Origin of the sequence: Psychrobacillus sp. FJAT-21963 (assembly GCF_001420585.1) — a bacterium.
GTDB lineage: Bacteria > Bacillota > Bacilli > Bacillales_A > Planococcaceae > Psychrobacillus.
The window spans coordinates 339,363-397,033 of sequence record NZ_LJIY01000002.1; the positions used below are offsets into that span (position 1 = coordinate 339,363).

At 35.3% G+C, this 57,671-nt stretch carries 53 protein-coding genes and 1 riboswitch (2 of these 54 cut by a window edge); of the genes, 30 read left to right on the forward strand and 23 right to left on the reverse strand.

The genetic code is table 11. The features are described 5' to 3' along the window. The 3 genes in view from AN959_RS07510 to AN959_RS07520 are tightly spaced (at most 18 nt apart) and all read left to right on the forward strand, a layout consistent with a single transcriptional unit that may run on beyond the window. Positions 1-689: the 3' portion of an ABC transporter substrate-binding protein gene (locus tag AN959_RS07510; RefSeq protein WP_056829569.1), read on the forward strand. 322 nt of this gene lie to the left of the window's left edge; only the last 689 of its 1,011 coding nucleotides appear in the window; its start codon lies beyond the left edge, outside the window; its stop codon occupies positions 687-689. Between the two features lie 18 nt (positions 690-707). Next, positions 708-1,742, forward strand: a complete 1,035-nt coding sequence (locus tag AN959_RS07515; protein ID WP_056829571.1) for an ABC transporter permease — start codon at positions 708-710, stop codon at positions 1,740-1,742. Then, the gene (locus AN959_RS07520) at positions 1,735-2,532 is read left to right on the forward strand and encodes an ABC transporter ATP-binding protein (RefSeq protein ID WP_056829572.1); all 798 of its coding nucleotides are present in this window, start codon (positions 1,735-1,737) and stop codon (positions 2,530-2,532) included. Before AN959_RS07515 ends, AN959_RS07520 begins: the two co-directional genes overlap by 8 nt. A 96-nt stretch (positions 2,533-2,628) precedes the next feature. On the opposite strand, the gene AN959_RS07525 is transcribed toward AN959_RS07520, so the two are convergent. The 4 genes from AN959_RS07525 to AN959_RS07540 all read right to left on the reverse strand — a co-directional run bounded on the left by AN959_RS07525 (position 2,629) and on the right by AN959_RS07540 (position 8,403). Beyond that, the gene (locus AN959_RS07525) at positions 2,629-4,107 is read right to left on the reverse strand and encodes a catalase (RefSeq protein WP_056829575.1); all 1,479 of its coding nucleotides are present in this window, start codon (positions 4,105-4,107) and stop codon (positions 2,629-2,631) included. A 173-nt stretch (positions 4,108-4,280) separates the two neighbouring features. Beyond that, positions 4,281-5,543, reverse strand: a complete 1,263-nt coding sequence (ilvA, locus tag AN959_RS07530; RefSeq protein ID WP_056829578.1) for a threonine ammonia-lyase IlvA — start codon at positions 5,541-5,543, stop codon at positions 4,281-4,283. Positions 5,544-5,780: 237 nt separating this feature from the next. Then, on the reverse strand, positions 5,781-6,956 hold the full coding sequence (locus AN959_RS07535; protein WP_056829580.1) for an amidohydrolase: 1,176 nt from the start codon (positions 6,954-6,956) through the stop codon (positions 5,781-5,783). A 19-nt stretch (positions 6,957-6,975) separates the two neighbouring features. Next, entirely contained in the window at positions 6,976-8,403 is a 1,428-nt protein-coding gene (locus tag AN959_RS07540) for a YfcC family protein (protein WP_371256513.1), read from the reverse strand. Between the two features lie 316 nt (positions 8,404-8,719). Here AN959_RS07540 and AN959_RS07545 point away from each other — a divergent pair, with 316 nt between their 5' ends. The 3 genes from AN959_RS07545 to AN959_RS07555 all read left to right on the forward strand — a co-directional run bounded on the left by AN959_RS07545 (position 8,720) and on the right by AN959_RS07555 (position 11,194). Then, positions 8,720-9,268 carry an NADPH-dependent FMN reductase gene (locus AN959_RS07545; RefSeq protein ID WP_172794330.1) on the forward strand — a complete coding sequence of 183 codons (549 nt, stop codon included), beginning with the start codon at positions 8,720-8,722 and terminating at the stop codon, positions 9,266-9,268. 229 nt (positions 9,269-9,497) lie between these two features. Next, positions 9,498-10,394 carry a DMT family transporter gene (locus AN959_RS07550; protein ID WP_056830290.1) on the forward strand — a complete coding sequence of 299 codons (897 nt, stop codon included), beginning with the start codon at positions 9,498-9,500 and terminating at the stop codon, positions 10,392-10,394. Between the two features lie 26 nt (positions 10,395-10,420). Then, complete coding sequence (locus tag AN959_RS07555) at positions 10,421-11,194, forward strand: IclR family transcriptional regulator (RefSeq protein WP_056829583.1); 774 nt, start codon at positions 10,421-10,423, stop codon at positions 11,192-11,194. A gap of 10 nt (positions 11,195-11,204) precedes the next feature. Here AN959_RS07555 and AN959_RS07560 read toward each other — a convergent pair whose 3' ends face one another. Continuing rightward, positions 11,205-12,194 carry a biotin-dependent carboxyltransferase family protein gene (locus tag AN959_RS07560; protein ID WP_056829584.1) on the reverse strand — a complete coding sequence of 330 codons (990 nt, stop codon included), beginning with the start codon at positions 12,192-12,194 and terminating at the stop codon, positions 11,205-11,207. After that, entirely contained in the window at positions 12,191-12,919 is a 729-nt protein-coding gene (pxpB, locus tag AN959_RS07565) for a 5-oxoprolinase subunit PxpB (protein WP_056829586.1), read from the reverse strand. Before pxpB ends, AN959_RS07560 begins: the two co-directional genes overlap by 4 nt. A gap of 246 nt (positions 12,920-13,165) precedes the next feature. Here pxpB and pxpA point away from each other — a divergent pair, with 246 nt between their 5' ends. From pxpA to AN959_RS07580, 3 genes are all read left to right on the forward strand, one after another. Beyond that, positions 13,166-13,927: a 5-oxoprolinase subunit PxpA gene (gene pxpA, locus AN959_RS07570; protein WP_056829588.1), complete on the forward strand. Its 762-nt coding sequence runs from the start codon at positions 13,166-13,168 to the stop codon at positions 13,925-13,927. A 90-nt stretch (positions 13,928-14,017) separates the two neighbouring features. Beyond that, positions 14,018-15,160, forward strand: coding sequence for an NRAMP family divalent metal transporter (locus tag AN959_RS07575; RefSeq protein ID WP_082460915.1), 1,143 nt, complete (start codon positions 14,018-14,020; stop codon positions 15,158-15,160). 35 nt (positions 15,161-15,195) lie between these two features. Next, positions 15,196-15,969 carry a putative hydro-lyase gene (locus tag AN959_RS07580; RefSeq protein WP_371256529.1) on the forward strand — a complete coding sequence of 258 codons (774 nt, stop codon included), beginning with the start codon at positions 15,196-15,198 and terminating at the stop codon, positions 15,967-15,969. A gap of 101 nt (positions 15,970-16,070) precedes the next feature. Here AN959_RS07580 and AN959_RS07585 read toward each other — a convergent pair whose 3' ends face one another. Beyond that, positions 16,071-16,973, reverse strand: coding sequence for a LysR family transcriptional regulator (locus tag AN959_RS07585; protein WP_056829594.1), 903 nt, complete (start codon positions 16,971-16,973; stop codon positions 16,071-16,073). A 124-nt stretch (positions 16,974-17,097) separates the two neighbouring features. On the opposite strand from AN959_RS07585, the gene gltB reads away from it, so the two are divergent. From gltB to hisF, 4 genes are all read left to right on the forward strand, one after another. Beyond that, positions 17,098-21,630 (forward strand): glutamate synthase large subunit, encoded by a 4,533-nt coding sequence (gltB, locus tag AN959_RS07590; RefSeq protein WP_056829596.1) that lies wholly within the window; start codon positions 17,098-17,100, stop codon positions 21,628-21,630. An 18-nt stretch (positions 21,631-21,648) separates the two neighbouring features. Continuing rightward, the gene (gltD, locus tag AN959_RS07595) at positions 21,649-23,130 is read left to right on the forward strand and encodes a glutamate synthase small subunit (protein ID WP_056829599.1); all 1,482 of its coding nucleotides are present in this window, start codon (positions 21,649-21,651) and stop codon (positions 23,128-23,130) included. 96 nt (positions 23,131-23,226) lie between these two features. Then, positions 23,227-23,826 carry an imidazole glycerol phosphate synthase subunit HisH gene (gene hisH / locus AN959_RS07600; protein WP_056829601.1) on the forward strand — a complete coding sequence of 200 codons (600 nt, stop codon included), beginning with the start codon at positions 23,227-23,229 and terminating at the stop codon, positions 23,824-23,826. A 13-nt stretch (positions 23,827-23,839) separates the two neighbouring features. Further along, positions 23,840-24,613 carry an imidazole glycerol phosphate synthase subunit HisF gene (hisF, locus tag AN959_RS07605; protein ID WP_056829603.1) on the forward strand — a complete coding sequence of 258 codons (774 nt, stop codon included), beginning with the start codon at positions 23,840-23,842 and terminating at the stop codon, positions 24,611-24,613. Positions 24,614-24,667: 54 nt separating this feature from the next. Here the strand turns inward: hisF and cdaS are convergent, their stop codons facing one another. Next, complete coding sequence (gene cdaS / locus AN959_RS07610; protein ID WP_056829606.1) at positions 24,668-25,297, reverse strand: sporulation-specific diadenylate cyclase CdaS; 630 nt, start codon at positions 25,295-25,297, stop codon at positions 24,668-24,670. Positions 25,298-25,566: 269 nt separating this feature from the next. On the opposite strand from cdaS, the gene AN959_RS07615 reads away from it, so the two are divergent. Continuing rightward, positions 25,567-26,382 (forward strand): hypothetical protein, encoded by an 816-nt coding sequence (locus tag AN959_RS07615; protein WP_056829607.1) that lies wholly within the window; start codon positions 25,567-25,569, stop codon positions 26,380-26,382. Between the two features lie 231 nt (positions 26,383-26,613). On the opposite strand, the gene AN959_RS07620 is transcribed toward AN959_RS07615, so the two are convergent. The 4 genes from AN959_RS07620 to AN959_RS07635 all read right to left on the reverse strand — a co-directional run bounded on the left by AN959_RS07620 (position 26,614) and on the right by AN959_RS07635 (position 29,383). After that, entirely contained in the window at positions 26,614-27,273 is a 660-nt protein-coding gene (locus tag AN959_RS07620) for an HAD family phosphatase (RefSeq protein ID WP_056829609.1), read from the reverse strand. Between the two features lie 112 nt (positions 27,274-27,385). Next, positions 27,386-28,030, reverse strand: coding sequence for a spore coat protein (locus tag AN959_RS07625; protein WP_056829611.1), 645 nt, complete (start codon positions 28,028-28,030; stop codon positions 27,386-27,388). Positions 28,031-28,229: 199 nt separating this feature from the next. Then, positions 28,230-28,820 carry a hypothetical protein gene (locus AN959_RS07630; RefSeq protein WP_056829613.1) on the reverse strand — a complete coding sequence of 197 codons (591 nt, stop codon included), beginning with the start codon at positions 28,818-28,820 and terminating at the stop codon, positions 28,230-28,232. After that, the gene (locus AN959_RS07635) at positions 28,817-29,383 is read right to left on the reverse strand and encodes a DUF1273 domain-containing protein (protein WP_056829615.1); all 567 of its coding nucleotides are present in this window, start codon (positions 29,381-29,383) and stop codon (positions 28,817-28,819) included. The genes AN959_RS07630 and AN959_RS07635 overlap by 4 nt, the downstream gene beginning before the upstream one ends. Positions 29,384-29,484: 101 nt before the next feature. On the opposite strand from AN959_RS07635, the gene AN959_RS07640 reads away from it, so the two are divergent. Together AN959_RS07640 and AN959_RS07645 are read left to right on the forward strand one after the other, a co-directional pair. After that, entirely contained in the window at positions 29,485-29,721 is a 237-nt protein-coding gene (locus AN959_RS07640; RefSeq protein WP_056829617.1) for a YuzF family protein, read from the forward strand. 16 nt (positions 29,722-29,737) lie between these two features. After that, the gene (locus AN959_RS07645) at positions 29,738-30,631 is read left to right on the forward strand and encodes a manganese catalase family protein (RefSeq protein ID WP_056829619.1); all 894 of its coding nucleotides are present in this window, start codon (positions 29,738-29,740) and stop codon (positions 30,629-30,631) included. Between the two features lie 28 nt (positions 30,632-30,659). On the opposite strand, the gene AN959_RS07650 is transcribed toward AN959_RS07645, so the two are convergent. Genes AN959_RS07650 through AN959_RS07675 form a run of 6 tightly spaced genes read right to left on the reverse strand, consistent with a single transcriptional unit; the run spans position 30,660 to position 36,401 of the window. Then, positions 30,660-31,853 (reverse strand): CaiB/BaiF CoA-transferase family protein, encoded by a 1,194-nt coding sequence (locus AN959_RS07650; protein WP_056830292.1) that lies wholly within the window; start codon positions 31,851-31,853, stop codon positions 30,660-30,662. A gap of 28 nt (positions 31,854-31,881) precedes the next feature. Then, positions 31,882-33,024: an alpha-hydroxy-acid oxidizing protein gene (locus tag AN959_RS07655; RefSeq protein WP_056829621.1), complete on the reverse strand. Its 1,143-nt coding sequence runs from the start codon at positions 33,022-33,024 to the stop codon at positions 31,882-31,884. Positions 33,025-33,035: 11 nt separating this feature from the next. After that, a complete protein-coding gene (locus tag AN959_RS07660; protein ID WP_056829623.1) occupies positions 33,036-33,812 on the reverse strand; it encodes an enoyl-CoA hydratase/isomerase family protein in 777 nt (258 codons plus the stop codon). A gap of 14 nt (positions 33,813-33,826) precedes the next feature. Further along, the gene (locus AN959_RS07665) at positions 33,827-34,498 is read right to left on the reverse strand and encodes a methionine ABC transporter permease (RefSeq protein WP_056829624.1); all 672 of its coding nucleotides are present in this window, start codon (positions 34,496-34,498) and stop codon (positions 33,827-33,829) included. Further along, positions 34,495-35,514, reverse strand: coding sequence for a methionine ABC transporter ATP-binding protein (locus AN959_RS07670; protein WP_056829626.1), 1,020 nt, complete (start codon positions 35,512-35,514; stop codon positions 34,495-34,497). The genes AN959_RS07665 and AN959_RS07670 overlap by 4 nt, the downstream gene beginning before the upstream one ends. A gap of 59 nt (positions 35,515-35,573) precedes the next feature. After that, complete coding sequence (locus tag AN959_RS07675; protein ID WP_056829628.1) at positions 35,574-36,401, reverse strand: MetQ/NlpA family ABC transporter substrate-binding protein; 828 nt, start codon at positions 36,399-36,401, stop codon at positions 35,574-35,576. 93 nt (positions 36,402-36,494) lie between these two features. Beyond that, positions 36,495-36,605: riboswitch (SAM riboswitch) on the reverse strand. A gap of 150 nt (positions 36,606-36,755) precedes the next feature. Here AN959_RS07675 and AN959_RS07680 point away from each other — a divergent pair. Continuing rightward, positions 36,756-37,256, forward strand: a complete 501-nt coding sequence (locus AN959_RS07680) for a PPC domain-containing DNA-binding protein (RefSeq protein WP_056829630.1) — start codon at positions 36,756-36,758, stop codon at positions 37,254-37,256. Between the two features lie 354 nt (positions 37,257-37,610). Here the strand turns inward: AN959_RS07680 and AN959_RS07685 are convergent, their stop codons facing one another. Further along, positions 37,611-38,774 (reverse strand): pyridoxal phosphate-dependent aminotransferase, encoded by a 1,164-nt coding sequence (locus AN959_RS07685; protein ID WP_056829632.1) that lies wholly within the window; start codon positions 38,772-38,774, stop codon positions 37,611-37,613. A gap of 85 nt (positions 38,775-38,859) precedes the next feature. Here AN959_RS07685 and AN959_RS07690 point away from each other — a divergent pair, with 85 nt between their 5' ends. The 4 genes from AN959_RS07690 (at position 38,860) to AN959_RS07705 (ending at position 41,548) form a co-directional block, all read left to right on the forward strand. After that, positions 38,860-39,645 (forward strand): carbon-nitrogen family hydrolase, encoded by a 786-nt coding sequence (locus AN959_RS07690; protein WP_056829634.1) that lies wholly within the window; start codon positions 38,860-38,862, stop codon positions 39,643-39,645. Positions 39,646-39,665: 20 nt separating this feature from the next. After that, on the forward strand, positions 39,666-40,148 hold the full coding sequence (locus AN959_RS07695) for a PaaI family thioesterase (RefSeq protein ID WP_053589706.1): 483 nt from the start codon (positions 39,666-39,668) through the stop codon (positions 40,146-40,148). Between the two features lie 88 nt (positions 40,149-40,236). Beyond that, positions 40,237-40,812, forward strand: coding sequence for a YitT family protein (locus tag AN959_RS07700; RefSeq protein WP_331457310.1), 576 nt, complete (start codon positions 40,237-40,239; stop codon positions 40,810-40,812). 400 nt (positions 40,813-41,212) lie between these two features. Further along, positions 41,213-41,548 (forward strand): hypothetical protein, encoded by a 336-nt coding sequence (locus tag AN959_RS07705; protein WP_056829636.1) that lies wholly within the window; start codon positions 41,213-41,215, stop codon positions 41,546-41,548. Between the two features lie 863 nt (positions 41,549-42,411). On the opposite strand, the gene AN959_RS07710 is transcribed toward AN959_RS07705, so the two are convergent. Beyond that, positions 42,412-43,692, reverse strand: a complete 1,281-nt coding sequence (locus tag AN959_RS07710) for an MFS transporter (protein WP_056829638.1) — start codon at positions 43,690-43,692, stop codon at positions 42,412-42,414. 210 nt (positions 43,693-43,902) lie between these two features. Between AN959_RS07710 and AN959_RS07715 the strand changes: the two genes are divergently transcribed. Both AN959_RS07715 and AN959_RS07720 read left to right on the forward strand, forming a co-directional pair. Continuing rightward, positions 43,903-45,444 carry a Ppx/GppA family phosphatase gene (locus AN959_RS07715; RefSeq protein ID WP_056829639.1) on the forward strand — a complete coding sequence of 514 codons (1,542 nt, stop codon included), beginning with the start codon at positions 43,903-43,905 and terminating at the stop codon, positions 45,442-45,444. Between the two features lie 5 nt (positions 45,445-45,449). Then, complete coding sequence (locus AN959_RS07720) at positions 45,450-47,558, forward strand: RNA degradosome polyphosphate kinase (RefSeq protein WP_056829642.1); 2,109 nt, start codon at positions 45,450-45,452, stop codon at positions 47,556-47,558. A gap of 14 nt (positions 47,559-47,572) precedes the next feature. Here AN959_RS07720 and AN959_RS07725 read toward each other — a convergent pair whose 3' ends face one another. Further along, positions 47,573-47,848 (reverse strand): hypothetical protein, encoded by a 276-nt coding sequence (locus tag AN959_RS07725; RefSeq protein WP_231687545.1) that lies wholly within the window; start codon positions 47,846-47,848, stop codon positions 47,573-47,575. After that, the gene (locus AN959_RS07730; protein WP_056829644.1) at positions 47,845-48,729 is read right to left on the reverse strand and encodes a TetR/AcrR family transcriptional regulator; all 885 of its coding nucleotides are present in this window, start codon (positions 48,727-48,729) and stop codon (positions 47,845-47,847) included. Before AN959_RS07730 ends, AN959_RS07725 begins: the two co-directional genes overlap by 4 nt. A gap of 170 nt (positions 48,730-48,899) precedes the next feature. Here AN959_RS07730 and AN959_RS07735 point away from each other — a divergent pair, with 170 nt between their 5' ends. After that, positions 48,900-50,378 carry a DHA2 family efflux MFS transporter permease subunit gene (locus AN959_RS07735; RefSeq protein WP_056829645.1) on the forward strand — a complete coding sequence of 493 codons (1,479 nt, stop codon included), beginning with the start codon at positions 48,900-48,902 and terminating at the stop codon, positions 50,376-50,378. Positions 50,379-50,394: 16 nt separating this feature from the next. Here the strand turns inward: AN959_RS07735 and pepF are convergent, their stop codons facing one another. After that, the gene (gene pepF, locus AN959_RS07740; protein ID WP_056829647.1) at positions 50,395-52,203 is read right to left on the reverse strand and encodes an oligoendopeptidase F; all 1,809 of its coding nucleotides are present in this window, start codon (positions 52,201-52,203) and stop codon (positions 50,395-50,397) included. Between the two features lie 418 nt (positions 52,204-52,621). Between pepF and AN959_RS07745 the strand changes: the two genes are divergently transcribed. The 6 genes from AN959_RS07745 to AN959_RS07770 all read left to right on the forward strand — a co-directional run. Then, entirely contained in the window at positions 52,622-53,800 is a 1,179-nt protein-coding gene (locus AN959_RS07745) for an ABC transporter substrate-binding protein (protein WP_056829650.1), read from the forward strand. Between the two features lie 80 nt (positions 53,801-53,880). After that, positions 53,881-54,756, forward strand: coding sequence for a branched-chain amino acid ABC transporter permease (locus AN959_RS07750; RefSeq protein ID WP_056829652.1), 876 nt, complete (start codon positions 53,881-53,883; stop codon positions 54,754-54,756). Between the two features lie 10 nt (positions 54,757-54,766). Beyond that, a complete protein-coding gene (locus AN959_RS07755; protein WP_056829653.1) occupies positions 54,767-55,720 on the forward strand; it encodes a branched-chain amino acid ABC transporter permease in 954 nt (317 codons plus the stop codon). Beyond that, positions 55,710-56,498, forward strand: coding sequence for an ABC transporter ATP-binding protein (locus AN959_RS07760; RefSeq protein WP_056829654.1), 789 nt, complete (start codon positions 55,710-55,712; stop codon positions 56,496-56,498). The genes AN959_RS07755 and AN959_RS07760 overlap by 11 nt, the downstream gene beginning before the upstream one ends. After that, positions 56,491-57,198: an ABC transporter ATP-binding protein gene (locus AN959_RS07765; RefSeq protein WP_053592132.1), complete on the forward strand. Its 708-nt coding sequence runs from the start codon at positions 56,491-56,493 to the stop codon at positions 57,196-57,198. Before AN959_RS07760 ends, AN959_RS07765 begins: the two co-directional genes overlap by 8 nt. A gap of 107 nt (positions 57,199-57,305) precedes the next feature. Further along, positions 57,306-57,671: the 5' portion of a sensor domain-containing diguanylate cyclase gene (locus AN959_RS07770; RefSeq protein WP_053589694.1), read on the forward strand. It continues 1,179 nt past the right edge of the window; only the first 366 of its 1,545 coding nucleotides appear in the window; the start codon lies at positions 57,306-57,308; its stop codon lies off the right edge, out of view.

Genomic DNA, 57,671 nt, shown 5'->3' on the forward strand with positions numbered 1-57,671 from the left:
TTGCGAACTCTACGCCAAGTGCTCAAGCAGTAGCAAGTTTAACGAAAGACATTCCAATCGTTTTTACATCTGTGACAGATGCAGTAAGTGCTGAACTTGTTCAATCGATGGAAAAACCAGGAGCAAATGTTACAGGTACCGTAGATACTCAACCAGAAGCGATTCCTAGTACAGTAAAATTTTTAAAAGAAGAACTAGGATCTAAAAATGTAGGAATGGTGTTTAATTCAGGTGAACAAAATTCACGTGCACAAGTAGACGCAGTAAAAGCAGAGATGAACAAGGTAGGATTAAATGTAGTGGAAGCTTCAGTTTCCACATCAGCTGAGGTTAAACAAGCTACGGAATCCTTAATCGGAAAAGTAGATTCACTATATATAATTACGGATAATACGGTAGTATCCGCGCTTGAATCAGTTGTGTCAGTCGCAAATGATAATAAGATACCTATGATGGTTGGTGAATTCGACTCGGTAAAACGTGGTGGATTAGGTGCTTATGGTTTTGAGTATTTTGATATCGGATATGAAGCAGGTGAAATGGCTGTTAAGATTATAAATGGAGAAAGCACACCGGCTGATCTACCAGTCCAATACCCTCAAAACTTAAGATTTGTAATGAATAAAGAAACTGCTGATTTGCTTGGCTTAGAGATTAAAGACGAGTGGAAAGCAGAATTTGCAGAATAGATAGGAGATTGATTCTTTATGTTTTCAGCTATTTTTGGATCTGTTGAGCAAGGAATCATCTATGCAATCATGGCACTCGGAGTGTATCTTACATTCCGAGTACTTGATTTTCCGGATTTAACGGTAGATGGAAGTTTCGTTACGGGAGCTGGAACAGCAGCTACGATGATCGTATTAGGATATCATCCGGCACTCGCAACATTAGTAGCAATACTAGCTGGTTTTATAGCTGGCTGTATAACTGGTTTATTACATACGAAAGGCAAAATTAATCCTTTGCTGTCAGGTATTCTAATGATGATTGCTCTTTACTCCATTAATCTACGGATTATGGGGCTAACAGTTGAGAATTCGATTGGAAGACCGAATATTCCACTTCTAAACTCTGAAACATTGTTTAGTCAGTTTTATAGTTGGTGGGGGAGTTTAGGAATTGATGAAGCGATAAATAATTTTTTGAAAAGTATAGGAATAGAATTTGTTCCTTCTACTTGGGGAACGATTGTTATCGTTGCAATTTTAGTTCTTGCTATTAAATTAATAGTTGATTGGTTCTTGAAGACAGAGGTGGGCCTAGCTATCCGTGCGACAGGAGACAATAAAAAAATGATAAGAAGTTTTTCAGCTAATACTGATACTCTGGTTATTATAGGTTTAGGTATTTCAAATGGTCTTGTTGCTCTCTCTGGTGCACTAATAGCACAATATGCAAAATTTGCGGACATTGGAATGGGTATCGGAATGATTGTCATAGGTTTAGCATCCGTTATTATAGGTGAAGCAATTTTTGGTACAAAAACAATTGTACGAACTACTTTAGCGGTAATTGCTGGAGCGATAATCTATCGTATTGTACTTGCACTTGCACTTCGTGTGGAATTATTAGATACCGGTGATATGAAACTAATCACAGCAGTTATCGTTATTTGTGCATTAATTCTACCTCAATATTTTGATAAGCGACGAGAAAAAAGTAGAAAAGCTAAGCGTCATGCTGAGCGTGCCATTTCCAATGTAAATGTGATAAAGCGGGAGGGGAATGACCTTGCTTAAACTACAATCGATAAATAAAATATTTAACGAAGCGACTGCAGATGAAAAAATTGCACTTGATGAAATAAATTTAGAACTAAAAGCAGGGGATTTTGTAACAGTCATCGGAAGTAACGGGGCAGGAAAATCAACGATGATGAATATGATTTCTGGTGCATTAACACCAGATTTTGGACGTATTTTGATAGATGGAAAAGATGTATCTAAACTTGCAGAATATAAACGTTCTCAGTTTATTGGTCGTGTATTCCAAGATCCAATGGCTGGGACTGCGCCTTCGATGACGATTGAAGAAAATCTTGCTCTTGCTTACTCAAGAAATAAAAAGCGCGGGTTAAAAACTGGTGTTGATAAAAAAAGACGAGCATTTTTTGTACAATCGTTAGAAATGCTCCATTTAAATTTAGAAAATAGATTGAATGCAAAAGTTGGATTACTATCGGGAGGGGAAAGACAGGCGCTCTCTTTATTGATGGCGACATTTACGAATCCTTCCATTTTATTGTTAGATGAGCATACCGCTGCACTTGACCCATCTAGAGCAGAGCTAATTACTAACCTAACAAAGCAACTTGTAGAGAAAGATAAACTGACGACACTAATGGTTACGCACAATATGCAACAAGCTTTGGATTTAGGAAATCGTTTAATTATGATGGATAATGGCCAAATTATTTTAGAGGTAAATGAAGAAGAGAAAAAGTCACTCACAATTGAAAAGCTTATGGATGAATTCCAAAGGATTCGCGGTGAGAAGTTAACGAGTGATCGAACACTTTTATCAGTATAAAAAAGAGCTACTTCCTAAGTCATTATTGACTTATGGAGTAGCTTTCTTCTTATAAAAAGAGCTGTCTTCCTACAAGACAGCTCTTTCTAATTACTATTAAGCCATAGCAGCTTCGATGTTGCCCCATGGGATTTCCATTGCATCTGCAAGACCTTTACCGTATGCAGGGTCTGCTTTGTAGCAATGAATGATGTGGCGAACTTTAATATGTTCTTCTACGCCAGTCATATTACGAGCAGTGTTTTCAAACAATACTTGTTGTTGTTCTGGACTCATAAGATTGAACAATTTACCTGGTTGTTCATAGTAATTGTCATCGTCTTCACGGAAGTCCCAAATTGATGCTTCACCATTGATAGCTAATGGTGGCTCTTTGAATTCAGGTTGTGCTTTCCATTGACCATAGCTGTTTGGTTCATAGTGAAGTGTTCCACCTTTATTGCCATCTACACGCATAGCGCCATCTCTATGGAAAGAATGAACAGGACATTTTGGTTGGTTAACCGGAATTTGGTGGTGGTTAACTCCTAAACGATACCGTTGAGCATCTCCATATGAGAAAAGGCGTCCTTGTAACATTCTATCAGGGGAGAAGCTAATACCAGGTACTACATTCGCTGGTGTGAAAGCAGCTTGTTCCACTTCTGCAAAATAGTTTTCTGGGTTACGATTTAATTCCCATTCACCAACTTCAATTAGTGGGAAATCTTTTTTATACCAAACTTTTGTTAAGTCAAAAGGATTATAAGGCATATTATTTGCTTGTTCTTCTGTCATCACTTGGATATACATTTTCCATTTAGGGAAGTTACCTTGCTCGATGCTATCGAAAAGATCACGTTGATGACTTTCACGGTCTTTACCAACTAGCAATTCTGCTTCTTGATCTGTTAAGTTTTCGATAGGTTGTTGAGAGCGCATGTGGAACTTAACCCAAACACGTTCGTTGTTCGCATTGATCATACTGAAAGTGTGGCTACCAAATCCATGCATATTACGGTATGTTGAAGGGATACCACGGTCACTCATGACGATTGTAACTTGATGAAGTGCTTCTGGTAAAGAAGTCCAGAAATCCCAGTTGTTATTTGCACTACGCATATTCGTACGTGGATCACGTTTAACAGCATGGTTTAAATCTGGGAAGTTAAGTGGATCACGGAAGAAGAATACTGGAGTATTATTACCAACTAAATCCCAGTTACCTTGTTCTGTGTAGAATCGCATTGAAAAACCACGGATATCTCGTTCTGCATCAGCAGCCCCACGTTCACCAGCTACTGTGGAGAAACGAACGAACATTTCTGTTTCTTTTCCGATTTCGGAGAAAATACTAGCTTTTGTATATTGAGTAATATCATTAGTTACAGTAAATTTACCGTAAGCAGCAGAACCTTTTGCATGCATGCGGCGCTCGGGAATAACTTCTCTATCGAAGTGAGCTAATTTTTCTAATAACCACACGTCTTGAAGTAATAATGGTCCTCTTGGTCCAGCTGACATGGAGTTTTGGTTATCTACTACAGGTGCTCCAGCTGCAGTTGTCAATTTGTTATTATTTTGATTCTCTGTCATTGACTATTTCCCCCTAGATTAGAATATTTATAATACAAGAATGATTATATCAAAGGAATAAATATTTTGCTAGGAATCTACTGAGAGAAATTTATTTTTTTTATTTGTTTCTACTTTGGAGACAAAAAAACACTCGTGAAACCTAGATTTCACAAGTGTTTAAACAGTGATTATTATATTAAAAGCTCAAAGAGAGTACTGTCTTTATTCACTTCTTTATAAGAGAAGCCATTCTCACTTAGACGGGAAATAAGACCATTATAGTCCGAGCTATTTTTCAATTCAATTCCTACAAGTGCTGGTCCGCTTTCTTTATTGTTCTTCTTAGTATACTCAAATGTCGTAATGTCGTCGTCCGGTCCAAGTACTTTATCTAAAAACTGTCGCAGCGCCCCAGCACGTTGAGGGAACTTTACAATAAAGTAATAAAGTAGGCCTTCATGCATTAATGACTTTTCTTTAATTTCTTGCATTCTACCAATATCGTTATTCCCACCACTGATAATGCAGACAACAGTCTTTCCTTTAATTTGATCTTGATATAAGTCGAGAGCGGTCACAGGAAGTGCTCCTGCAGGTTCTGCAATAATAGCGTGTTTATTATACAAATCTAAAATGGTTGTACAAACTTTGCCTTCTGGAACGAGAACGATATCATCTACATATTTTTGGCATACATCATAATTGAGATTACCAACACATTTTACTGCAGCACCATCTACAAATTTATCGATAGATTCTAAAGCTACTGGTCCATTGTTTTCTAAAGCAGCTTTCATGCTGCCGGCCCCAGCAGGTTCGACTCCAATAATTTTAGTTTTTGGTGATATGTTTTTTATATAAGTAGAAACTCCAGATATTAATCCTCCACCACCAATACTTCCGAAAACAAAGTCAATCGGTTCTTCCATGTCATTCATTATTTCCACAGCTACAGTACCTTGCCCAGAAATAATTTCTCGGTCATCAAATGGGTGGATAAAAATCCGGTTCTCAGCTTCAGCATAAGCGATAGCATTAGTAGCAGAGTCATCAAAAGTATCACCTGCTAGAATTATTTCAACATATTCACGACCAAACATTCTCACTTGGTCGATTTTTTGTTTTGGAGTAGTAAGAGGCATGAAAATCTTTGCGGTAATTTGCAAATGTGCACATGCATAGGCGACTCCTTGAGCATGATTACCCGCGCTAGCACACACGACTCCTTTTTCCCTTGCATCATTCTCAATTGTTTTAATCTTATAGTAAGCTCCACGGAGTTTAAATGAGCGAACATGCTGCAAATCTTCTCTTTTGAAATATACTGTGCAATTATATTTTTCTGATAAATACTCATTTTTTTGTAAAGGTGTATGAATAACTACATCTTTCAAAAAATGATGTGCTATTAGCACATTTTCTACTTGAATGGTTTTCGTATCTGTTACTTGCATATAGATAATGACTCCTCCAATTTAAAGATTAATATATTTTAACACACTACAGTAGTAAATCGCCATTATTCTTTCGAAGAATTCGAAATAATGTAACAACTATATTCTTTATCAAGAATGTTATTAGTGGTTGTATTACAGAGGTGTTACTGGTGCCAGGCACCAGTAACACCTCTGTAATAATATAGGAGGAGGTTACCTAATATATGGCGACCTCCTCCTGTAAGTTTTATATTTTTACTTCATACATAGGTGTTCAGCTATTTTAACGAAATACTCTGTACCATACTGTAGAGCTTCTTCATCTACCATGAACTTTGGATGATGAAGAGGGTAGTTGTTTCCGAGTTCTTCATTGTAAATACCAAGAAATTGCATAGAGCCAGGACTTTTACGTAGATATGCTGAGAAATCTTCTCCACCAAAGAAAGGTTTATCTATATGAATGACATTTTCTTGCCCAAATACTTCAATAGCAGCTTTTCTTGAAATCGTAACACTTTCTTTATCGTTAATAACAGGATCGTATCCTTCCATCCAATTAATCTTAAAGGATGCTCCGTGTGCTTCTGAGATTCCTTTAACTATCTGATTGACATACTTTTTTGCTTCTTCTCTGCTCATACTATCAAGGGAGCGGAGTGTTCCCCCGATATAGGCAGTTTCTGGTATAACATTTAGTACATTGCCGCTTTGAAAAACAACAACAGATAAAACAGGAACATTTAATGCTGAAATTTTTCTAGCTGTTATTTGATGGAGATTGGAAACTACTTCTGCTCCAATTGCAATTGGATCTATAGATTTTTCGGGCATTGATGCGTGTCCGCCTTTACCTATTATGGTAATTTCAAAATCGTCAATTGCTGCACATAAGACATCATCCTTCATTGTAATCGTACCTGATTTAACGAATGGATCCACATGTAATGCAAATATATGGTCAACATTGTCAACGACACCTACATCTACTAGTCCTAACGCTCCTCCAGGGCTTACTTCTTCTGCGTGTTGGAAGATGAAACGAATTTCTCCACTAATTTCTTCTCTTTTGGAGGAAAGTACTTTTGCTGCACCAAGTAACATGGCAGTATGTGTATCGTGTCCACATGCGTGCATGACACCCTCTTTTTTGGATTTAAAAGGAACGTCTGCTTCTTCTACTATCGGAAGTGCGTCGATATCTGCTCGAAAAGCAATAGTAAGAGGGGTGGCAGAAGGCTTTAATCCTTTAAGTACTGCTAGCACACTTGTTTTAGTTGGCCTTGATATTTCTAAACCAGAAAATGATTGCAAAAGTTGATAAATGTAATTCGATGTTTCCACTTCGTCAAAACCGAGCTCAGGATTCTCATGAAGTTGCCTTCTCCATTTAATTACTTCTTCTTTAATCGTTGTTTCCTTTATTGTCATTATTCATTAACTCCTTTATTTAGAATGGACCATAATTCGTGAATTGTGCGAACATTAAAAAGCAAATGGAAATTGCTATTAATATACCGATGAACGGGAAGACCCATTTTAGCCATTTCGTATAGGGGATACCATTTAAAGCTAGTGCTGCAATTAAAACACCTGATGTTGGGAAAATGAGATTGGAAATACCGTCTCCAGTTTGAAAGGCAAGCACGGCTGTTTGTCTTGTAACACCAATCAAATCTCCAAGAGGTGTCATAATAGGCATCGTCAGTGCTGCTTGTCCACTTCCAGATGGAACGATAAAATTCATACACATTTGGGTAAAGAACATGCCAAGTGCGTTAATAGCAGGAGGGAGATTCCCGATTAGACTTGACGCATAATACAAAATAGAATCTAACAGCAAACCATCACGTACGATTACTAAAATAGTTTGAGCGACTCCAATAATTAAAGCCCCAGAAATCATTTCCTTTGCACCATCAATAAATCCTTTAGACATATCGCTAGGGGAGAGCTTACAAATAAAACCTATAATAATTCCAAATAACAAGAATATCCCAGCGATTTCTGAAATATACCATTGAAGTTTGATAACCCCATACATGAGAATAATGAAGTTTAAAAGTAAAGCATACAAAGAGATTTTATGTCTTATAGAAAGTTTGAAATTTTCTTCAATGGTATCAGTGGATTGTCTAGTATATTTTCCAAACACACCTAACTCCGGGTTCTTTTTAACTTTCATTGCATGACGGTAAATATATAAAACTGTTGCTAGATACATTACTACAAATAGTGCAATTCTCAGCTCAATACCTGAGTATATTGGAAGCTCAGCTATACCTTGAGCCACACCTACGTTAAATGGATTTGTAATACCTGTAAGAAAACCGACCATAATACCAAGCATGACTATAGCAAATCCAGTAAGAGCATCAAATCCTAAAGATATAGTCATAGGTACAAGGATTGCTAAATAAACAAGAGAATCTTCAGCGGAACCAATTAAAGTACCTAACAAAGAAAATACTAAAACCATAATTGGTATAAGCAATTTTTCTTTAGAAGAATATTTCAAGGATACTATTTGAATAAAAGAATTTAATGCACCAGTCATTTGTATTATTCCAAGTGCTCCACCAAATAGTAGTACAAAAAGTATAATAGGCGCGGCTTCAGTCATACCAACATGAACATTACTAAATATATCAAAAAAACCAACAGGTGCATTTTCAACAAAGTGAAATGTGGTAGGGTCCACTACTTGTCGTCCATCTACTTCCACTCGATCGTATTGTCCAGCAGGAAAAATATACGTTAATATAGCCACTATTAATATTACACAAAACATTAGTACAAATGCATCAATAGATATTTCATTCGTTAATTTACTTTTTACATTTGATTTTAAATTTCCTTTTTCTATGATTTTTGTCAATACAATTCCCCCTAGTTTGTCGTTAATTTCCTTATTAATGTAGCAATCCTTTCAGAATTTAGAGTTTTGGAAGAATCACTTCGACTTTTCCGTTATACGGAAAACGTTTTCAATATTCGGAAATATTAAAATTAATNAATTTTTGGATGTCAATATATTCTGAATATAAAGAATATTGTTCCTGTATTTGTAAAAGAGGTTGCAAACATAGTCTATGCATTTTTTGTGATCGCAGTGCTATACTAAAAAACGTGTTGACTTGTCGAATATTGTACAATCGATAACTAAAGATTATAAGGAAAGAGGAGATTTACAAATGGCAATTAAAGTGGCAGCAATTATAGGTAGTAACAGAAAAGAATCTTACAACTTAAAACTAGTGGAGTACATGAAAAAACGCTATGCAGACAAATTAGACATTGAAATCGTATTAATCAACGATGTAGAGATGTTTAGTGCTGATATTGAAGAGAATCCTCCAAAAGGGGCAATGGATTTCAAAATGAAAGTTCGTAATGCGGAAGCGGTGCTATTCGCAGTACCTGAATATAACTTTTCAATCCCAGGAGTTTTGAAAAATGCAATTGATTGGATGTCTCGTAGCGGACATGACCTAAAAGATAAACCAACTTTTATCGTAGGTTCTTCTATGGGCGTACTTGGTAGTGTTCGTGCTCAATTGCATTTAAGAGAAATCATCTCGAATCCAACACTACAACCAAAACTACTTCCTGGAAATGAAGTATACATTGGTTCAATTCATACAAAATTGAATGAACAAAATGAAATTACTGACCAAGGTACAAGTGATTTCCTTGATTCCGTAGTAAACAATTTTGTTGAATTTTACAATAAAGTTAAATAATTTTAGTAATTAATAAAACAAACATGAAAAACGTGAATTTCACGAATTTCATGTTTGTTTTTATTTTCACGAATTTCACGATTGTTTTCGTGCCAGGCACCTGTAATCTATTTGTAATATACGAGGGTAGATTAGTTCAATTTTTTTGTTTTTTTTGATAGATGGTTTTTTTCTTTGGGTGTATAGTGGATTCATAGACTTGGTTTAGTTTTGAAGGGAAGTTATAATGTTGAGTAAGGTATTTACGAAATCGACGATGGCACTATTAGTGCTTATTTTAGTGTGGGGTGCTAGTTGGCCAATTTATAAATTAGCGTTACCTTACACACCTCCGTTGCTATTTTCCGGAATGCGAGCGACGATTGGCGGGGTCTTGTTAGGATTAATATTGTTGAATAGGTTAGATAAAATTAATTGGCGGGAAAATTGGAAGTTATATTGTATTTCGGCTTTATTTAATACAACATTATTTTTTGGAATACAAACTGTAGGGTTAAATTATTTACCTGGAGGCTTGTTTTCGATACTTGTTTATTTTCAACCAGTGTTATTAGGTTTGTTCGCATGGATTTGGTTAGGGGAATTTATGACCCCAGTTAAAATTATTGGTCTCTTGATAGGATTCCTAGGAATATTAATGGTTAGTTTAGATGGGTTAACTTTTCATGTGTCCGTAATTGGGGTAGTTCTTGGGATCGTCACAGCAATATGTTGGGCATTTGGTGTGATTTACGTCAAAAGTATAAGGGATAGAGTAGATGCTTACTGGATGGTTTCCTTACAATGTATCATTGGGGGAGTGGTTCTTCTTGGAACAGGGACATACTTTGAAAGTTGGTCTGAAATTCAGTGGAATAGTACATACATATTTGGTTTAAGCTATGGCGCAATTTTTGGGATTCCTATTTCTTATATTATCTACTACAAGTTGATTAATGAAGGAGAAGCAAGCAAAGTAGGCTCATATACGTTTCTTGTACCAATCATAGCTGTCTTTATAGGTGCTGTTTTCCTAGATGAACCAATTACCTACTTGCTTATTATTGGGTTAATCATGGTTGGTGCTAGTATTTTTATCGTTAATTTTAGAAGTAAAAAGAAGCTTATTAATTTTGTTAAAGAATAAGAGAGTTACTTGTTAAAGGAGAGTATATGAAAAATAAAACAGTAGTTCGTTCGATGGATATTTTAAATTTATTTGTAGATCATGCGGCTTTGACATTTCAAGAAATAATTGAACTTTCGAAGATTCCTAAATCATCCGTTTATCGAATGTTAATATCTTTAGAGGAAATGGGTTTTATCGTAAAAGGCGCTGATTCTAAATATCGGTTAGGTCTCCTCTTTCTTACTTATGGAAATCTCGTTTCTTCTAGATTGGATATACGACAAATCGCATATCCTATCATGCAAGAATTACATAACGAATTAAAAGAAGCGATTAATTTAATTATACGGCAAGGTGACGAAGCCATTTACATTGAAAAAGTAGATGTATACCAAAAAGTCCGGTTATACACTGCTATTGGAAGAAGAAGCCCTTTGTATGCTGGAGCTTGTTCAAGAGTCATTTTATCTTTTTTAGAAGATGATGAAATCAATTCTTATTTAGAAAATGTAGAATTAAAGTCTTTTGCTATGGGAACAATTACGGATAAAGAGATTTTGTTAGAGAGTATAAAAAATGCAAGAACAAATGGTTATACGATTAGTCATTCCGAATTAGAAGACCATACCTCAGCTATTGCTGCTCCTATTTTCAACAATAAAGGAGAAATCATAGGTGGAATTAGTATAGCTGGAATTGAAGCAAACTACCAAAAAGATCAGGTTGATTTCTTTGCAAAAAAAACAATAGATGCTGCGAATATAATTTCTGAAAGATTAGGCTTTGTAAATAAAAATCCTCTATTCCAACGTGAATAGAGGATTATTTTTAATTACTAACTATTTTATAATGGATTGCATTTTTTATGTTTTTTATCTGCTGCTCATTTTTAAATATTTCATTTTCAGCTTCAGCAAGCGTGACTTCCTTAAAGCGTATTGTTCCAGTTGGTTGAATCTGAGCGAGACTTGGTAAGTCAGCAGTTATCACTTGTGCTATTTTAGGATAGCCCCCAGTAGTTTGACGGTCTGCCATCAGGATAATTGGTTGTCCATTTGATGGGATCTGGACAGTTCCAAACGTAACTCCTTCAGATAAGAGCTCAAAATTTTCAGCTAATGATAGGGTAGGACCATCTAATCTGTATCCCATTCGATCGGATTGGACTGTAAGGGTATAAGGTTTTTCGAAAAAAATGTTTTGGCTTTCCTGATCAAAACGGTTAAATTCAGTTCCTTTTAGCACTCGAATATACTGATTCTGTTCAAATCTTATCAAATTATTAAAGTCTACAGACCAAGTTGCATCACTGTTTTTCAACTGTTCAATAAGCTTTTCGCCAATTTCACTTACTTCTCCTACTGAAAAAATATCTCCTTTTTGCAACGCTCTCCCTTTAAAGCCACCAATATTTGCACGTAAATAGGTACTTTTACTCTCCATAATTTCCGGGATATCTATTCCACCTGCAAAAGCAACGTATGCTCTACTTCCTTTTATAGCTGAATTGAATTTTAAGACAGAATTTTTCTTTATTAAGATTGGTCGCCACGACAGAACTTTTTTTCCGTCAATCGTAGGGAGAAAATCTCCTCCAGTTATTGAAATTAAGGTATCTTCATCAAATTGAAGTGTTGTGCCGAATAAAGTAATTTCAAGTGTGGCTTCATTTTCTTTATTTCCAACTAAAAGATTTGCCAGTCTTAAAGAATAGCTATCCATCGCACCACTAACTATAACTCCAAACTTTTGCGATCCATATCGACCTATGTCTTGAATCGTAGTTAATAGTCCGGAATGCAACACTCGTATGCTCATTTCTTCAACTCCTTATAATTTAAATAATCACTGGAAGAAATCGGCACAAAGCGTATAATATCGCCAGCTTGCAATAAGGTAGGGGGGGACATTTGAGGTAGAAACAAATCTAGCGGGGTGCGTCCAATGATCTGCCATCCACCAGGAGTCTCTAGTGGATAAATACCAGTTTGTTTACCTGCTATTCCAACTGATCCGGGTCTTATTGATAATCTAGGTTTTTCTTTTCTAGGTGTAGCTATACGTTCATCCATTCCACCCATAAAAGGAAAACCAGGTGCAAAACCGAGCATGTAAACTAAACATTCACTCTCTGAATGAATGCGAATAACTTCCTCTGGTGAAATGTTGTGATATTGAGCGACTGTATCTAAATCTGGTCCATATTCTCCTCCGTAACAAACAGGGATAGAAATTATCCTAGCAGACTCGTTTTTATTTTTCGTCATTTTTTTTACTAAATTTTTCATATGAATAGAAACAAATTCAAAGGAATTTAAGTCACTTTTCTGGGAAGTATGAACAATATATGGATTATAATACACCGTTATATTGTTATAAGCTGGAACAAATTCTGTTAATCCTTCAAATGGACTATTAGCTAGTAGTTCGGATAGATTTTTAACTTTTTGATGAATAGCTTTATCTATACCTTCTCCGAGCTGTACAATTAATGCGGAATCTCCCAATGGTTTTATAATGCAATCAGAATAGGAATTAGGCATACAAACAGCTCCTTTAGTTTCGAAATACGGAAATGAAGTTCTTAAAAATGAAATATAACAATTATTATAATTCTCTAAAATCAAAATACAAGCTATAGTTTAAAAAATAATTAAATAAACAATTGCAAAATAATATCTATTCAGAAAAAAACGATTGTGCTAATATAAAGTTTAAGTTTCAAAACATCGGTTTCATAATTCGGAACTAAAGTATTGTGATGCTAATAGAAGTTTAGGAGGGATAAAATGTTTCGAGTAGATATAAATTGCGACTTAGGGGAAAGTTTCGGTCGATACAAATTAGGAGAGCAACAAGAAATACTAAAATATGTTACATCAGCGAATATTGCATGTGGATTTCATGCTGGAGATCCAAGTGTAATGCGGGAAACTGTCAAGTTAGCTATTGAAAATGGCGTTAAAATTGGTGCACATCCTGGTTTGCCTGATCTAAATGGATTTGGTAGAAGAGAGATGAAAATAACTCCCCAAGAGGCATATGATATGGTAGTCTATCAAATTGGTGCGCTTAATGGGTTCTTAGCTACTTTTGGTGAGCAGATGCAACATGTAAAACCGCATGGTGCATTATTTAATATGGCTGCTAAAGATTTTGAATTGGCCAAAGCGATAGCTCAAGCGGTATATGATGTATCTCCTTCACTTGTCTTATTTGGGTTAGCTAATAGTGAATTAACTGCGGCAGGAGAAAAAGTGGGCTTACGAACAGCTCATGAAGTATTCGCGGATCGTACATATCAGTCAGATGGTTCATTAACTTCGCGTCAACAGAGTAATGCTCTAATAATAGATACTAACGAGTCGATAGCCCAAGTTGTGAAAATGGTGACGGAAGGAATCGTAATTTCACAACAAAATACAGAAGTACAAATAAAAGCAGATACAGTTTGTATTCATGGAGATGGAGAACATGCTGTTTCATTTGCCCGAAATATTAAAGAAACTTTAAAAAATAATAATGTAAGCGTTTCAGCTTTCGGTGATTAAGGGGGAGAACATGTGGGAGAACAATTAATACCAAAAGACAGTACTAAAAAGACAGTAGGGAAAAGTGTCTTACTAGGGGCGGCTTTTTTGATGGCGACCTCAGCTATAGGACCGGGATTTTTAACACAAACAACTGTATTTACTGAACAACTAGCAGCTAGTTTTGGATTTGTCATTTTGATTTCACTTTTACTAGATGTTGTTGCTCAAGTAAATGTTTGGAGAATTATTGCTGTTTCAGGGCTTCGTGGACAAGAAATTGCCAATAAAGTATTGCCGGGTTTAGGGGTGCTATTGGCGATTCTAATAGTAATGGGTGGACTTGCATTTAATATTGGGAATGTTGCTGGAGCAGGCCTTGGTTTAAATGCGATGCTTGGTTTGGATCCGATCACTGGCGCAATTATTAGTGCGGCATTTGCGATTTTTATATTTGTTGTGAAAGAAGCAGGAAAAGCAATGGATAAGGTTGCTCAAATTGCTGGATTTGTCATGATTGCTTTAATGGTTTTTGTTGCTTTTTCTACTTCACCACCAGTTGGCGAAGCGATTGTACATACGTTTGCTCCTTCAGAAATTAGTATTTTTGCCATTGTGACACTAGTAGGTGGAACAGTTGGTGGTTATATAACTTTTGCAGGAGGTCACAGACTTTTAGATGCAGGAGTAAAAGGTGTGGAGTCATTACCTGATGTAACGAAAGGTTCTGTAACAGGTATTGTAGTAACGGGAATAATGCGTGTTGCATTATTTTTAGCAGTACTAGGGGTTGTGTCACAAGGATTACAAATTGATCCTGCAAATCCACCAGCTTCTGTTTTTAAACTTGCTGCTGGCGAAATTGGTTATCGTATGTTTGGTGTAATTATGTGGGCAGCTGCAATTACATCTGTTGTTGGTGCGGCTTACACATCCGTATCATTTATTCGTTCATTCCATCCTTTGATAGAGAAATACCATAACTGGATTATTATCGTTTTTATTCTTACATCAACTATAGTTTTTGCGTTAGTAGGAAGACCAGTTAATATTCTTCTTCTTGTTGGTGCTCTAAATGCACTAATTTTACCAATAGCACTAGGTACGTTATTAGTTGGAGCATACAAGAAAGAAATTGTAGGAGATTACAAGCACCCTATTTGGTTAACAATTACTGGGGCAATCGTAACTATTATCATGGGTGTGTTAGGAATCATGACGCTAATAGAACAAATTCCATTGCTTTTTAAATAGGAAGGGGTAGTTGACCAATGATTAATTATGGAACAATGGCTCCAAATGAGATCCGTAAATTAATAGGTTCTGCGCAAATTACAGGTCCGACAGCTGGTATGGCTAAAGGATATACACAAGCAAATTTAGCTATTTTGAAAAAAGAATATGCTTTTGACTTTTTATTATTTTGCCAAAGAAATCCAAAGTCTTGTCCATTGGTAGATGTTACGGAAGTAGGTTCATATAATCCGAGTACTATTGCAAATGGGGCGGATATTAGAACGGATATTCCAAAATATCGTATTTATAAAGACGGTGCATTTACAGAAGAAGTGACTGATATTAAGGATTACTGGGAAGACGATATGGTAGCTTTTTTAATTGGTTGTAGCTTTACCTTCGAAACGCCGTTGATTGAAGCAGGCATACCAATTCGACATATTGAGGAAAACTGCAATGTACCGATGTACAAAACAAATATTGAGTGTACAAAAGCAGGTGTCTTCGAAGGTCCAACTGTAGTAAGTATGCGTCCAATGTCACAAGCCGATGCCATTCGAGCGATACAAATTACTTCGCGCTTTCCAGGAGTGCACGGAGCTCCGATACATATTGGGGATCCAAGTATTATTGGTATCAATGACATCCATAAACCTGACTTTGGCGATGCTGTTACAATCAAAGAAGGTGAGATCCCTGTGTTTTGGGCTTGCGGTGTTACACCACAAGCGGTTGCGATGCAGAGTAAACCTTCGATCATGATTACCCATGCTCCGGGCTGCATGTTCATCAGTGATTTGAAAGACGAAAAATTAAGCGTATTATAACAAACAAATGAATTTTAAAAACAAACATGAAAATTGTGAAATACACGTTTTCATGTTTGTTTTTATTTTGGTGCCTGGCACCTGTAATACTTTTGTAATAATTATTGGTATTGTCCTAGTAAGGAGAAAAAACGGATAACGAAATGGTGAAATACTTTTTCTGAAGGAGACAACTCTCTTGAAGCTGGGCTTAGGATACCGACCGTTCTTCGGATGGCAGGTGAGTCTATTGGGATTTTTGTGGTAAATCTCGGAGTGGAGTCGGTAAACGTACTATCGGGTAGTAGACTTACTCCTATACCTGCTGCAACTAGACCTTTAATAGCGTCCATATCCTCACCTTCCGACGTAACTTTGGGTGTGAATCCGACAGAATTACATGCTTCAACGACAAGTTTGTTTAATACATAGCCTTCAGGGAATAAAACAAAATTTTCATTTCGTAAATCAATTAAAGGAATCCTATTTTTATTGGCAAAAGGATGATGGCTTGGTAAGAGTACTGAAAAATCTTCCGTAAATAAAATGGTGCTATTTATCAATTCGTCCTTTGGGGGGAGAGGACCTAAAAACGCAAGATTCAATTCTCTATTTTTTACAGCATCAATCAAATAGTTATAAGATCCTTGGCGTAGATGGAAGGCTACATTTGGATGTTCTTTTTTAAAAGCAGAAATAACTGTTGGCAATAAGTGGCCAGCTAAACTGGTTGGAAAGCCAATTTTAATAACTCCTTTTTCAGGATTTAAGTATTCATCAATTTGTTTTTTAGCATGGTCAATTGCTTGCAATGCGAATATACTATGTTGCATAAATATTTTCCCGATAGGTGTTAACTTAACATTCCTCCCCACGCGTTCGAACAATTCTACCCCAAGTTCCTCCTCCAAATTTGCAATTTGTCTACTTACAGCTGATTGAGCGACATGCAAATTAATGGCTGCTTCCGAAATATGTTCACGTTCTGCAACTTCTATAAAATACCTCAATTGACGTAGTTCCATATTCTCACTCCTCTAATCAATCTAAAAAGTAGATGATTTATATCCAAATTATATATTGTTTATATTATTTTGAAAACCTACAATATTCATAAGTAACTTGTAAGGTAAATTGGAGGGATTTAATATGACTTTTCATAAGCTACCAAAAGCACAAGGGCTATATCAACCTGAATTTGAGCACGACGCTTGTGGGATTGGTTTATATGCACATATAAAAGGTTTAGCTACGCATGACATCGTTAAAAAAGGATTAGAGATGCTATGTCGCCTCGATCATCGTGCTGGAAGAGGAAGTGATGGTCAAACGGGAGATGGCGCAGGCTTAATGGTTCAAATACCAGATGTGTACTTTCGAGTAGTGTGTAATGAATGGGATTTACCAGCCAAAGGCGGTTATGGGGTTGGAATGTTATTCTTTACAGATGATGACAAAGAACGTGAAGAAATCGAAAAAAAATTTAACGAGACAATCCAATTAGAAGGACAGCAACTAATTGGATGGAGAACAGTTCCGATTAACGCCAATGCGTTAAGTAAAACAGCAAAAGAGACAGTACCAGTAGTTCGTCAAGTCTTTATAAAATCGTTGAACGAAATGGATTCTCTTGCTTTTGAACGAAAATTGTTTGTAATAAGAAAACAAGTAGAGCATTGGGCACAACAACAATCAAAGAAATTTTATTGTGCAAGCTTATCAAGCCAAACTATCGTATACAAAGGGTTATTAACTCCTGATGAAGTAGATTTATTTTATATTGATTTGCAAGATGAATTATTCACATCGGCTTTTTCACTTGTGCATTCACGATATAGTACAAATACGTTCCCAAGTTGGGAAAGAGCGCATCCTAATCGCTACATTGTCCATAACGGTGAAATAAATACTTTACGCGGTAATGTAAACTGGATGAAAGCTAGGGAGAAACAATTTGTTTCTGACGCGTTTGGGAAAGATTTGGAAAAAGTATTGCCGATCATTGATACAAACGGTAGTGATTCATCAATGCTTGACAATGCATTTGAATTTTTCGTACTAGCAGGAAGAACGCCTGCTCATACTGCTATGATGCTCATACCGGAACCATGGACAGAAAATCCTCACATTAGTGAAGAGAAAAAAGCATTTTATGCTTACCACAGTTCTTTAATGGAGCCTTGGGATGGTCCAACCGCAATTTCATTTACAAATGGGAAGCAAATAGGAGCAATTTTAGATCGAAATGGATTACGACCAGCTCGTTATTACGTAACGAAGGATGACTACATCATTTTCTCTTCAGAAGTTGGAGTTGTGGATGTTGATGAGGGTAATATCTTATATAAAGAGCGACTGAGTCCTGGAAGAATGTTGCTGATCGATTTAGAACAAGGACGCATTATATCTGATGAAGAAATTAAGCAGGAAATGGCAATAGCATTTCCGTATAAGCAGTGGTTAGATGAGAACAAACTTACTCTGACAACCGTTCATGAGGAGCCTGAGCAATTAAATAATCTTTTATTCCAACAAAAAGCATTTGGCTATACGTATGAAGATATTCAAAAGTATATTGTTCCAATTTCCTTAGATGGCAAAGATCCGATTGGTTCGATGGGGAACGATACACCACTTGCAGTTTTATCAGAACGTCCACAATCATTGTTCAACTATTTTAAGCAGCACTTTGCACAAGTTACGAATCCTCCCATTGATTCTATTCGTGAGCATATAGTTACTTCGACGATGACATTGCTTGGTGCTGAAGGTGATTTGCTACAACCAAAAGCCTTAAATGCTAAAAGAATATTTTTAGATAATCCAGTTTTAACGAACAATCAATTAAAAAATTTACTAGAAATGAAAGATCCTAATTTCCAATATGGTTTAATCGGTTTAGAAATGACAGAAAATTTAGACTTTGACTTAGAGAATATTTCTAAAATGGCGGACCGTTTTATGGAACAAGATAAAACCATTTTAATTTTATCTGACCGAATGATCAATAAAGAACAAGTCACTATCCCTGTATTACTTGCTGCTAGTAGTCTTCATCAGCACTTAGTTCGTACAGGAAATAGAACAAAAGTGAGTATCATAGTTGAATCAGGGGAAGCGCGTGAAGTACATCATTTTGCAGCGCTTATAGGATACGGTGTAGATGCCATTAATCCTTATTTAGCTTTTGCAACCCTTGGTGAAGCAATTCAGAATGGTCATATAGATAGTAGTTATAAGGAAGCGATTTCTAAATATAGTAAAGGAATTGCAGAGGGTGTAGTAAAGGTAATGTCAAAAATGGGTATCTCTACAGTGCAAAGTTACCGTGGAGCGCAAATTTTCGAAGCTGTTGGCATTAGCAAAGATGTTATAGAACGTCACTTTACTGGTACAGTTTCTCAATTGGATGGAATTGATTTGGGGACAATCGCCGAAGAAGCAAAAAGACGTCATAATCAAGCGATTGACTCTACACAAGATTCCCTAGAATCAGGAAGTGATTTCCAGTGGAGAAGCACAGGAGAGCACCATGCTTTTAATCCTAAAACAATTCATACGCTACAATGGGCTACTCGTAAAGGAGACTATGGTTTATACAGACAATATGCGGAAATGGCAAATGAAGAACGAATAGGCTTTTTACGTAATTCATTTACATTTAAACCAAAAAACAAGCGGGTACGACTTGATGAAGTTGAATCCGTAGACTCCATCGTAAAACGATTTAAAACTGGCGCTATGTCGTTTGGTTCTTTAAGCCAAGAAGCTCATGAAACTCTTGCGATAGCAATGAATCGATTAGGTGGAAAAAGTAATAGTGGAGAGGGTGGTGAACATCCTAGTCGTTATGAACTTGATGCAAATGGGGATAACCGAAGAAGCGCTATCAAACAAATTGCATCCGGAAGATTTGGAGTGAAGAGTCATTATCTTGTTCAGGCAGACGAACTACAAATTAAAATGGCACAAGGAGCAAAACCAGGGGAAGGCGGACAATTACCAGGTAATAAAGTTTACCCTTGGGTAGCGGATGTTCGTGGCTCTACGACTGGTGTTGGTTTAATATCCCCCCCACCACATCACGATATTTATTCCATTGAGGATATGGCTCAATTAATACATGATTTGAAAAATGCTAATCGTACAGCTCGTATAAGCGTCAAACTAGTAGCGAAAGCTGGAGTAGGGACAATTGCAGCAGGAGTAGCAAAGGGTGCAGCAGATGTCATTGTGATCAGCGGTTACGATGGAGGGACAGGAGCATCACCTAAAACGAGTATAAAACATACTGGCCTTCCGTGGGAGCTAGGACTAGCAGAAGCACATCAAACACTCATGTTAAACGGCTTACGTGATCGAGTGAGGTTAGAGACGGACGGTAAGCTCATGACAGGAAAAGATGTAGTAATGGCTGCTTTATTAGGTGCAGAAGAATTTGGATTTGCGACCGCTCCTTTAATTGTTTTAGGGTGTGTTATGATGCGTGCTTGTCATTTAGACACATGTCCGGTTGGTATTGCCACTCAAAATCCAGAGCTACGTGATAAGTTTACAGGAAGTGCAGATTATGTAGTAAATTACATGCGTTTTGTTGCTGAAGAAATGCGCGAATATATGGCAAATCTAGGATTTAGAACAGTGGAAGAAATGGTTGGACGTACGGATGTATTAGAAGTGAGTAAACGTGCCAAAGAACATTGGAAAGCAAAACAGCTAGATTTTGCTAACTTGTTATTCCAGGTTCAAGGAAATAGAACATACTCAACTCCACAAAATCATAAGATTGATGCTTCGTTTGATTTACGTGAACTACTTCCTAAAGTTGGGAAGGCAATTACGAATCAAACAAAAATTGATTTACAATATCCTATTTCGAATACAGATCGAGTAGTAGGAACTATAATCGGAAGCGAAATATCTAAGCAGCATGGAGAAAGAGGATTAGCTGACGATTCCATTATTTTACGCTTTACTGGGGCAGCTGGCCAAAGCTTTGGTGCGTTTGTTCCGAAGGGGATGTCCATGTACGTAACAGGTGATGTTAATGATTACTTTGGGAAAGGATTATCTGGAGGAAAACTAATTGTCACGGCACCACTTAAAGGAGCTGCAGAAGGAAATGTTATAGCAGGTAATGTTGCATTATATGGAGCAACTAGTGGAACTGCATTTATCAATGGACGTGCTGGAGAGCGCTTTGCAGTTCGAAATAGTGGGGTAGATGTTGTAGTAGAAGGTATAGGGGATCATGGATGTGAATACATGACTGGTGGTCGTGCAGTCATTTTAGGGGATGTAGGAAAAAACTTTGGGGCAGGAATGTCCGGTGGTATTGCGTATGTACTTGTTGATGATGTGAACGGGTTAAGAGAAAAATGTAATATGGAAATGATTGACTTTGAGAAGATAAGTTCTTCAGATGAGTTGCATTCTTTACGCCAAATGATTATGGATCACTACTATTACACAAAGAGTTCGAAAGCGATGAACATTTTAGACAGATGGGAAGAAATGTCTGATCGATTTGTAAAAGTAGTGCCAAATGATTACAAAATAATGCTAGAAAAAATCCAAGCATTTAGATTGGAAGGTTTAACGGATGATGCAGCAGCGATGAAAGCATTTTTATCTACTTCAAATAACAAAGATAAGAAAGAACTAGAACTATTGAAAAAGTAGTGGAGAGGGGAGTAACTTATGGGTAAACCTACAGGATTTATGGAGTACGAACGTGAAAAAGGTAAAGAGGTGGCCCCTCTCAAACGGGTAAAAAATTGGAGCGAATACTCAACAAAATTAACGGATGAATCCCTTCAAAGACAAGGGGCTAGATGCATGGATTGTGGAACCCCTTTCTGTCACATGGGAATTGAAATAAGAGGAGCGACAGCAGGCTGTCCGATATATAATCTAATTCCTGAGTGGAATGATTTAGTTTATAAAGGAAAATGGAAAGAAGCTCTAGTGAGATTACAAATGACAAATAATTTTCCGGAGTTCACAGGTAGAGTATGTCCAGCCCCATGCGAGGGATCATGTACACTTGCTATTTCAGATCCAGCAGTGTCGATTAAAAATATCGAGCGTACCATTATTGACAAGGCATTCGAAAACGGATGGATTACACCAAGAATTCCGTCTAAACGTACTGGAAAAAAGATTGCAGTAATTGGCTCAGGTCCAGCTGGGCTTGCAAGTGCTGATGAGTTAAATCAAGCAGGTCATTCTGTTACTGTTTTTGAGAGGTCAGACAGAGCAGGCGGACTATTAATGTATGGTATTCCGAATATGAAACTGGAAAAAGAGATAGTGCAACGCCGAATTCATTTGCTACAACAAGAGGGAATCGATTTTGTTTTGAATACAGAAGTTGGGAAGGATATTTCTGCGGAACAATTAAAAGCAAACTTCGACGCAGTTATTTTATGTATTGGAGCTCATAAGCATAGAGAGCTTCATATGGAAGGTAGCACTTCCCAAGGTGTTTATTATGCGATGGATTATTTAACAACTACAACAAAAAGCTTACTAGATTCCAATTTTACAGATGATCAGTTTATTAATACAAAAGGTAAAGACGTTATTGTTATTGGTGGTGGAGATACTGGAGCAGATTGTGTGGCTACTGCGATACGACAAAAATGCCGAAGTATCGTTCAGTTTGGTAAGCATCCTCAGTTGCCAGTATCAAGAGCTGAAGATAATCAATGGCCAACTGATCCGAATATATATAAATTAGAATATGCATATGAAGAAGCAGCTGCAAAATATGGGAAAGATCCACGTGAATATTTAATACAGACTACAAAAATGGTAGCTGATAGAAACGGAAATTTAAAAGAACTTCACACTATACAAATGGAAAAAGTATTAGGAGAAGATGGATTTTTCTATTTTAAAGAGCTACCTGGAACAGAAAAAGTCTGGCCAGCACAATACGTATTTGTTGCTATTGGATTTGAAGGACCTGAAACTTCATTAGCGGAACAATTTGGAGTAAATATTGTAAATAAAAAAATTGCTGCTTCTACGAAGGATTACTCCACTAATATTGAGGGAGTTTTCACTGCAGGTGATGCTAGAAAAGGGCAAAGTTTAATCGTCTGGGCAATTAAAGAAGGGCGAGAAGTAGCGAAAAAAGTAAATGAATATGTAAGTAAAAAACCAGTCATTTTATAAATGACTGGTTTTAGTCTGCTAGTGTACTAAAGTTTTTGTTTTAATTTTAATAGATAGATGGCATAATAATAGCATACTAAAAGTGGAGGCATGAGAATGATTGGCATTATTGATTACGGAGCAGGAAATTTACATAGTGTGATGAAAGCAATTGCTCGTTTAGAATATGATACAAAGCTAATTACGAAACCATCCGATCATGATGAATCGATTACAAAGTTGATATTACCTGGAGTGGGTAATGCAAAAGTTGCTATGGAAATATTAAATGAATCGGGTTTAAGTGATTATTTAAAGAGTGAAGTCGCAAAAGGAACTCCATTGTTAGGAATTTGTCTTGGTATGCAACTACTTTTAGAATCAAGTGAGGAAGGGGACGTTCCTTGTTTAGGTCTCTTAAAAGGGACAGTACCGGAATTTAAAGTGGATGCCGAAAAGATTCCACATATGGGTTGGAATCAAGTGAAAGATGTTCAGCAACATTTCTTATTCAACAACATCCCAGATAATACTGATTTTTATTTTGTACATTCTTTCTTTGCAAATCCATTAGAAGAAAAGGATGTACTAGGAACAACTAAATATGGGATAGATTTTGCAAGTGTAATAGGAAATGAGCAAGTAATGGGTGTTCAGTTCCACCCTGAAAAAAGTGGGAAATTCGGGATCCAATTATTAGATAATTACTGTAAGTGAGGAGTTCATATATATGCTAAGAAAAAGAATAGTTCCTGCAATCGATGTATTAAATGACAAAGCAGTTAAGTATGTACAATTTAGAAATCCTACTATTATCGGTGATCCTGCAGAACTTGGGAAGAAGTATACGGAAGATGGTGCAGATGAATTAATTTATTTGGACACGACGGCTTCACTAAAAAACCAAGACTTAAAAATTGAATGGATTCGTAAAGTAGCAGAACAGGTGTACATTCCATTTTCAGTAATCGGCGGTGTCCGAACAGTTGATGACTTCAAAAACTTGCTTCGAGCAGGAGCAGATAAAGTTGGAGTGAACTCTGCAGCAGTACAAAGACCTGAGCTTTTAAGGGAAGCAGCAGATATATATGGAAAACAATGTGTAGTATTAGGGCTAGATGCGATGCCAATATATAATGATCAAGAAGAAATAATCCGTTGGGAAGTTTATACACACTCTGGTCATGAAAAAACAGGGATGGATGTTGTCGAATGGGCTCAGCAAGCGACAGAACTGGGTGCTGGAGAGATTATTTGTACAAGCATCCACAAAGATGGGATGAAAAATGGCTATGATGTAGAGCTAATTAAATTACTCTCAGAAAAGACAAATGTACCAATAATTGCGTCTGGCGGTGCTGGAAAGTTGGAACATATTGAAGAGGTATTTTCAGCTGGCCAAGCAGATGCTGCACTTGTTGCTTCAATGATTCATTATGGTGATTATACAATTTCTGAAATTAAGGCCTATTTACAAAACAAAAATATTAATGTTCGTTTATAAATACAAAAGGAATCGCCATAGAAATTAGCGATTCCTTTAATTTTATCCAATAGACTAATTAACTATTAACGAGCTATTTGTCACGACAGGATGTAGCTCCCCGTCAATTGCAAAAGATACTCTTCCTGTCTCTTCCGAAACAACTATTACGAGTGCATCACTTTTTTCAGATAAACCAATTGCCGCACGATGACGTGTACCTAGTTTCTTGTCTCCTACAAATATACTCGACAAAGGAAGAACATTTGATGCAGAATGTATTTGATTGCTTCTTACTAAGACCGCCCCATCATGAAGTGGATTACCAGGGTAAAAAATAGATTCTAATAAGGAGTGTGTTAGTTTTGCGCCGATGGGAGTACCTGGTCTTAAAAATGGATTAAGTATATCATTACGCTCAATTACAATTAATGCACCATGTCTTTGGTGTGATAGATGTTGAATAGCACTAGAAATATCTAAATACATATCAGTGAATGGAGATAAATAACAATTTAAATAAAAAGAAGCGGCAACTGCTTCTGCCTTTTCAAATTGTCCTTTAATAGTAGCGAGCCCTCCTAAAAGGCAAAAGTTGTCATTATCTAATGTAGTTAAACCTTTATTGATTTCAACCGAGATAGTTTCCAACTCTATTTTTAATTGTTCTTTTAGAGGTGAAAAGTCACAATTGGATTGTTTCATTTATTAAACCTCATTTCAACAAATGATGATTGTTTTGATAATTAGATTGTATGGTAAATAGTTTACCCTAAAAGAATAAGTTCATTCTTTTATATCCCGATAACATTCTATCCATATGCTTGCGAGTCACAATGTCTATATAATCTCAATAAAGGGGAAGAAGTACTAAGTTATGATAGATTGGGTAAACTCTAAGAGTACAGTCGATTTGAATGCAATAATTTATAATGAATTTTATAAAGACTAGTCTTTATTGGGGAGTAAAATACATGGAAAAAGAAATGGTGCAGCTAAAAGATGATTTGACTTTAGTTCAATATCTGGAAGAATTATTTGAAAAGGGAAACGGAGAAATCCAAGTAATACATGAAGCTATGTACAAGTTTATTGCTATTAATAATAATGAAATTATAGATGACCATTTAAAAGCCGTTAGACAAGAATTAGCTAAAATCTATATTTTAGTTGGAAGAATGCAAGAAGGTAAAATTAATCAAACAGATTTTCGATATACATCATTAGATATTGAATTGTTTTTTGTTAAATATCGAACAGTGATTGACCACATTATCGAATCCATTAAATTGTATTTCGAGATCCCACCTAAGCCTAGAAAAAATTTATGGGAGATATTTGAGATTCTCAATAAAAAAATAGAAGAGCACCAATTAGAAGATTATCCTTTACTCAAAAGTAGTTTGTGGTTTAAAGATATAGCAAACTATAGAAATGGTTTAGTTCATGGAGGGAGTAATTGCATGGTATTTAAGCATGATACCGAAATAATCTTTCAAATTTTTGATTTAAATTTTGATAATATCATTAATGACCTGGAATATTTAAAATATGAAAAGAACGTTTACTACTTTAGATACTTCTTAGTAGTATATATGGCATATCTACACTATTTTTTAAATGACATTTTCAACCTAATGATTACTTTAAATGGTGGAAATATTAAGTCTCAACCCCAATTTATAGAAAATGAGATGCCATTTGGTACGATTGATAATAGTGACATTATAAAGTCGTGGTGTAAAGATTGTATTAATGCCATTGAACAAGAATTAACTAAGTTTAACTAATCACTAATTTAATGCATTTTTCATTATTTTTGGAGAAGAAAGTAGAAAAAAGTAAATTGCATTTTAATAGGCGACCTTCTCTATAATTGAGTTGGTCGCCATTTAATGTAATTATCTGAGGCAATCGGAATTTTTCTCCGCTAAATATACGATAAAAAGTGGGATTCTCCATAGTTTTTTATACCAAATGCCTAAAGTGGAACGAAAGATAGTTCTTTTTTTGTTAACTTTCTATAATATTTCCCAGCCTCGTTCTTTTGCTATATTTCTCAGCTTTTCTTCTGGTTTTACCGCAACGGGGTTTCCTACGAGCTCTAACACCGGTAAGTCTGAGTAGCTGTCCCCGTATGCGAAACTATTTTCCCAATCTATTTGTTTATCCTTTAAAATTTTCAAGATATTTTCTGTTTTGCGAGGTCCATTTACGTGCGTAATTGGGGAATGGATGTCTATTTTGTCCTCTTTGTAATGTATGTCTGTACCTATAATTTGGTTAAAGGTCATCCCAGCAGTAACGCGTTGTAAAAACTGTGTATATGCTCCCGAGACAAGTAAAATATGTACATCTTCCGATTGATGCTTTTCTAATCTTTCTACCACATCTTGATTAAAATCTTTTTGCATTTTATCTTTTAATTCTTCAAAATAAGCATCCATTTCAGCAGTAGATATTCCGCTGAAAGCTTCTAAATACAATTGCATGGAACGTGCTTTCATTTTTGAAGTAGGATAAAGTTTAAGTTTATTCGCAATATAAGGAGGGACGATTGATCTATAAAAGCGTTTATAATTTGTTTTATAAATGGGGTGTTCTTTTAAATGATTCATTAACAATTTAAATGTTTCTTCGGCATATAATGTTCCGTCAAAGTCAAAAATTGCGACACGCATATAATTCACCCTTTTCATTTGTAATAATATACTTTAGGTAAATTATACGTTATTTCGGAATAGAAACAATGTATTTAAAAACTCGTCCCCACAGAAGGGACGAGAGAGGGAATTAACTCATCATTTTTCCTTGTACAGGAGCATATGCGTTTAACATTGCTTGCATGCTTTGTTGATCAAGTTGTGGTACTTGGTAGTAGTGATGCTTGTTTTGATAAATAGAAAGCTCATAAGCCATTTCGATGCAGTTTGGAATTGAATCTGCAAGAACTCGACGCACTACTGGGTTTGTAGTTTCTAAAGCAGCACCAGTTTTAATTGTTGCAGCAGCTTTTGCAGCTCCCAGTAAATAACCAGAAATCATTTCGTCATTAATTTCATTTGCATTTTGCATAGGCTTTTTCGGTTGAGAAGGCTTCGTTCCATATACAAAGTCATTGCCTTGTTGCATTTTATAGCTTGTTGTTGGATGTGACGGGTCTTGTCCAGTTTTAAAGCATTCAACCGTAATATTATATTCATCAAGTGCAAATGCATATTGACGATCCAAGATGTTCAACAATTCTTGGTCTTTTACATGTGGACGTAAAATTGTTTTCAAGTTTAAACCAGATAAAACAGTTGATAAAACTTCATGAACATCAAATACTTCATGACCACCATGATTCATTTGTTGAGAGATATTTCCGGTTTGCATATTTTGATGAGTTTGACCTTGAGCTTGACCTTGACCTTGACCAAATGGATTTTGAGTCATTCAATAATTCCTCCTTGTAGAAAATGTGATGAAACCATCCTCATTAGTTTGACCACATTATTCGTTCATATGCATAAAACAGGGGAAATTAAAACATTCAAGAAAATCTATGTTACAAATCCATTACAAGTGCCAGGCACCAGAAACAAACGGAAAAAATAAAACAATCATGAATAGTTGAATTCATGATTGTAAAGTATTATTTATTATTTTCTACTGCTTCTACTAATGAGAAGATAAAGGAATACAAAAATTGATAAGTTTGTTCAATTGTAGTGTCTTCGTTAAATCCTGCCATATAATTTAGTGGTAAGTTTACTTCCCATAATCCATCTTCACCAGAAAACATTAAGCTATAGTTCATCTTTTCGGAATCAAAATGTTGATTTAAGTAATCTCGTATTGACCCACCAAATTTCTTTTGTAATGCTAATCCAAACATTGCTGTGTATACTTCGAATACTTCGTCGAATTCTAATGCAATAGCATCTACATTAATAATATCAAAGCTTTTAGATTCTACATATACATATTCAGTTTGGTTTTCTTTGACATGGGAAAGTGGAGATTGAAAAAATTCCTTAGTACCTTTAGAAACCGTTTCATCTGTTTCTTTAACGAATCGTTCAATTATAGCATCAGAAAACTGTTCATTTTTTTCAGTTATTACTACTTTTTGTTCGGCAGAAAGTAATTGATGTCTTTCAGCATAATCTTTTTCTTCTATCAATAAATTAATTTCCACGCCATTTGCTTCGTTGATTTTTTTGGACAATTTTTCGGTTATCATAAATAATTATTCCTTTCTTCCTCTGCGATTTCTTCTGCTATCACTTGAAGGTCATATGCATCAATAATGAATAAAGAGTAGTTTTCTTTTTCTGCAAATTGTTGTGCAAGTTTTTTAAAATATCTGGGTGAACCTTCGTTTTCTTCGTCGTACACAATAAGAATTCCATCCGAATTTCTAAGTAGAAATTTATTTTTTTCGATGAATTGCCATGGAGCCTCGTAAGGTCTTTTAGTAATACTTGTATGATAATCCGCTTGAAAAAGCAAATTTCTATACTTTTCTTGTTTTTGCTCATTCCAATTTTTTTCTTGCTCTAGAAAAGGGGTTATAATAGCTAATTTTAAATGTGGAAAATCGACTTTCATCTCTAGTAATAATTCGGCAGCCCAAGTTTCAACCCCTTGTTGACCACTTAATATTATCCATTCAAGACCCTCATCCATTAGTAAAAGCAATTGATTGTATATTGCTCTTTTTATAATAGGTATTCCTGCATGTGAATCGTTAAAAATACCCAATTCATGTGCTTTATAACCAGTTATAACTAAACGTTTTGTCATTCTTTTCGACCTACTTTGTTTTACATCTACATTTTATCATACCACTTAATTGTCACCATATAAATATTCATCTCATACACTAGTGTGATTGTATAGAAAGGATGGTTAAAGTTAATCCAAATTCACAGCCAAATGTTGAGTTTGTCAGTAATGTTGAATCTTATCTTTACCAACAACTTATGAGATTGAATGGACAACATATTGCAGTTCAAACTACTAGAAGTACACTTCAAGGAATATTAACAATGTTAACTCCGGATCACATTGTATTAGATGTTAGCGGCACTCCTTTTTTTATACGAAACCAGCAAATTGTTTGGGTTACACAAGCGCTATGAGGGAAGGAGAGACTAAATGTTTAATCGGGTAAACAAGCTCCTAATAGAACTTCCCAACGTAGAATATGGTGATGCAAATGCAGCTTCGGCTGTACAAGAGCTGTTAGGTGGAAAATTTGGTGAAATGTCCACATTAAATAATTATATGTACCAATCCTTTAACTTCAGAGGGAAATCAAAATTAAAGCCTTTTTATGATTTGGTTGCCAGTATCACAGCAGAGGAATTTGGTCATGTAGAGCTTGTCTCCAATACAATTAATCTTTTGCATAAAGGAACTTCTTTTGCCGGAGACCCAGATATAACTCCGCTTCAAAATGCTACAGATAAACGGAACACCTATGCCTTCATTGCAAATGCACAGACTTCTTTAGCTGGAGATTCAATGGGTAATCCATGGAGAGGAGACTATGTGTTTTCAAGTGGAAACTTGGTACTAGACTTGCTTCATAACTTTTTCTTAGAATGTGGCGCTCGTACACATAAAATGCGTGTATATGAGATGACAGACCACCCTGCTGCTAGAGAATTAATTGGTTATTTACTTGTTCGTGGAGGTACACATATTCTTGCGTATGCAAAAGCGATAGAAATGGCAACAGGAACAGATGTGACAACGATGCTTCCTATTCCAAGTTTAGATAATCGCGTTTTTGATCAAGCAAGAAAGTATGAGGAACGTGGATACGGAAACGTATTATTCACATGGAATAATGTAGGCGACTATAAAGATATAAAATATATTTGGAAAGGGACTAATCCAGCAAGTGGGGATCAGCTCTTTGTAAAAGAAGGTAGTCCAAAAGGATATGATATTCCTGATTTAGAGTCAAAACCTGAAGAATTCGCACCTGGCATAGGACCTGATGAATATGCAGCAATTGCTAAAAGATTAATGGCTAATATGTAAAAAGAAAGGACCGATTGTGAACTCGGTCCTATTTATTAATTACTTGTTTACTTAAAAGGTCACTAATTTCTTCTACTGAAAATCCTAGCTCATTCAACACTTCACTATTATGCTGTCCCAATAGGGGAGCAGGGCTCTTGAATTGTCCAGGTGTTTCTGAGAATTTTGCAGGGAATCCAAGTGTCTTCATCGGACCAGCTACAGGATGTTCATAATCTAAAATCATTTCTCTAGAAAGTATGTGTTCATCCGAAAGAGTTTGGTCATATGAATAAATTGGCCCTGAAGGAATACCGTGCTCATCTAACAGATTCAGCCAATAGGATGATTCGTGTTCTTTTAAAATATTTTCAATTTCAACTTCTAATTCATCGACATGAAGTGAACGTATACTATTTGTTAAAAATCGTTCATCCGATATCCACTCTTGTTTATTTACTACTAATAAGCAAAATTTTTCCCAAAGCTTTTGATTAGCTGCACCGATTAAAATAAATCCATCTTTCGTTTTGTAACCTTGATAGGGTGCAGAAACTCGGTGTGCAGTACCATTCCTTCTTGGCACCTCGCCTTTTCCAAAGTATGCAGCAGCTTCCCAAACAGTCCAAGCAAGTCCGGAATCTACTAACGAAACGTCAATATACTGACCATTTCCTGATTTCAATCGATGAATATATGCAGCTAAAATAGATTGAATTGCTGTTTGAGCTGCAGCGATATCATGGATTGCAATACCTACCTTCACAGGCTTTCCAGTGCGTTCACCTGTCATATCGATCAAACCGGAGAGACCTTGAGCCATAATATCAAAGCCACCTTTATTCTTGTAAGGTCCAGTTTGGCCATAACCAGATATAGAACAATATATAATAGCAGGATTAATTGATTTTAACGAATCATAATCAATACCAAGTTTCTTCGTAACACCTGGACGATAATTCTCGATGAAGACATCTGCATCTTTTATAAGTTTATATAATATTTTCAAGCCTTCTTCTGTCTTCAAATTAAGACATATCCCACGTTTATTTCTGTTTACCATCATATACATATAACTTTCTTCGTTAATATATGGACCCATTGTTCGGGTATCATCGCCCTTAGGAAACTTTTCCACTTTAATAACATCAGCACCCATATCTCCTAGCACCATTGTGCAATAGGGACCAGCAAGAACTTGTGATAAATCAATTACTTTCATTCCTTTTAAAGCTTGTTCCATTTCCAACTTCCCACCTTTAAATCTGCCATTAGCTTCTAACAATTTTTAATTTGCGAAGCTCCTCTAAATTACGTGCTCCACTCAAAGAAATAGACACATTTGTTTCTTGAAGGAAATTTTCAAGAACCCTTTCCACACCAGCTTGCCCACCACTAGCAAGCCCCCAAACAAAAGGACGTCCGATGCAAACTGCAGTTGCACCTAGTGCTAGTGCTTTTACAGCATCTGAACCTCGTCTTACGCCACTATCAAATAGCACAGGGATTTGCCCTTTTACGACTTCTACTATTTCTGGAAGGGCATCGATACTTGCGATAACCCCATCTAACTGACGACCACCATGATTTGAAACAATTATTCCATCTATCCCTTTTTCAATTGCTAGCTTTGCGTCTTCTGGATGGAGAATACCTTTTAGCAAAATCGGCAATGAAGTATACTCTCTTAATTCTTCGATATTGTTCCAATTTAAAGTAGGATGATAGATGTTCTCTATCATACTATCAATAATGGCATCCATCGAATGATCTGAAAGGGCAGCCATAAAAATAGGGTCAGAAGTATAATTTCCTTGACCAAAACCACGTTTAAGTGGGGAGAACTGATTTCTAACATCTTCTTCACGCCAGCCAAGCATAACTGTATCTACCGTTAACACAATTGCTTCATATCCGGCAGCTTCTGCTCTTCTAACCATGCTAAATGAAATTTCTTTGTTTTGAGACCAATATAATTGGAACCATTTCGAGCTGCCTTTAGTTGCATCTGCAATTTCTTCGATGGAATAACTAGATACGGTACTTTGTATATATGGATAATTAAATTTTGCCGCTGCTTTAGCAACAGCAATTTCTCCATCCTCATGTGCGATTTTATTTACTCCTACAGGAGCTATGAAAAGGGGATGAGGATATGTATGTCCAAGGATAGTTACTTCTGTATTTAAAGTAGAAACATCAGTAAGAAATCTTGGTACAATAGAATACTTTTCAAATGAATTGCTATTTTTACGATATGTTTCTTCACCGCCAGCAGATGACCGGATGTAACCAAATGGACCTGCATCTAATTTTTCCTGTGCAGCTTGTTCTAATTCACTAAAATTAATAGGGTATTTTTCATTAGAACCAATATTATCTAGTAATAAATCATTATTTTTTATAGTTGACATGAGCTCACCTCTTAAGAAAAATTAGGTTTTCTTTTCTCTAAAAATGCTTGAATTCCTTCTTTATAATCATCTGAACTGAATGAATCTAAAATTAGTTGTTCAATTTCTTTCGTTTCTGCATTTTCACCGTCTATAATCGATTGGATTACTTGCTTGATGCCATTATTTGCTACAGAAGATTTACGGGTAATTTTTTCGGCAAACTCAAGACATTTCTCTTCAATCTCTTCCATAGGAAATACATAATCGATTAAACCTAATTCTTTTCCTTCTTCAGCAGAGATTAACGAAGCAGTATAAAGTAATTCTTTTGCTTTTGAAGGACCGATTAAATTCACTAAACGCTTAGTACTTGTTAAGTTATAAATAATTCCGATATTTGAAGCGGTAATACCAAGTTTACTTCCTGAGGTAGCAAATCTAAAATCACAAGAATTAGCTAGCTCTAACCCACCACCAATTGCCAATGTTTTAATAAGAGCTATTGTTGGTTTTGGAAAACGATACAATTTCTCAATAGACTCCAAAGTTGCATCATTATAATCTTTTGCTTTTTGTGCGGAAAAACGATTTTCAAGGAATTCTGATATGTCAGCTCCAGAAGAGAAGGCTGATTCGTCCACACCTTTTAAAATTAATATTTTTATTTTAGAATCACTTTCGAGCTCATCCAAAATAATACCTAGCTGTTTAAACATAGCGAGTGAAAAAGAGTTTTTCTTCTCTGCCCGATTAATAATGAGAGTAGCGATTGATCCGTTACGTTCAACATACAAATAGTTAGTCATATGAAAACCTCCGATTAATCTTTCTTCAATCTTGCTGCTAATCTATTGCCGATGGATTGAATACTTTGTACGAGAATAATTAAAATAAAGACAGTAGCGTACATTACATCAACTTCGTAACGTAAATGTCCAAAACGGTAGGCTAAATCTCCAAGTCCACCAGCTCCGACCATTCCAGCCATGGCAGTTGCGCCAATTAAACTAACTGTTGAAATAGTTAATCCTAAAATGATAGAAGGGCGTGCTTCTCTTAAAAGTACATGCCAAATTATCGATCTTGTTTTAATTCCCATCGCTGTATAGGCCTCGATTACACCATTCTCTACTTCAAGTAAGGCAGACTCCATTAAACGTGCGATATAGGGAGCAGTATAGATAACTAATGGAACTATAACTCCTTTAACGCCGATTGTCGTACCAACAATTATTTTCGTAAAAGGAAGTATAAAAAAGAGTAAAATGATAAATGGAACTGAACGTACTATGTTAATAAATAAATTACTAATTTGATACAAAACTTTATTTTGTAATGCCTGACCTGGTCTAGTTAATACGATTAAAATTCCTAAAGGAATTCCGATTAGGACAGAGAAAAACAGTGAAATTCCAACCATTTGGAAGGTTTCAATCACTGACTTTCCGATAATCGGTAACCATTGCTCTGTAAACTGTTCATATCTGCTCATGATTGTCCCTCCAAATCTTCAGTACCAACTCCGTGGTCTTCGAGAAATTTTAGTGCAGCAGTTACTTGTTCCTTCACACCAATTAAATGAACGACAATGTTTCCAACGATACCATTTTTTAATTCAATAATATTAGCAGTTAAAATATTTGGCTGAACATTGAATTTTTGGCTAACTTCTGCGAGTAGAGGCTTACCTGTACTTTCTCCAACAAATGTTAAACGTGTAACAGCTCCTGTAACATTTAACTGAGTGATCAATGTAGGAGAGAGATTTCGCTGACTAATTGTACTTAAAAACTTTTTAGTCGTTGGATGACTTGGTTTAGTGAATAGATTAATAGCAGTGTTCTGCTCAACCACTTCTCCATTTTCCATTACATATACATAATCACAAATCTTTTGAATCACATTCATTTCATGCGTGATCAGTAAAATTGTTATTCCTAGTTCTCTATTAATTTTTAATAATAGTTCTAAGATAGAATCGGTTGTTTCAGGATCAAGCGCACTAGTTGCTTCGTCACTTAATAACACTTCCGGTTCTTGCGCAAGAGCACGTGCAATTGCGACTCTTTGCTTTTGACCACCTGATAATTGATTTGGATAGTTATGATGTTTATCTGTCAGCCCTACAATTTCTAAGTATTTGTTTACTCTCGTTTTTACTTCTGTTGGATCATATCCAAGAAGTTTTAGAGGAATGGCTATATTATCGTAAACAGTAGCTGTTTTTAATAAGTTGAATCCTTGGAAAATCATTCCGATTTTATTTCGGACTTCTCTTAGTTTAGGAAGGGGAAGGGAGGTAGCTTCCTTGCCGTTAATGATAACTTTGCCTTGAGTAGGTTTTTCTAGCAGGTTTACGCAACGAATGAGTGTACTCTTTCCGGCCCCGCTGTATCCTATTACTCCATGAATTTCGCCTTTTTTTACATGAATATTGACATTTTTCACTGCTTTTACAATGCCATTCTTGCTGTTAAATTCTTTCGATATATTTTCTAATACAATCATTGTTTGTCTTCCTTTCTAAAGAAAACGTTACCAAGGTCGGTAACGTTTTCGAATATTATCTACTCTTCCCAACTAGGTAATACAGAACCTTGAAATTCTTCTTCGATGAATTTTTTAACTTCTTCTGATTGATATGCTTTTACAAACTTTTGAATCGTTGGGTCGTCTTTATTCTCAGCGCGTACAACAATGTAGTTTACATAAGGTGAATTAGATGACTCTAGTAAAATAGAATCTTCTTTTGGATTAATACCCGCATCTAAAGCAAAGTTAGTGTTGATTGCTGCTGCATCAACTTCGCTTAACTGTTTAGGAATTTGTGCTGCTTCTAGCTCAATGAATTTTAAATTTTTTGGATTTTCTTCTAGATCATAGATGGAAGCAGTTTCTCTTTTATCCTCTTTTATTTTGATTAGTCCATGTTCTTCTAAAATGTATAGTGCACGAGCGCCGTTAGTTGGATCGTTAGGTAAACCAAAAGTTGCTCCGTCTGGAAGATCATCGATTGAGTCAAATTTGTCTGAGTAAACTCCCATAGGATTTAGAATTGTTTTCCCAACAGGTACTAAATCTGTTCCATGGTCTTCATTAAAAGTATTTAAGAAGGGCTCATGCTGATAACTGTTAGCATCTAAGTCTTCTTCAGATAATGCAGTGTTTGGAAGTATGTAATCAGAGAAAACTTTTAATTCAATTTCCAGACCGTCTTTTGCAGCTACTTCTTTTGCAACTTCAACAATTTGTTCATGGGGACCTGCTGTAACCCCTACTACTAATTTTTTCTCATTTAACGCTTCCGTTTTTTCTCCTTCACTAGAGCTATCCCCACATGCTGCAAGTGCTCCAGATAAAAGTACTGTTGATAAAAGTAAACCAAATTTTTTCATTTCTTTTCCTCCTATAATTTATTAGTACTGTTGAATAAATATAAAAAGCCTCTCTTTCACAGAAAGAGAGGCACACAAAAATATGATTGTCCTCTCTTATCTGTCAAAACAAATGTTTTGCAGGATTTAGCACCTTTCTACATAAAAAATGTAGATGGTTGCCGAGCTTCAACGGGCCAGTCCCTCAGCTACTCTTGATAAGAGATAAAAGCTATTTAATTTTTCAGCTATTCCATAAAAGTTAATTTACTATATCAACTTATTAAAGTCAACAAATTTTTTCTAGTTGAAATTTTCAGTCGGATTAGTTTAAAGTTATTATCAATAAATAAATATGCAGGGATGATGAATTTTATGTCTTTAATAAGAGCAAATTATGCCACTGGTCAGTTAGGTAAAACTGTTGGTGCAAGACTAGTTTATGGTACAGATTTACTAGAAGGAATTGAGCAATTATGTAAAGTAAATTGTATTGAATATGCAACAATTATAAGCTGTTTTGGAAGTTTTCAACGAAGTGGTTTTGTTTATCTTGTTCCGAATAAAAACTCTAAAATTGGTGTTGGATATAACGACCTTATAGTAAAAGAGGGACCAATAGAATTTTTACAGGGGACAGGTGTTGTATGTAAAAGGGAAGGGGAATACGAAACTCATTTTCACGGATCCATGTGTGACCAACATGGCAACATTTTTGGAGGTCATTTTATCAAAGGAGAAAACCCTGTTATTACGGTTGATGTAGTTTTAGCTGAAGTTACTGGAATGGAGTTTCATCGTAAGTTTGATGAGGAAACAGGAGCAAACCAATTTTATCCAGTGGATTCTAATAAAACTTCAACAAATAAACTGTAATAAAAAAACCGATTTACAAAAGTAAATCGGTCGGGTAGGTTGTAGACAAAAAGAAGTTTGCTAACTCTAGTTCGTTATTATGATTTTAAGTCGTCTGTACTACTCAAAATTATTCTTTCTAAGTAAATAGAAGATAATATGGTAGCATTTATTGGTTTGGAAAAGCGTCCGCTCGACTCCTGCGGGAAAGCGAGACAGATGAGACCCCGCACGTAGCGAGAGCTGCGGAGGAGGCTCGGCGCTCGCCCGCGGAAAGCGAGCGGTAAGCTTTAAGAAAACCTAATTTATCCTTTATAATAATAATTCGAGTTATTCTACAATCTGAGCAATTTACAAAAGTAAATCGATATTGTATTAAAATAGATTTAGTTTTTCAATACGATTTATAGCTTCTACCAATCGAACTTCATCCACTAATAACCCAACACGGACATAGCCTTCGCCAAAGGATCCGAAACCATCTCCAGGAGCTACAGCTACATCGGCTTTTTCTAAAAGTAAGTCTGCAAATTCTTGACTTGTGTAACCTTTTACAACTGGTAACCATGCAAAAAAGGAGCCTTTTGGTGCTTTGACATTCCATCCTATTCTTGAGCAAGCATTTACTAATGCATTTCTTCTACCTTCATACAAAGAAACAAGTTCATCGACACATTCCTGGCTCTCATTGAGTGCAGCAGCGGCAGCAGTTTGGATTGCGGGGAACAGACTAACAAATAAATGATCTTGAATAATATTGATCGCTTCAATTATTTTTGGGTTTCCAACTGCGAAGCCAACCCTCCAACCCGCCATATTATAAGTTTTGGAAAGGGTATACATCTCTATACCTACATCTTTTGCACCTTTAACCTGTAAAAAGCTGATTGGTTTTTGACCGTCAAAACCAATTCCTCCATAGGCAAAGTCGTGAACAATCGCTATATCTGCTTCTTTTGCAAGTGCAACAGTCTCTTCAAAAAAATCCTTTGTTGCAGTTGCCCCAGTAGGATTGTTTGGATAATTTAAGTACATTAACTTCGCATCTTCTTTTTGTATTTCTGTTAATTTACTGTAATCAGGAAGAAAGTTGTTTTCTTCTAGTAAAGGCATTGTTTCAAATCGAACACTTGCTAGCCCCACACCTGATAAGTAATCTGGATAACCTGGATCTGGTAAGAGCATTAGTTCATTTTCGTTCATCATTGCTAATGGTAATTCAACTAGACCAATCTTCGTTCCGAACATTATTGCAACTTCGGTATATGGATCTATTTCTACATTGTACTCGCGTTTATAAAAGTCTGCAGCTGCTTGTTTTAACTCATTTATTCCTCGAAAAGGGGAGTATTTGTGTGATAAAGGATTTGTTGCTGCATCTTGCAATGCTCTAACTATATGTTCAGGAGTAGGTTGATCTGGATTGCCCTGGCCTAAGTTTATGACATCTCTTCCTTCTGACACAGCTAATGCTACTTTTTGAACAAGTGTTGCAAAAAATTGAGTAGGTAAATTTTTTAGTCGATTTGAAAATTCCATGTGTGATACCTCTTTTTCTAAATAGTTGCATAGATTAGACAAATCTTATAATCTTTTTAGTATTATGTCTATAGGTGGTGGCGAAATGAAAGTTGCATGTGTTCAATTAGATATTGCGTTTGGAGCGCCAAAAGAAAATTTTTTGAAGGTTGAAGAAAAAGTAAGAGAAGCAGCCTCTTTAGGAGCTAAAATTGTTGTATTACCAGAGATGTGGAATACAGGGTATGATTTAAAGAGATTAATAGAAATCGCGGACTTGGAAGGCGAAACTACGAAAAAATTATTTTCTCGATTGTCCAAAGAATTAAACATTCATATAGTTGGGGGATCTGTTTCTACCAAAAAAGGGGAGCAGTTTTACAATACAATGTACGTTACAAATTCTCATGGAGAGATAATTTCTGAATATAACAAGGCACACCTATTTAAATTAATGGATGAACACCATTATTTGGAAGAAGGTAATGAAAAGAATCTATTTACATTAGATGGTGTCAAAATGGGTGGAATTATTTGTTATGATTTACGCTTCCCTGAATGGACACGAGCTCATGCATTAAGTGGTGCAAAGGTAATGTTTATTCCAGCTCAATGGCCAGATGCACGAATTGATCACTGGAAAATATTGTTGCAGGCAAGAGCTATTGAAAATCAAATTTTTATTGTTGCTGTAAACCGTGTAGGAAGTGATCCAAACAATTCATTTAATGGTAATTCGATGGTAATAGCCCCTTGGGGAGAATTATTGTGGGTAGGCGAAAATGAAGAAAAGGTTAAACTAGTGGATATTGATATAAATGAAATTGAAGATGTTCGAAAAAGAATTCCTATATTTCAAGATAGAAGAGAAGTATTATATAAGTATCTTTAAAAACAAGGGGGATTTGAGAGATGGAAGAAAATATTCGCGCTATTCAGGATGACTATCCAGATGATTTTGCTTGGTGTTATGGGTGTGGTAGATTAAACGAAGACGGGTATCATTTACGAACGTACTGGAATGGGGACCAGACGGAAACTGTATATGAGCCAAGAGAAGAACATATTGCAATACCTGGATTTGTGTACGGAGGATTAATTGGTGCACTAGTAGATTGCCATGGGACAGGATCAGCATCTCTTGCTTTACATCGGAAGAATGGTCATGAGCCAGGAAGCGGTGAAACACCACCTCGTTTCGTAACAGGCTCATTGCATGTCGATTTCTTAAAACCTACTCCGAAAAATGTGTTGCTTAAAGCGATAGGTACAGTAGAAGAGATTCATCCGAAGAAATGGAAAGTGACAACTGAAGTATTTGCAGGTGACGTACTTTGTGCTAAAGGAGAAGTAATTGCAGTTGTAATGCCGTCAACTTTTGCCCAATCAAAATAACATAAGATTATCGAACACAGGATTATTTTTTTCCTGTGTTTTTTTCATTCCTCAAACATATATTTTTATATGCGGAAAGGTGATGATCATGTTTTTACAAAAGTCTCTTATTATTTTTTTAGGAAGTATTTTAATAGCAATCGGAATCAATTTTTTTATTGTTCCTTATCATCTATTGGACGGTGGAGCCATTGGCATAAGTTTAATCATTCATTATTTATTTAATGTAAAAGTTGGGATTGCTATTATTTGTGTCAGTTTGCCGATATTTTTAATAGCTTGGATGAACTATCGAACATTTTTTTATAATGGTATTCATGGATTATTATTTTCTTCAGTAATCATTGATTTCTTCTATCCTTTACATATTGCAGGGCAGAAATTAATTACGAATGAATTGGCTGGAGCGATAAGTGGTGGGATTTTTGTTGGCCTAGGAATTGGTTTAATGCTTCGATCAGACATAACAATTGGTGGAACAGATCTACTTGCTCAGATGATCTCTAAAATGTTACGCATTAATCCGGGATTAGGGATTCTATCGATTGATATATTAGTAGTAGTCATGGGGAGTCTACTAGTCGATTCTGTATCATTATTGTATTCTTGCATCACTGTAGTTTCTGTTGGTATTACCACTACTCTTTTAGCCAAAAAATATTAAGAAGACTGAATAACCGGATTAAGTAAGAACAAAGAAGGGGATATAGAATACGAGGAGGTGACGGAAACTGGATAGAATTTTATATATTGTTTTTACACTTGCTTATTTAATACTTCTCGTAGTTGGATTAAAAGGAATCAGAAAGGAAGGTCTTCATAAGTGGACTAATGTTATCTATTTAATTGTAATAGCACTTGTTTATGATAATTTTATCATTGCAATTGGTAGATGGATTGGAGAAAGTTCTTTCTTAGAAAGTTTAAATTTAGCGAGGTTCTGGTTTCATGCTTTTTTTACTCCGCTCTTAGTTATATTTTCAGTAGGTACACTTCAGGAAAGTGGGCTCAAATGGGCTCAAAAGACTTGGGCAAAAGCTGCAACTATTATTTATACACTAGGTATGATTGGATTAGAGCTTATTGTTGAAACAATTGGAATCAAATTAATACCAATACAGGAATTTGGTGTTCTAAGGTACGGAACAATAGAAGAGGTTTCTGGACCACCATTAATGATTTTGTTTGTAACACTGATACTAATTTTATGTAGTGTTGTTCTATGGGTAAAAACAAAGTGGGTGCTGTTTTTTATAGGTGTATTTATCATGACGATTGGAAGTGTGATACCTATAAATGTTGAAAGTGGGGCAGTGACCAATGCATTTGAGTTATTTCTCATTTTCACTCTTATTTGGACTAAAAGAGAACTCATTCAAAACAAAATTTCAATAAAGTAGATTTTGGTCCAATAAGAGCAAATTAAACTAGGTTTTAGGTTATATGGAATACTACATATCTATGTGCATTCGAAGCTTGCCGCACGTTAGCTTGAGCCACTGTTTGCGCTAGGTGATATATCCATCTGTCTCATACTGACGTCATGCGGCTAGGGAGGCGCGAATGCAGTTGTCAGCGATTACGATTAAAAGGTTTTCTTGAACTTAAATACTATAATCAATGACTTATTAAAAGGGATTTTTTTATCAACAGTGGAAAATAGGATGTGCGCCTCCCACGCCGCAAGACCGCGAAGAATGAGACCCTTAAAAAAAGCGACTCATCCTGAGGAGTCTCATGCAAAGCGTGCGGCAAGCATCCGTGTTTCAAGTATTCTATAGTGCTAAAACACTTTTTTTAGTTTTCCAAAACTTTCATTATGCTAAACATGGCATCTAATTTACGAACCAAATGGTGTTTCGGTACAAGTTTCTCAATGTTAGCATTTCAAGTTGTTCACGTTCATTGAGTTGGTTTTTGGTCAACATGATATTCAACACCTCAACTTCTTAGAAGATTTAGAACCTCAACACTTTTTAAATTAGCCAACACTAGTCGATTGGAGTGGAAGGCGCGAAGACTCCTACGGGAACAGCACGAGCCGAAGCACCCGGACTGAGTGTAGCGAAATTAATTTTTGCGACGAGCTTGCGCAGGTGCGAGGGAGAAGGCTGAGGCCGTGCCCATGGAAAGCGTAGCGTCTGAAACGGAAATTGACGATTTCTTACTATGTATTGTAGATAAAAAAAGACTATAGACAATTTCAAATTTCTTTGAGTTTGTCTACAGTCTGAAGAGACATGCTTAGCATGTCTCTTGTTTATTATGATGTGGAAACAACTTCATCAACTGGTGCTGCTTCTTTTGGTTCAGGGACTCTCGATAGAATGAAAAGGCCGATAATAAATAAGACAACTAAACTAAACACGCCATAGTTTGATTTTCCTGTAAGTTGAGCAGTAAATGCTACTAATAGTGGACCCATAATAGAAGCAAACTTGCCGAAAATATTGTAAAATCCAAAAAACTCATTTGAATTTTCTTTTGGTACTAATTTCCCGAAGTATGATCTACTGAGAGCCTGTATACCGCCTTGGGAAGTTGCAACTAGCATTGCTAATATCCAAAAATCTACAATTGTTTCTAAGAAAACTGCGTAAATACATACAATGATATAAATGATTATGCCGACATAAAGCATTTTCTTCTCGGAAAATTTTCCTGCAAGTTTGCCAAACAGTATAGCGAATGGTGCAGCTACTACCTGAGTCGCGAAAAGCACTAGTAATAGCCCGGTAGTGTCAAGTCCTAGATCTGTACCATATGCAGTAGACATACTAATAATTGTTCCGACTCCATCAATATAGAAAAAGTACGCTAGTAAAAATAAGAACAATGCTCGGTATTTTCGTATTTCTTTAAATGTATTACCTAAGCGTTTAAAGCTTTGAATAACCGGGTTACCATCACGTTCAATAAAGTGTATCTGTTGGACATTTTTGAATAAAGGAATAGAAAACACGATCCACCATGTAGCTGTAATTAGGAATGCAATCCGACTAGCATTAATGCTTGAAAGAGGAATTACTTCCTTGCCTGCTAACAAAATAATAACAATACTAATTAAAAAGGGGATAGTGCTACCAATATAGCCTAAACTGTATCCTCTTGCTGAAACTTTGTGCATTCGTTTATCCGTGGTTACATCAACAATAAATCCATCATAAAAAACATTTGCGCCAGTTGCTCCGAGTGCAGCTAGAGTATAGCAAATTAATAATAGTAACCAATTATCATAGGGAACAAATGCTAGTAATGCAGTAAATGTAACTCCTAGTACAAAGAAAAAAGTGAAAAATTTCTTTTTCATGCCACGATAATCTGCGATTGAACCTAAAATTGGACCAAGCATAGCTAAAATAAAAGTGAATATTGCGATTGTATAACCAAGATAAGCTGTTGAATCCGCCCCATCTACACCAGCAGCTGTCGCAGAAGATTTATAAAATATTGGAAATACTGCAGTTGTAATTATGATCGAGTAAGCGGAAGAACCCCAATCATAAAGAGCCCAACTATTTTCTTGCTTTGTAAATTTCCCCATTTCTTATTATTCCCCCTCTTTATTACTAATATTGTACATTAACAAAAATCATTACGGTATATAAGAAGGAAAAATTACTTAATTTTTACAATAGAAATGGATATTGTACAATAAAATATATTCAGAAATTTGAAAATACATTATTTACAAAAGCTTAACATTTAGTTGAGCAAAATCGGATAAAATTAGTAATAGAGGAGTGAGAGTTTTATGACGATAAAAACAGATCAAAAAGCAATTATTGATATTGGGTCAAACACTATTCGACTTGTTGTATATAGCTACAATTCCTCTCAAGGCCTTGTTGAACATCATAATTTCAAAACAGTAGCAAGATTGAGTATGTACATATTGAGAAATGGAAATTTAAGTACAGAAGGTATTAACATATTAATAGAAACACTTACCAAATTTAAAGAGATATTATTAGATATAAAAGTAAATGATGTATTTGCTGCAGCTACTGCTGCGATCAGGCAAGCAAAAAACCAGAAAGAAATTTTAGAAATTGTGAAGTCTGAAGTAGGGTTAAATCTACAAATTTTATCAGAGGAGCAAGAAGCATATTATGGGTACTTTGCAGTAATTCATTCTACTAATATCTCCGATGCAGTAACAATCGATATGGGTGGTGGAAGTACCGAGGTTACGTATTTTAAAGATAAAAACCTTATTCGTTTTCATAGTTTTTCATTTGGAACAGTCTCATTAAAAGGAAAGTTTATGAAAGGGACAACCATTACGGATGAAGAAAAGTTAGAACTTATAAATTATGTGAGTGAACAGTTCTGTTCTTTAGGGTGGTTAAACCAATTACAAGTACCGATTATTACAATTGGAGGAAGTGCGCGAAATTTAGCGCTTGTTGATCAGCAACGGAAAAGCTTTCCTTTAAATGGAATTCACCAATATGAATTAAAGAAAGAAGACATACAAGAAATTAGTTTTATGTTTGCGCAATGTTCAGCGGATGGGTTGAAAAAAATAGACGGACTTTCAAGTGATCGTTCAGATATTATTATCCCTGCGTTAGAAACATTTCGTACTTTAATGGAAGTAGTGGATGCTCCGTCAATGGTTTATAGTAAAAAAGGTTTACGCGAAGGTATAATTTTTTCTCAGTTGGTAGAAAAATTTCCAGAAGATTTTAATAAAAATGAAGTGATTAGGAAATCCATTCGTCATATATTAGGAAAGTTTCATGTACATGAATTGGAAGTTTCTCATTTATATAAAATATTTCAAAAGATATACATGTCCTTTGTACAATGGAAAAATATTCAACCATTAGAAAATGAAGAACTTTTATATTATGCGTATCAGCTTTATCATATCGGAAAACATATAGATCAAGATGCTGCCAGCCAACATACATTTTACCTAATAACAAATCTATCCATAAATGGTGTATCTAACGAAGAACGATTAAAGCTTGCCTTACTTGCTTCCTATCAAAATAGAGAGACTTTTAAACGGTACGTAAATTCATTGCCAGCTTTTTTGAATGAGAGAGAAATAAAACAACTACGTGATATTGGTGCGTTATTTAGATTTATAAAAGGATTAGATATACTGAGTAGATCAACGATTATGGATGTTTTTCTTGAAAATTTAGCAAGTAACGTAATAATAACTTTTATTGTTTCTAATAATTTTATGTTGGAAAAATATCAAGCAGAAAAATTAAAAAAACATGTAGGAAAAATATGTAGTAAAGACGTACAGATAGAATTTATGATTTTGGAGGAATAAACTACATGAGCTTGGAGAGTACAGAAGATCATCGATTTGATGACTATGCTTATTATAATAATCGAGAAATCAGCTGGCTTGCCTTTAATGAACGGGTTTTACAAGAGGCTGAGGATGAAACCAATCCTTTACTTGAAAGATTAAAGTTCTTAGCGATATTTAGTTCAAATTTAGATGAATTTTTTATGGTAAGAGTAGCTGGATTACAGGACCAAGTAAGAGTTGGATTTAATAAACCTGAAAATAAGGCGGGTCTAACAGCTAAACAACAACTGGAGCAAATTTCGATTATTACAAGAAATCTTGTAACTAGACAAATGAAGATTTATAAAGATTTAATCGAGTTGAAGTTACCTAATGAACGAATTTCTTTGTTAACTTTTAATCAATTATCACATGAACAAAAACAAGAATTAAATACAATTTTTGAAGAGCAAATTTTTCCAGTTTTAACTCCCGTTGCTGTAGATGCTTACCGACCATTTCCGATTTTGCTGAGTAAGACGATGAATATTTTAGTTATGATAGAAGATGAAAATAATATATCGATAGAACAATCTAAGTTTGCTATTGTTCAGGTTCCATCTGTCTTAAATCGATTCATTCAGGTTACTACAAAAGATGGTTCATTTGCTGCTGTGCTTTTAGAAGATGTAATCATTGAAAACATACATAAATTATTTCATGGATACCATATTAAATATGCCAATCCATTTCGTATAACCCGTAATGCTGATTTAACCATCCATGAGGAAGGTGCCCGTGATTTATTAATTGAGATTGAAAAAGAATTAAAGAAACGAAAATGGGGAGCTGTAAGTAGACTTGAGGTTAAATCAACCGAAATAAAGCAGAAAATTCTACACTATCTGTTAGGTGAGCTAGAAATATCTTTTGAAGATGTTTATAAAATAGAAGGACCGTTGGATATTACATTTTTATTTTCATTTATTAAGGTATTTGAAGGTAAATATGATCATTTATTTTATCAGTCATTTATACCTCAACCTCCCATGGATATTGCAACGGAGGAGGATATATATATGAAAGCCTTAAAACAAGATTTATTCTTTCATCATCCATATGAGTCCTTCCAACCAATTGTAGACTTTGTTGAAAAAGCTGCAGATGACCCAACTGTTTTAGCTATAAAACAGACCTTATATCGCGTAAGCGGAAATTCACCAATAATAAGAGCTTTAAAAAGAGCTGCGGAAAATGGAAAACAAGTTACCGTTTTAGTTGAACTTAAAGCTCGTTTTGATGAAGAAAAGAATGTTCATTGGGCGAAAGAATTGGAAAAAGCAGGATGCTTAGTTATATACGGGATGCATAATTTAAAAACTCATTCCAAAATAACGCTAGTCGTTCGAAGAAGGAATAAAAAAATAGAACAATTTGTCCATTTAGGAACAGGTAATTATAATGATCAAACTGCCAATATATATACTGACATGGGGATCATTACGACAAATAAACAAATAGGGCAGGATGCTACCAGATTTTTTAACTTTTTAAGCGGTTATACAGATAAGCCAGAATACAAAAAATTAGTAGTCTCTCCTTATGATATTCGAGATAAATTTCTCTATTTAATTGATGAAGAGATAGAATATCATAAAGCTTTTCATAATGGTCATATAATTCTCAAAATGAACTCGTTAACTGATAAGAATCTAATATTAAAATTGTATGAGGCTTCGGCAGCTGGTGTGAAAATTGAGTTGATAGTTCGAGGGATTTGTTGTTTAAGACCACAGATTAAAGGCGTAAGTGAAAATATTATTGTCATAAGCATTGTTGGAAGATTTTTAGAACACTCACGAATCTATTGGTTTCATCGAAATGGGGCATCTAGGTTGTATTTATCCTCTGCAGATATGATGACTAGAAATATGGTAAAACGAGTGGAAATTTTATTTCCAATTTTGTCTCCATCCATTAAAAAAAGAATAATTGATATTTTAAAGTTAGAAATAAATGACACAGCAAAAGCGAGAATACAAGATTCCAATGGTAATTATCATTATAGGGAAACAGATGGTTTAAAAATTAATAGTCAGGAACAATTACTTGATAATGCTACAAAACTGAATATACTCCAATTAAAATAACCACTATATAGTGGTTATTTTTGCTTTAGAGCTGCTTGGGAAACCTCAAAAGCTAAATCGTCATTTCCGAATAGCTGTAAAACTTGCAGTAATGTATCCGTATTGACTTGTAGACTATTTTTTTCAGTATCGTCTATTATTGATACAAGTAATTCGTTGTCCTGTTGGGAAGGGTAAGCTTGTTTATATAACTTAACGGCATCTATTTCATGGTTTACGCACCATTGGGCATATAAGTTTATCATCATTTTTTCATCATTTTGATATTGCTCAATAACTTTATCGTTCAATTTTTATCAGCTCCCCATTTGTCTATCATTTGCCACAAGTTAAAAATAATCGGTAAAGATCTTTGTTCCAAAGTTGTTCCGGAAAACGATTCCGTTAATGTGGGAATGATTTTTTCTAGTAAAAATAGGCGTGGCTTTTCTTTCGAAAATTCTTCTAAAACAAATTCAAGTGCTTGCAGATCATTTTGATTCATTTTTTCTTTTTCTTCTAAATAAAAGTTTTCTAGTTGCTCTACAACCTGTTGTTTTGATTTAATTTCATCAACTGTATTTAAATCAAAGAGTGACTTGTTCAATAAAGAGTCGTTTGTCTTCGTCATCTCATAAATAATCGACTCAATTCTTCTCATGACAAACTTGACTAAATGATCAAGTGAAATATTTGCTATTTGATTAATCCATGGGTGTTGCAATTGTTGAATCATGCCAATGGCCAATACAGCACAATCTGTAGAGACATTTCTTGTTTTCTCTCCATAAATATCTTCAAATCTCTTCGACAACCAATTGATTTCTTCAAAATAATTCTTCTTTATTAGATCTCGTAACTCTATATCTTGTGAATGGATAATAGATGCAAAAAGTGGAAAAAGTTTTTGGTCTCTATATATATTCATTCGAACAGTCAATTGCTCGATCAATACATTTAAATCAGATCCATTTTGTGAAGTATGCAACTCTCTTCTTTTTATCAAGATTTCTTCTCTAGCGCTCTCTATTATTGCTACAATACACTCGTTTTTAGAGGAGAAATAATTATAAAAGGTCCCCTTTGAAATATTTGCTTCATCAATAATATCTTGAACGGATGTAGATCTAAAACCCTTTTCAATAAAAAGATGTTTTGCTGCTTGTAATACATTTCTTTTTTTTGTATTCATATTTTCACCTTTTAGACTAATAGTATAATTCCTATTTTAACTGTTAAATAAGGATTTATCAAACCATTTTGATTGTACAAGTATATTATGTTTGATTTTTTTAAACTAGGAGTATAAAATAATCAAAGTGTCATAACAGAGAAGAAAGAAATTTAGGGGGAACAACAATAATGAACCACGAGCAACAAAAACCACCATATGCCATGATCGCGATTCTATTTGTTGGCGCGTTCATCGCTTTTTTGAATAATACACTACTCAATGTAGCTCTACCAACCATTATGACAGAGTTTAAAGTGAAACCTTCCATTGTACAATGGCTAACGACAGGGTATATGTTAGTGAACGGGATTTTAGTTCCGGCTAGTGCATTTTTTGTTCAAAGATTTTCGAATAGAAAATTATTTATTACAGCAATGGTATTATTTACTGCAGGTACAGCGCTTGCCGCGTTTGCACCAGAATTTTGGGTACTAATTTTGGCCCGCATGATACAGGCAGCGGGATCAGCAATGATGATGCCTTTACTTATGAATGTTATGTTAACTGCTTTTCCGATTGAACGACGCGGATCTGCAATGGGTATGTTCGGTTTAGTAATGATATTAGCACCTGCAATCGGACCTACTTTATCAGGATTTATCTTGGAGCATTATGAATGGCGTGTATTATTTGAGATTATTTTGCCGTTTGCGATAATAGTATTATTGTTTGCTATATTTAAATTACGCAATATTACTCCTAATAGTAAAGTTAATCTGGATGTATTCTCATTGATACTATCCAGTATCGGTTTTGGTGCATTGCTTTATGGATTTAGTACTGCTGGGGATAAAGGATGGGACGCACCAATTGTTTACGGAACTATTATTGTTGGATTTATTTCATTAATTGTTTTCGTATGGAGACAATTAAAATTAGATGAACCAATGTTGGACGTTAGAATTTATAAATATCCAATGTTTGCTTTGTCATCCGTAATTTCGATTGTTGTTTCAGCTGCAATGTTTTCGGGGATGATTTTAACACCTCTTTATGTTCAAACTATTCGAGGTATATCACCATTTCATTCGGGTCTGCTCATGCTACCTGGTGCTATTGCAATGGGATTAATGTCACCAATAACCGGTAAGCTATTTGATAAGTACGGTGCTAGAATTTTAGCGATTACTGGTCTGATTATTACAACCATCGCAACATATTTAATGAGTGACTTAGCGCAAGACTCAGATTATTATTATATAATGGCAGTCTATACAATTCGCATGTTTGGTATGTCTATGATTATGATGCCAATAATGACTAATGGATTAAATCAGTTGCCAATGAATATGAACCCACATGGAACTGCGATGAACAATACGTTACAACAAGTATCAGGTGCAATCGGGTCTGCCATATTCCTAACAATTATGAATGCAAAGATGGAGTCTTCAGCTAAAGTGCTTGCAACCGAAGCCGCAGCAGCAGGGAAAGTGCCTACCAATACGGAAGGCTTAGTGCAATTCCAAGCAGAGCTGGGTATGAAGGCGATGTTGGAGGGTATTAACTTTACCTTCTTTATTGCTACGCTAGTTACAGTTGTCGCTTTAATACTGGCTTTCTTTGTAAAAAGAGTAGATGTACAAAAAAAAGCTAAACCTTTATAAGGTTTAGCTTTTTTTATTATTTATCTATCTCATTTGTTAATTTTATTAACTCATCAATTAAGGAACCGATGTACTCGATCGTATCTCTTAAAGGTTTCTCTGTTGTAATATCTACTCCGGCCATATTTGCTAATTCAACAGGAGATTTCGTTCCTCCTGATTTTAATACGTTAATCCAATCGTCTACCGCAGCTTTACCTTCATCTAAGATGCGCTTAGATACTTGTGTAGAGATTGTAAGGCCGGCACTATAAGTATATGGGTATAGCCCCATGTAGTAGTGAGGTTGTCTCATCCATGTCAATTCAGCACCGTCAGTAATTTCTACTGCATCGCCCCAGAATTCTTCCAATACACTTCTTTTATATTCATTTAAAACCTGTGCATTAACTGGTAGTCCTTCATCAATTCTTTCATAAACTTTTCTTTGATAAGCTGCCTCTAATAAGTGCGTAACAAAATTATGATAGTATGTTCTAGCTACTATTGAAGAAATTACCCACCTTTTAAATTTAGGATCATTTGAGTTTTCTAATAAATGATTGGCCATGAGCATTTCATTCATTGTAGAAGGAGCCTCGATAAAATACAAAGAAGGGCGGGCGTTAAATATATTATGCTCTTTATTTGCATGATAGAAATGACCGGCGTGCCCTAGTTCGTGTGCAAGAACAAATACTTCGTTCATTCTGCTAGACCAAGAAATAAGAATATAGGGGTGGTTACCATATGGACTTGAACAAAAGGCACCAGTTGATTTGCCGGTATTTTGTGCAAAATCGATCCATCTCTCTTTGTAGGAACGTTCCACCATTTGTATATATTCTTCACCCATTACTTCCAAAGCATCTGTTATATATTTTTTTGACTCCTCAATTGAGATTTTAGGCTCATAAGAAGGATCAAGTGAGATTTTTAAATCTGCAAAAGTCATTTTATCTAATCCGTGTACTTGCTGAAGAAGCTTTGCATACTTTCTCATATGTGGTGCAAGTTCCTTCATAATTAAATCGATTTGTCGATCGTACAAACTACGATCGACCTCTTGGTTTAATAATAAGTAGTCGAAAATAGAGTTATAACCTCTTAAATCAGATGTTGTTTTTTCTATTTGTAAGTGCATATCATATGTTTTTGCAGTCGTATGTTGATAATCCTTTAATTTACTCGAAAAAGCTTTGAAAGCTGCGCGTCTTACACTTGTATCTGATTCTGCTTCCCAATCATTTTCAAATAGAACATAACTAAGAGGGTAGGAGGAATTGTTCACTTCAAAATCATTAAAGGAAATATCTAACATTTTGGTTGTATCATACAATTTATAAGGTGCATTAAAGGTTGAAGAAAATGCTGCTAGAGTCTTTTCTACTTCAGGGTGTAATTGATATTGTTTTTTTGTAAGAAGCTTTTGTAAAAAATTTTGATATTCTGCACCCTCCGCTATTGCTTCTTGTAAAACTTCGTCAGGTAACTCCACAAGCTCACTATTTAAAAATGAAAGCTTGCTACTTATTTTTGCTGCTAGGGAAGAGAATTTACTTCCGCGCATTTGTGCATCTGTATTTGTCTGGTCTGTGCTAAGAGACAAACTTGCAAAAGTTCCAGCTGGTGTTAGTTTTTCATATAAAGCAGAATAATCTTTTAAAGCCTTTAAAATAATAGACGGCTGATTGATTTTTCCTTTATATTTCTCTTCAAAATAATCTGCAAGTTTCTCTATTTCCTTTAAAGAATCGTTAAAATCTTCTTCTGTTTTAAACAAGTCTTTCAAATTCCATGTTTCTTCTAATTTTACATCTGATCTAATTGGTAAACTTTTAACCATTTTATCACTCCTTAATATTACGGATGTCGAACTAATTAATAGTATAACGAACAGAGATGAAAAAGTAAAAACAATCATTTTATTTAAATTTTTCTGTGAATTAAGGAATTTATTAGTGAGAATGATAGAAATTTTAATAATAAANATATAAATGATTCGAAAGTATTATATTGAGGGTTACGAAATAAAGCAAACGTAGTATTATCAAGGACTTTTGAGGTGAGTCAAAATACTATATTAACCTAATGATAGAAATTTGAGAATTAATCGAAAAATTAGTATAGACTGAATTTGAAGTTTGTTTTACAATGAGATTGTTCTAAACAATATATTGATAGTCTGAGAGAATACTTATAAAAAAGAAAAGTAGTATAGCTTATATTTTCAGAACTATCAAAAAACAGGGGGTAAAATATTTATGAAGTCAAAAAAATTTGCTTCACTTTTCCTTGCATCATCCCTTTTAACAGGAGTGCTTGCCGGATGTTCAGGTGGAGAAGAGGGTAGTAGTTCCGATGGTGGAGATACTATAAAAATCGGTGCCAACTTAGAACTTTCTGGAGCTGTAGCTTCCTATGGTTCATCCGAGGCAGACGCAATAGAATTAGCTGTTGAGGAAATCAATGCTGACGGTGGTATTGATGGAAAACAAATTGAACTTATTAAAGTAGATAACAAGTCTGATGCTGCGGAAGCAACAAGTGCAGCTATTAAGTTAACTAGTCAAGACAAAGTTACAGCTATAATCGGTGCTGCAACTAGCGGGAACTCAGTGGCTCAAGTACAAATTGCGACGGACAATAAAACTCCTATGATTTCTCCTTCTGGGACTAGTACTACAGTAACTGTTGGAGAAAATGGAAAAGTAAATCCATTTACATTCCGTACGGCATTTATCGATCCATTCCAAGGTACTGTAGCAGCAAACTTTGCTGCAAACGAACTAAAAGTTAAAACTGCAGCAGTATATGCAGATAATGCGAGTGATTATGCAAAAGGTCTTGCAGAATCTTTCATTAAAGACTTTGAAGCAGCAGGAGGTACTATTGTTGCGGAAGAATCATATGTAGCAAAAGATACTGATTTCCGTTCTACACTAACTCGTATTAAAGGTTCTAATCCGGATTTTGTTTTTATTCCTGGATATTATGAAGAAGTTGGTTTAATTGTAAAGCAAGCTCGTGAATTGGGAATAGAAGTTCCATTAATGGGTGCTGATGGTTGGGATTCACCAACTATTGTGGACTTAGCTGGAGCAGATGCATTAAATAATACTTTTATTATTACTGCTTATTCTGCTGAAGATCCAGATGGTAAAGCGAAAGAATTTGCTGACAAGTTTACTGAAAAGTATGGAGAAGCACCAAACTCATTCCACGCACTTGGATATGATACAGTTTATCTTTTGAAAGATGCGATTGAACGTGCTGGTTCATTAGATGGAACAAAAATTAAAGAAGCGCTTGAAGCTACAGACAACTTAGAACTAGTTACAGGATTGTATTCTGTAGACGAATTTCATCATCCTATTAAATCAGCAACTATCATCGAATTCGTAAATGGTGAGCAAGTGTTTAACACTAAAGTTAATCCTTAAGATTAACATGTTTTATATAGGGGGGATTATATCCCTCCTTTTCTATTTCTAGAAACTTTGAATTAAAGGAGTGAAACTTTATGGAATGGTTACAACAATTGATTAACGGTATTTCACTCGGCAGTATATACGCATTAATCGCCCTAGGTTACACAATGGTTTATGGAATAATTAAATTGATTAACTTTGCCCATGGTGACGTGTTCATGGTAGGCTCTTTTATCGGGTTCTATTCGATTACTGTGTTTGGATTAGGATTCTTCCCAGCACTTATTCTATCAATGGCAGCTTGTGCACTCTTTGGTGTAATTATTGAACGCATTGCATACAAGCGATTAAGAAATGCTACAAGAATTGCTGCTCTTATTACTGCTATTGGTGTATCTCTATTAATAGAATACGGTGTAATTTACATTAGAGGTGCTCAACCAGAAGCTTACCCAGATGTGTTTTCAAATCGTTCTTTTGATATCTTAGGAGCACAAATAAGCGTTCAGTCTATTTTAATTTTGTCTGTTTCAGTTGTATTGATGATATTATTGCAATTTATTGTTCATAAAACGAAAACTGGTAAAGCGATGAGAGCGGTTTCTCATGATACTGAGGCTGCAAAGCTAATGGGTATTAATGTAGATAATACTATTTCTGCTACTTTTGCAATTGGTTCTGCATTAGCTGGAGCAGCAGGTGTAATTTTTGGTGTGTATTATACAAAGATAGATCCGCTAATGGGTGTTATTCCTGGTGTGAAAGCATTTGTTGCCGCAGTTCTTGGAGGTATTGGAATAATACCTGGAGCTATGGTAGGTGGATTAGTATTAGGAGTAGTTGAAACGATTGTTAGTGCATTAGGGTTCTCGTTATGGAGAGATGCTGCTGCATTTATTATCTTAATTCTTATACTAATTTTTAGACCAGCAGGAATTTTTGGAAAAAATACACGAGAGAAAGTGTAGGTGGTACATAATGAAGAAAAAGTCTAAACAATTTTGGCCATTTGTTATAGCGTCTGTATTAGTTTATGTGATTGTTCAACTTCTCATATCCAATGGGATAATGAATCAATTCTATTCTAATACGCTAATCTATATTGCTATCAACATAATATTAGCGGTCAGCCTACATTTAGTAATTGGTATCACGGGGCAATTCTCAATAGGGCATGCAGGATTTTTAGCTGTAGGCGCTTATATCTCAGCTATTATAACAATGAAGTTGGGACTTCCATTTATATTGGCCATTATTGTAGGGGGAATTGTTGCAGCTCTAGCTGGTTTAATTGTTGGTATTCCAAGTTTACGATTAAAAGGGGATTATTTAGCAATTGCAACGCTTGGGTTTGCTGAAATAATTCGAATAGTTTTCTTGAATATTGATTATGTTGGTGGAGCAGCAGGTATGCAAGTCTCCCATTTAACTAATTGGACATATGCATTTGTAAGTTTGTTCATTACTATTTTAGTGATTGTTAACTTTACTAATTCAAGACATGGAATTGCTGCTATATCAGTTCGAGAAAATGAAATTGCAGCGGATGCTATGGGTATTAATACAACTTATTATAAAGTTGTTGCATTTACAATTGGTTCGTTCTTTGCCGGAGTAGCAGGGGCTTTATATTCTCATAACTTTTACATTATACAGCCTAGTCAGTTCGGCTTTTTAAAGTCATTTGATATTTTAATATTCGTTGTATTAGGTGGATTAGGTAGTCTTTCAGGAGCAGTGCTTTCTGCGATTTTGCTAACGGTAGTCTCTACTTATCTGCAAGGATATCCTGAGACTCGTATGATTATTTATAGTCTTGTATTAATTTTGGTAATGTTATATCGTCCAAAAGGTTTGATGGGTACGATGGAAATTACAGATTACTTCAAGATATGGAGAACGCCAAAAGGGGGCGGGCAACATGGAAAGTAAGCCGATATTGGAAGTGAAAAACGCTGGTATTCAGTTCGGTGGTTTAAAGGCAGTCCAAAATTTAAATATGGTACTAAATCGTGGTGAACTAGTTGGTCTTATTGGTCCAAATGGTGCTGGGAAAACTACTAGTTTCAACTTATTAACTGGAGTTTATGTACCAACAGAAGGCGATATATTATTTGATGGGGAAAGAATCAATGGATTACCGCCATTTAAAGTTACTCGAAAAGGGATTAGTCGTACATTCCAAAATATTCGTCTATTTAATGATTTATCTGTATTAGATAACGTGAAGGTTGCTTATCATTCCCTTGCGAAGCATACGATGGTGAGTTCAATATTTCGTTTACCATCACATTTTAAAGGCGAGCAAGAAATGGAAGAAAAATCTATAGAATTTTTAAAAATATTTGGTTTGGATAAATATAAGGATGAGTTGGCTAAAAATTTACCTTATGGCCAGCAGCGCAGGTTAGAGATTGCACGTGCTTTGGCAGCTGGTCCTAAACTTCTTTTATTAGATGAACCTGCGGCGGGAATGAATCCACAAGAAACAAAAGATTTAATGGATTTAATCGGATTTATTCGAAATAAATTTGATTTGACAATATTACTTATTGAACATGATATGAATTTGGTTATGGGTGTTTGTGAAAGAATTTATGTACTAGATCATGGTCAACTTCTTGCGGAAGGATCACCAGAAGTGATTCGTAACCATCCTAAGGTTATTGAAGCGTATTTAGGGGAGGAAGTTCACAATGACAATGCTTAAGGTTGAAAATATTGATGTTTTTTACGGGAACATCCAAGCACTTAGAGAGGTCTCTATTGAAGTAAACGAAGGGGAAATAGTTACGCTTATAGGTGCAAATGGTGCTGGAAAAAGCACTCTATTAAAAACTATTTCAGGTCTCCTAAAGCCTAAAAAAGGAAAAATTGAATTTCTTGATAAATCGATTGCGGGAAAACAAGCACAAGCAGTTGTAAAATCAGGAATTTCACATGTTCCTGAAGGAAGAAGAGTATTTGCAAATTTGACAGTAGAAGAAAATCTTGAGCTTGGTGCTTTTTTGAGAAAAGATAAAGCTGGCATTAATTCAGATCTTCAGAAGGTTTATGAGATTTTTCCGAGACTACTTGAGCGAAAAAAACAATTATCGGGAACTCTTTCTGGTGGGGAACAACAAATGTTGGCAATGGGTCGTGCAATAATGGCGAAGCCCAAGCTTGTACTCCTTGATGAACCATCAATGGGTCTTGCTCCATTAATGGTGAAAACAATTTTCCAAGTTATTGAAGATATTAATCGTGATGGCACGACTGTATTGTTAGTAGAACAAAATGCGAACATGGCACTATCTGTTGCAAGTAGAGGGTATGTAATTGAGACAGGTAGGGTAGTGCTGTCTGGTTCTGCTCATGAATTACAGACAAGTGAAGAAGTGAGACAGGCATATTTAGGTGGTCATTAATATAAAGAAGCTTTCATTAGTTAGTATCTAATGAAAGCTTTTTTGTGTAGTTCAAACTTACATATTACATGTTATACTAGATGAATATGTATTTTTTTGGAGGAAAGATGAATAAAACCCTAAGATTTTGGATATTGACATTAATTACATTTTCAATGGTTGCAATATTAAGTAGTTCTTTATTTTCAAGTTATATCGTAACGAAAAAAACTTTAATAGAAAATTCATTAGAACAAAATGAAGTATATTCTTTAAAACTTTCACAAATGACAGAAGAAGTGTTTGAATCAATGCAAGCTAATTTAGAATCAAGGAAACTAGATGTCATTGATAATATGCATGATTCAAAAGTGCTTACAGAGATTTTAGATCAACTACTTATAAGTGGAAAGAATTTTAACTCACTTTCTGTAATAGGGAGTGATGGAATTGCTATAGCAACCTCGCCGAATGTTGGTATAGCAGGCAATAAA

Coding starts and splice junctions, on each gene's coding strand:
- AN959_RS07710 (WP_056829638.1), bottom strand. CDS start 43,692: ATGGGGAAATTTACAAAGCAAGAAAATAGTTGGGCTCTTTATGATTGG.
- AN959_RS07715 (WP_056829639.1), top strand. CDS start 43,903: ATGACGATAAAAACAGATCAAAAAGCAATTATTGATATTGGGTCAAAC.
- cdaS (WP_056829606.1), bottom strand. CDS start 25,297: ATGAAACAATCCAATTGTGACTTTTCACCTCTAAAAGAACAATTAAAA.
- AN959_RS07680 (WP_056829630.1), top strand. CDS start 36,756: ATGTCTTTAATAAGAGCAAATTATGCCACTGGTCAGTTAGGTAAAACT.
- AN959_RS07745 (WP_056829650.1), top strand. CDS start 52,622: ATGAAGTCAAAAAAATTTGCTTCACTTTTCCTTGCATCATCCCTTTTA.
- AN959_RS07575 (WP_082460915.1), top strand. CDS start 14,018: ATGGCGACCTCAGCTATAGGACCGGGATTTTTAACACAAACAACTGTA.
- AN959_RS07630 (WP_056829613.1), bottom strand. CDS start 28,820: ATGATAACCGAAAAATTGTCCAAAAAAATCAACGAAGCAAATGGCGTG.
- AN959_RS07755 (WP_056829653.1), top strand. CDS start 54,767: ATGAAGAAAAAGTCTAAACAATTTTGGCCATTTGTTATAGCGTCTGTA.
- AN959_RS07555 (WP_056829583.1), top strand. CDS start 10,421: ATGAAAAATAAAACAGTAGTTCGTTCGATGGATATTTTAAATTTATTT.
- AN959_RS07765 (WP_053592132.1), top strand. CDS start 56,491: ATGCTTAAGGTTGAAAATATTGATGTTTTTTACGGGAACATCCAAGCA.
- pepF (WP_056829647.1), bottom strand. CDS start 52,203: ATGGTTAAAAGTTTACCAATTAGATCAGATGTAAAATTAGAAGAAACA.
- AN959_RS07580 (WP_371256529.1), top strand. CDS start 15,196: ATGGCTCCAAATGAGATCCGTAAATTAATAGGTTCTGCGCAAATTACA.
- AN959_RS07625 (WP_056829611.1), bottom strand. CDS start 28,030: ATGACTCAAAATCCATTTGGTCAAGGTCAAGGTCAAGCTCAAGGTCAA.
- AN959_RS07700 (WP_331457310.1), top strand. CDS start 40,237: ATGTTTTTACAAAAGTCTCTTATTATTTTTTTAGGAAGTATTTTAATA.
- AN959_RS07675 (WP_056829628.1), bottom strand. CDS start 36,401: ATGAAAAAATTTGGTTTACTTTTATCAACAGTACTTTTATCTGGAGCA.
- AN959_RS07695 (WP_053589706.1), top strand. CDS start 39,666: ATGGAAGAAAATATTCGCGCTATTCAGGATGACTATCCAGATGATTTT.
- AN959_RS07750 (WP_056829652.1), top strand. CDS start 53,881: ATGGAATGGTTACAACAATTGATTAACGGTATTTCACTCGGCAGTATA.
- AN959_RS07685 (WP_056829632.1), bottom strand. CDS start 38,774: ATGGAATTTTCAAATCGACTAAAAAATTTACCTACTCAATTTTTTGCA.
- AN959_RS07545 (WP_172794330.1), top strand. CDS start 8,720: ATGGCAATTAAAGTGGCAGCAATTATAGGTAGTAACAGAAAAGAATCT.
- AN959_RS07705 (WP_056829636.1), top strand. CDS start 41,213: ATGATTGGATTAGAGCTTATTGTTGAAACAATTGGAATCAAATTAATA.
- gltB (WP_056829596.1), top strand. CDS start 17,098: ATGACTTTTCATAAGCTACCAAAAGCACAAGGGCTATATCAACCTGAA.
- ilvA (WP_056829578.1), bottom strand. CDS start 5,543: ATGCAAGTAACAGATACGAAAACCATTCAAGTAGAAAATGTGCTAATA.
- AN959_RS07515 (WP_056829571.1), top strand. CDS start 708: ATGTTTTCAGCTATTTTTGGATCTGTTGAGCAAGGAATCATCTATGCA.
- hisF (WP_056829603.1), top strand. CDS start 23,840: ATGCTAAGAAAAAGAATAGTTCCTGCAATCGATGTATTAAATGACAAA.
- pxpB (WP_056829586.1), bottom strand. CDS start 12,919: ATGCCTAATTCCTATTCTGATTGCATTATAAAACCATTGGGAGATTCC.
- AN959_RS07650 (WP_056830292.1), bottom strand. CDS start 31,853: ATGGAACAAGCTTTAAAAGGAATGAAAGTAATTGATTTATCACAAGTT.
- AN959_RS07585 (WP_056829594.1), bottom strand. CDS start 16,973: ATGGAACTACGTCAATTGAGGTATTTTATAGAAGTTGCAGAACGTGAA.
- AN959_RS07640 (WP_056829617.1), top strand. CDS start 29,485: ATGGTTAAAGTTAATCCAAATTCACAGCCAAATGTTGAGTTTGTCAGT.
- AN959_RS07560 (WP_056829584.1), bottom strand. CDS start 12,194: ATGAGCATACGAGTGTTGCATTCCGGACTATTAACTACGATTCAAGAC.
- hisH (WP_056829601.1), top strand. CDS start 23,227: ATGATTGGCATTATTGATTACGGAGCAGGAAATTTACATAGTGTGATG.
- AN959_RS07620 (WP_056829609.1), bottom strand. CDS start 27,273: ATGCGTGTCGCAATTTTTGACTTTGACGGAACATTATATGCCGAAGAA.
- AN959_RS07690 (WP_056829634.1), top strand. CDS start 38,860: ATGAAAGTTGCATGTGTTCAATTAGATATTGCGTTTGGAGCGCCAAAA.
- AN959_RS07730 (WP_056829644.1), bottom strand. CDS start 48,729: ATGAATACAAAAAAAAGAAATGTATTACAAGCAGCAAAACATCTTTTT.
- AN959_RS07665 (WP_056829624.1), bottom strand. CDS start 34,498: ATGAGCAGATATGAACAGTTTACAGAGCAATGGTTACCGATTATCGGA.
- AN959_RS07660 (WP_056829623.1), bottom strand. CDS start 33,812: ATGACTAACTATTTGTATGTTGAACGTAACGGATCAATCGCTACTCTC.
- AN959_RS07525 (WP_056829575.1), bottom strand. CDS start 4,107: ATGACAGAGAATCAAAATAATAACAAATTGACAACTGCAGCTGGAGCA.
- pxpA (WP_056829588.1), top strand. CDS start 13,166: ATGTTTCGAGTAGATATAAATTGCGACTTAGGGGAAAGTTTCGGTCGA.
- AN959_RS07535 (WP_056829580.1), bottom strand. CDS start 6,956: ATGACAATAAAGGAAACAACGATTAAAGAAGAAGTAATTAAATGGAGA.
- AN959_RS07760 (WP_056829654.1), top strand. CDS start 55,710: ATGGAAAGTAAGCCGATATTGGAAGTGAAAAACGCTGGTATTCAGTTC.
- AN959_RS07735 (WP_056829645.1), top strand. CDS start 48,900: ATGAACCACGAGCAACAAAAACCACCATATGCCATGATCGCGATTCTA.
- AN959_RS07635 (WP_056829615.1), bottom strand. CDS start 29,383: ATGACAAAACGTTTAGTTATAACTGGTTATAAAGCACATGAATTGGGT.
- AN959_RS07720 (WP_056829642.1), top strand. CDS start 45,450: ATGAGCTTGGAGAGTACAGAAGATCATCGATTTGATGACTATGCTTAT.
- AN959_RS07670 (WP_056829626.1), bottom strand. CDS start 35,514: ATGATTGTATTAGAAAATATATCGAAAGAATTTAACAGCAAGAATGGC.
- AN959_RS07645 (WP_056829619.1), top strand. CDS start 29,738: ATGTTTAATCGGGTAAACAAGCTCCTAATAGAACTTCCCAACGTAGAA.
- gltD (WP_056829599.1), top strand. CDS start 21,649: ATGGGTAAACCTACAGGATTTATGGAGTACGAACGTGAAAAAGGTAAA.
- AN959_RS07615 (WP_056829607.1), top strand. CDS start 25,567: ATGGAAAAAGAAATGGTGCAGCTAAAAGATGATTTGACTTTAGTTCAA.
- AN959_RS07655 (WP_056829621.1), bottom strand. CDS start 33,024: ATGTCAACTATAAAAAATAATGATTTATTACTAGATAATATTGGTTCT.